The sequence below is a fragment of the Stutzerimonas stutzeri genome (assembly GCF_002909485.1).
In the GTDB taxonomy this organism is placed as follows: Bacteria; Pseudomonadota; Gammaproteobacteria; order Pseudomonadales; family Pseudomonadaceae; genus Stutzerimonas; species Stutzerimonas stutzeri_AH.
In genome coordinates, this window is record NZ_PPXG01000012.1 from 1 (window position 1) to 55,875 (window position 55,875).

Annotated in this window: 54 protein-coding genes, 1 tRNA gene, 1 rRNA gene and 1 pseudogene (1 of these 57 only partly in view); 19 read left to right on the top strand and 38 right to left on the bottom strand. The window is 61.4% G+C overall.

Annotation, left to right across the window (positions count from 1 at the left end):
- From rrf to CXK91_RS21750, 4 genes are all read left to right on the top strand, one after another.
- Window positions 1–77, top strand: a 5S ribosomal RNA gene (gene rrf, locus CXK91_RS23080); the annotation flags it as partial.
- A 210-nt stretch (window positions 78–287) separates the two neighbouring features.
- Window positions 288–944: a paraquat-inducible protein A gene (locus CXK91_RS21740; protein ID WP_103458081.1), complete on the top strand. Its 657-nt coding sequence runs from the start codon at window positions 288–290 to the stop codon at window positions 942–944.
- A complete protein-coding gene (locus CXK91_RS21745) occupies window positions 931–1,554 on the top strand; it encodes a paraquat-inducible protein A (protein WP_103458082.1) in 624 nt (207 codons plus the stop codon). Before CXK91_RS21740 ends, CXK91_RS21745 begins: the two co-directional genes overlap by 14 nt.
- Complete coding sequence (locus CXK91_RS21750) at window positions 1,547–3,856, top strand: PqiB family protein (protein ID WP_103458083.1); 2,310 nt, start codon at window positions 1,547–1,549, stop codon at window positions 3,854–3,856. The genes CXK91_RS21745 and CXK91_RS21750 overlap by 8 nt, the downstream gene beginning before the upstream one ends.
- Window positions 3,857–3,959: 103 nt before the next feature.
- On the opposite strand, the gene mksF is transcribed toward CXK91_RS21750, so the two are convergent.
- From mksF to mksB, 3 genes are all read right to left on the bottom strand, one after another.
- Window positions 3,960–6,794, bottom strand: a complete 2,835-nt coding sequence (gene mksF / locus CXK91_RS21755; protein ID WP_103458084.1) for an Mks condensin complex protein MksF — start codon at window positions 6,792–6,794, stop codon at window positions 3,960–3,962.
- The gene (mksE, locus tag CXK91_RS21760; RefSeq protein WP_103458085.1) at window positions 6,791–7,492 is read right to left on the bottom strand and encodes an Mks condensin complex protein MksE; all 702 of its coding nucleotides are present in this window, start codon (window positions 7,490–7,492) and stop codon (window positions 6,791–6,793) included. Before mksE ends, mksF begins: the two co-directional genes overlap by 4 nt.
- A gap of 319 nt (window positions 7,493–7,811) precedes the next feature.
- Window positions 7,812–9,098, bottom strand: coding sequence for an Mks condensin complex protein MksB (gene mksB / locus CXK91_RS21765; protein ID WP_103458086.1), 1,287 nt, complete (start codon window positions 9,096–9,098; stop codon window positions 7,812–7,814).
- Between the two features lie 272 nt (window positions 9,099–9,370).
- On the opposite strand from mksB, the gene CXK91_RS21770 reads away from it, so the two are divergent.
- The 5 genes from CXK91_RS21770 (at window position 9,371) to rimI (ending at window position 14,926) form a co-directional block, all read left to right on the top strand.
- The gene (locus tag CXK91_RS21770) at window positions 9,371–10,468 is read left to right on the top strand and encodes a carboxynorspermidine decarboxylase (RefSeq protein WP_103458087.1); all 1,098 of its coding nucleotides are present in this window, start codon (window positions 9,371–9,373) and stop codon (window positions 10,466–10,468) included.
- Between the two features lie 26 nt (window positions 10,469–10,494).
- Entirely contained in the window at window positions 10,495–11,736 is a 1,242-nt protein-coding gene (locus tag CXK91_RS21775; protein WP_103458148.1) for a saccharopine dehydrogenase family protein, read from the top strand.
- Window positions 11,737–12,118: 382 nt separating this feature from the next.
- The gene (locus CXK91_RS21780) at window positions 12,119–13,663 is read left to right on the top strand and encodes a 2-isopropylmalate synthase (protein ID WP_103458088.1); all 1,545 of its coding nucleotides are present in this window, start codon (window positions 12,119–12,121) and stop codon (window positions 13,661–13,663) included.
- Complete coding sequence (locus tag CXK91_RS21785; protein ID WP_103458089.1) at window positions 13,660–14,481, top strand: energy transducer TonB; 822 nt, start codon at window positions 13,660–13,662, stop codon at window positions 14,479–14,481. The genes CXK91_RS21780 and CXK91_RS21785 overlap by 4 nt, the downstream gene beginning before the upstream one ends.
- The gene (gene rimI, locus CXK91_RS21790) at window positions 14,474–14,926 is read left to right on the top strand and encodes a ribosomal protein S18-alanine N-acetyltransferase (protein WP_015275950.1); all 453 of its coding nucleotides are present in this window, start codon (window positions 14,474–14,476) and stop codon (window positions 14,924–14,926) included. The genes CXK91_RS21785 and rimI overlap by 8 nt, the downstream gene beginning before the upstream one ends.
- A 415-nt stretch (window positions 14,927–15,341) precedes the next feature.
- Here rimI and CXK91_RS21795 read toward each other — a convergent pair whose 3' ends face one another.
- A complete protein-coding gene (locus CXK91_RS21795) occupies window positions 15,342–15,884 on the bottom strand; it encodes a hypothetical protein (RefSeq protein WP_103458090.1) in 543 nt (180 codons plus the stop codon).
- Between the two features lie 176 nt (window positions 15,885–16,060).
- On the opposite strand from CXK91_RS21795, the gene otsB reads away from it, so the two are divergent.
- From otsB to CXK91_RS21825, 6 genes are all read left to right on the top strand, one after another.
- Window positions 16,061–16,837 carry a trehalose-phosphatase gene (otsB, locus tag CXK91_RS21800; protein ID WP_103458091.1) on the top strand — a complete coding sequence of 259 codons (777 nt, stop codon included), beginning with the start codon at window positions 16,061–16,063 and terminating at the stop codon, window positions 16,835–16,837.
- Window positions 16,838–16,853: 16 nt separating this feature from the next.
- On the top strand, window positions 16,854–18,269 hold the full coding sequence (gene otsA / locus CXK91_RS21805) for an alpha,alpha-trehalose-phosphate synthase (UDP-forming) (RefSeq protein WP_103458092.1): 1,416 nt from the start codon (window positions 16,854–16,856) through the stop codon (window positions 18,267–18,269).
- 82 nt (window positions 18,270–18,351) lie between these two features.
- Window positions 18,352–18,996: a carbonate dehydratase gene (can, locus tag CXK91_RS21810; protein ID WP_103458093.1), complete on the top strand. Its 645-nt coding sequence runs from the start codon at window positions 18,352–18,354 to the stop codon at window positions 18,994–18,996.
- Window positions 18,996–19,895 (top strand): DMT family transporter, encoded by a 900-nt coding sequence (locus CXK91_RS21815; RefSeq protein WP_103458094.1) that lies wholly within the window; start codon window positions 18,996–18,998, stop codon window positions 19,893–19,895. Before can ends, CXK91_RS21815 begins: the two co-directional genes overlap by 1 nt.
- Before the next feature lie 214 nt (window positions 19,896–20,109).
- Window positions 20,110–20,186, top strand: a tRNA-Met gene (locus CXK91_RS21820).
- A gap of 243 nt (window positions 20,187–20,429) precedes the next feature.
- A complete protein-coding gene (locus tag CXK91_RS21825; protein WP_103458095.1) occupies window positions 20,430–20,732 on the top strand; it encodes a hypothetical protein in 303 nt (100 codons plus the stop codon).
- On the opposite strand, the gene CXK91_RS21830 is transcribed toward CXK91_RS21825, so the two are convergent.
- The 12 genes from CXK91_RS21830 to CXK91_RS21885 form a co-directional block, all read right to left on the bottom strand.
- Window positions 20,729–21,730, bottom strand: a complete 1,002-nt coding sequence (locus CXK91_RS21830; protein ID WP_103458096.1) for a phage integrase — start codon at window positions 21,728–21,730, stop codon at window positions 20,729–20,731. The genes CXK91_RS21825 and CXK91_RS21830 overlap by 4 nt on opposite strands.
- Window positions 21,727–23,007: a hypothetical protein gene (locus tag CXK91_RS21835; RefSeq protein ID WP_103458097.1), complete on the bottom strand. Its 1,281-nt coding sequence runs from the start codon at window positions 23,005–23,007 to the stop codon at window positions 21,727–21,729. Before CXK91_RS21835 ends, CXK91_RS21830 begins: the two co-directional genes overlap by 4 nt.
- 248 nt (window positions 23,008–23,255) lie before the next feature.
- A complete protein-coding gene (locus CXK91_RS21840; RefSeq protein ID WP_103458098.1) occupies window positions 23,256–24,536 on the bottom strand; it encodes a zonular occludens toxin domain-containing protein in 1,281 nt (426 codons plus the stop codon).
- Between the two features lie 2 nt (window positions 24,537–24,538).
- Window positions 24,539–24,895, bottom strand: coding sequence for a DUF2523 family protein (locus CXK91_RS21845; RefSeq protein ID WP_103458099.1), 357 nt, complete (start codon window positions 24,893–24,895; stop codon window positions 24,539–24,541).
- A 3-nt stretch (window positions 24,896–24,898) separates the two neighbouring features.
- Window positions 24,899–26,143: an attachment protein gene (locus tag CXK91_RS21850; RefSeq protein ID WP_103458100.1), complete on the bottom strand. Its 1,245-nt coding sequence runs from the start codon at window positions 26,141–26,143 to the stop codon at window positions 24,899–24,901.
- A 215-nt stretch (window positions 26,144–26,358) separates the two neighbouring features.
- On the bottom strand, window positions 26,359–26,598 hold the full coding sequence (locus CXK91_RS21855; protein WP_103458101.1) for a major capsid protein: 240 nt from the start codon (window positions 26,596–26,598) through the stop codon (window positions 26,359–26,361).
- 11 nt (window positions 26,599–26,609) lie between these two features.
- Entirely contained in the window at window positions 26,610–26,861 is a 252-nt protein-coding gene (locus CXK91_RS21860) for a hypothetical protein (protein WP_103458102.1), read from the bottom strand.
- On the bottom strand, window positions 26,862–27,038 hold the full coding sequence (locus tag CXK91_RS22775) for a hypothetical protein (RefSeq protein ID WP_181004002.1): 177 nt from the start codon (window positions 27,036–27,038) through the stop codon (window positions 26,862–26,864).
- Between the two features lie 15 nt (window positions 27,039–27,053).
- Window positions 27,054–27,434 (bottom strand): hypothetical protein, encoded by a 381-nt coding sequence (locus CXK91_RS21865; protein WP_103458103.1) that lies wholly within the window; start codon window positions 27,432–27,434, stop codon window positions 27,054–27,056.
- Window positions 27,435–27,985: 551 nt separating this feature from the next.
- Window positions 27,986–28,315: a lysogeny maintenance protein PflM gene (gene pflM / locus CXK91_RS21875; protein WP_181004003.1), complete on the bottom strand. Its 330-nt coding sequence runs from the start codon at window positions 28,313–28,315 to the stop codon at window positions 27,986–27,988.
- 39 nt (window positions 28,316–28,354) lie between these two features.
- Complete coding sequence (locus CXK91_RS21880; RefSeq protein ID WP_103458105.1) at window positions 28,355–28,579, bottom strand: hypothetical protein; 225 nt, start codon at window positions 28,577–28,579, stop codon at window positions 28,355–28,357.
- The gene (locus CXK91_RS21885) at window positions 28,572–28,844 is read right to left on the bottom strand and encodes a hypothetical protein (protein ID WP_046162628.1); all 273 of its coding nucleotides are present in this window, start codon (window positions 28,842–28,844) and stop codon (window positions 28,572–28,574) included. The genes CXK91_RS21880 and CXK91_RS21885 overlap by 8 nt, the downstream gene beginning before the upstream one ends.
- Window positions 28,845–28,964: 120 nt before the next feature.
- On the opposite strand from CXK91_RS21885, the gene CXK91_RS21890 reads away from it, so the two are divergent.
- Window positions 28,965–29,237, top strand: a complete 273-nt coding sequence (locus tag CXK91_RS21890) for a DNA-binding protein (RefSeq protein ID WP_103458106.1) — start codon at window positions 28,965–28,967, stop codon at window positions 29,235–29,237.
- Window positions 29,238–29,297: 60 nt separating this feature from the next.
- Window positions 29,298–29,567 carry a hypothetical protein gene (locus CXK91_RS21895; RefSeq protein WP_103458107.1) on the top strand — a complete coding sequence of 90 codons (270 nt, stop codon included), beginning with the start codon at window positions 29,298–29,300 and terminating at the stop codon, window positions 29,565–29,567.
- Window positions 29,568–29,690: 123 nt separating this feature from the next.
- Here CXK91_RS21895 and CXK91_RS22645 read toward each other — a convergent pair whose 3' ends face one another.
- The 7 genes and pseudogenes from CXK91_RS22645 to CXK91_RS21930 form a co-directional block, all read right to left on the bottom strand.
- On the bottom strand, window positions 29,691–31,406 hold the full coding sequence (locus tag CXK91_RS22645) for a response regulator receiver domain (protein ID WP_146048141.1): 1,716 nt from the start codon (window positions 31,404–31,406) through the stop codon (window positions 29,691–29,693).
- A gap of 1 nt (window position 31,407) precedes the next feature.
- On the bottom strand, window positions 31,408–34,380 hold the full coding sequence (locus tag CXK91_RS21905) for an ATP-binding protein (RefSeq protein ID WP_103458109.1): 2,973 nt from the start codon (window positions 34,378–34,380) through the stop codon (window positions 31,408–31,410).
- Window positions 34,381–34,404: 24 nt separating this feature from the next.
- Window positions 34,405–34,791 carry a very short patch repair endonuclease gene (locus CXK91_RS21910; protein ID WP_103458110.1) on the bottom strand — a complete coding sequence of 129 codons (387 nt, stop codon included), beginning with the start codon at window positions 34,789–34,791 and terminating at the stop codon, window positions 34,405–34,407.
- A 53-nt stretch (window positions 34,792–34,844) separates the two neighbouring features.
- The gene (locus CXK91_RS21915) at window positions 34,845–35,888 is read right to left on the bottom strand and encodes a DNA cytosine methyltransferase (protein WP_103458111.1); all 1,044 of its coding nucleotides are present in this window, start codon (window positions 35,886–35,888) and stop codon (window positions 34,845–34,847) included.
- A 417-nt stretch (window positions 35,889–36,305) separates the two neighbouring features.
- A complete protein-coding gene (locus CXK91_RS21920; protein ID WP_103458112.1) occupies window positions 36,306–36,731 on the bottom strand; it encodes a type II toxin-antitoxin system VapC family toxin in 426 nt (141 codons plus the stop codon).
- Complete coding sequence (locus CXK91_RS21925; protein ID WP_103458113.1) at window positions 36,728–36,973, bottom strand: FitA-like ribbon-helix-helix domain-containing protein; 246 nt, start codon at window positions 36,971–36,973, stop codon at window positions 36,728–36,730. Before CXK91_RS21925 ends, CXK91_RS21920 begins: the two co-directional genes overlap by 4 nt.
- A gap of 52 nt (window positions 36,974–37,025) precedes the next feature.
- A pseudogene (locus tag CXK91_RS21930) lies at window positions 37,026–37,411 on the bottom strand (tyrosine-type recombinase/integrase); the annotation flags it as partial.
- A 71-nt stretch (window positions 37,412–37,482) separates the two neighbouring features.
- On the opposite strand from CXK91_RS21930, the gene CXK91_RS21935 reads away from it, so the two are divergent.
- Together CXK91_RS21935 and CXK91_RS22780 are read left to right on the top strand one after the other, a co-directional pair.
- Entirely contained in the window at window positions 37,483–37,692 is a 210-nt protein-coding gene (locus CXK91_RS21935; RefSeq protein WP_103458114.1) for a hypothetical protein, read from the top strand.
- A 170-nt stretch (window positions 37,693–37,862) separates the two neighbouring features.
- Entirely contained in the window at window positions 37,863–38,024 is a 162-nt protein-coding gene (locus tag CXK91_RS22780; protein WP_181004004.1) for a hypothetical protein, read from the top strand.
- Window positions 38,025–38,144: 120 nt separating this feature from the next.
- Here CXK91_RS22780 and CXK91_RS21940 read toward each other — a convergent pair whose 3' ends face one another.
- From CXK91_RS21940 to CXK91_RS22010, 15 genes are all read right to left on the bottom strand, one after another.
- Complete coding sequence (locus CXK91_RS21940; protein WP_103458115.1) at window positions 38,145–39,407, bottom strand: OprD family porin; 1,263 nt, start codon at window positions 39,405–39,407, stop codon at window positions 38,145–38,147.
- A gap of 273 nt (window positions 39,408–39,680) precedes the next feature.
- Window positions 39,681–41,396, bottom strand: a complete 1,716-nt coding sequence (locus CXK91_RS21945) for a tannase/feruloyl esterase family alpha/beta hydrolase (protein ID WP_103458116.1) — start codon at window positions 41,394–41,396, stop codon at window positions 39,681–39,683.
- A gap of 250 nt (window positions 41,397–41,646) precedes the next feature.
- Complete coding sequence (locus tag CXK91_RS21950; RefSeq protein ID WP_103458117.1) at window positions 41,647–42,045, bottom strand: DoxX family protein; 399 nt, start codon at window positions 42,043–42,045, stop codon at window positions 41,647–41,649.
- 111 nt (window positions 42,046–42,156) lie between these two features.
- Window positions 42,157–43,656 carry a sigma-54 interaction domain-containing protein gene (locus CXK91_RS21955; protein ID WP_103458118.1) on the bottom strand — a complete coding sequence of 500 codons (1,500 nt, stop codon included), beginning with the start codon at window positions 43,654–43,656 and terminating at the stop codon, window positions 42,157–42,159.
- Between the two features lie 74 nt (window positions 43,657–43,730).
- Window positions 43,731–45,101, bottom strand: coding sequence for a TRAP transporter large permease (locus CXK91_RS21960; protein ID WP_103458119.1), 1,371 nt, complete (start codon window positions 45,099–45,101; stop codon window positions 43,731–43,733).
- 16 nt (window positions 45,102–45,117) lie between these two features.
- Window positions 45,118–45,720 (bottom strand): TRAP transporter small permease subunit, encoded by a 603-nt coding sequence (locus CXK91_RS21965; RefSeq protein WP_103458120.1) that lies wholly within the window; start codon window positions 45,718–45,720, stop codon window positions 45,118–45,120.
- A gap of 70 nt (window positions 45,721–45,790) precedes the next feature.
- Entirely contained in the window at window positions 45,791–46,876 is a 1,086-nt protein-coding gene (locus CXK91_RS21970; protein ID WP_103458121.1) for a TRAP transporter substrate-binding protein, read from the bottom strand.
- A gap of 597 nt (window positions 46,877–47,473) precedes the next feature.
- Window positions 47,474–47,872 carry a MerR family transcriptional regulator gene (locus CXK91_RS21975; RefSeq protein WP_103458122.1) on the bottom strand — a complete coding sequence of 133 codons (399 nt, stop codon included), beginning with the start codon at window positions 47,870–47,872 and terminating at the stop codon, window positions 47,474–47,476.
- Between the two features lie 73 nt (window positions 47,873–47,945).
- Window positions 47,946–49,127, bottom strand: a complete 1,182-nt coding sequence (locus CXK91_RS21980) for an acetyl-CoA C-acetyltransferase (RefSeq protein ID WP_103458123.1) — start codon at window positions 49,125–49,127, stop codon at window positions 47,946–47,948.
- Between the two features lie 257 nt (window positions 49,128–49,384).
- Window positions 49,385–50,014 carry a CoA transferase subunit B gene (locus CXK91_RS21985; RefSeq protein ID WP_003280093.1) on the bottom strand — a complete coding sequence of 210 codons (630 nt, stop codon included), beginning with the start codon at window positions 50,012–50,014 and terminating at the stop codon, window positions 49,385–49,387.
- Between the two features lie 4 nt (window positions 50,015–50,018).
- Window positions 50,019–50,714, bottom strand: coding sequence for a CoA transferase subunit A (locus CXK91_RS21990; protein ID WP_103458124.1), 696 nt, complete (start codon window positions 50,712–50,714; stop codon window positions 50,019–50,021).
- Between the two features lie 86 nt (window positions 50,715–50,800).
- Window positions 50,801–51,700 carry a hydroxymethylglutaryl-CoA lyase gene (locus tag CXK91_RS21995; RefSeq protein ID WP_103458125.1) on the bottom strand — a complete coding sequence of 300 codons (900 nt, stop codon included), beginning with the start codon at window positions 51,698–51,700 and terminating at the stop codon, window positions 50,801–50,803.
- A 137-nt stretch (window positions 51,701–51,837) separates the two neighbouring features.
- Window positions 51,838–53,739, bottom strand: coding sequence for an acetyl/propionyl/methylcrotonyl-CoA carboxylase subunit alpha (locus tag CXK91_RS22000; protein ID WP_103458126.1), 1,902 nt, complete (start codon window positions 53,737–53,739; stop codon window positions 51,838–51,840).
- 364 nt (window positions 53,740–54,103) lie between these two features.
- Window positions 54,104–54,901, bottom strand: a complete 798-nt coding sequence (locus CXK91_RS22005; RefSeq protein WP_103458127.1) for a gamma-carboxygeranoyl-CoA hydratase — start codon at window positions 54,899–54,901, stop codon at window positions 54,104–54,106.
- 132 nt (window positions 54,902–55,033) lie between these two features.
- On the bottom strand, window positions 55,034–55,875 hold the 3' portion of the coding sequence (locus CXK91_RS22010) for a carboxyl transferase domain-containing protein (RefSeq protein ID WP_103458128.1). The gene runs 766 nt beyond the window's last position; the window shows 842 of its 1,608 coding nt (coding positions 767–1,608); its start codon lies beyond the right edge, outside the window; it ends in the stop codon at window positions 55,034–55,036.

Consider the following 55,875-nt stretch of genomic DNA (forward strand, 5'->3'; position numbering starts at 1 on the left):
CCGAACTCAGTAGTGAAACGACGCATCGCCGATGGTAGTGTGGGGTTTCCCCATGTGAGAGTAGGTCATCGTCAAGCTCTTATCCCAAACCCCCGATCGGAGAAATCCGGTCGGGGGTTTGCTTTTGGGCTCGATTTAGCAGAAGTACAGGAAAGTAGGCTGATGTGTGGGCGAATGAGCGTGCCTTCTAATCTACGGGCGCGAAGTCTAGTACGCTCATTCATGCCCAGCTGACGGCTGCATCCCCGACTCGTTTAGAATGAGCGCTTTACTCGGATATTCTCCCCATGTCGGAATCGGCTGCTACGCCAGAGCTTGATGAAATTCCGCTCGAGCAGCTGGTCGCCTGCCCCGAATGTGATTTGCTGATGCTCAAGCCGACGCTCAACCTCGGCGAGGTTGCCGACTGTCCGCGTTGCGGTTGTGAGTTGTTTCGTTTACGGCATCGCATCGTCGGGCCTGGCTTGGCATTGGTGCTGGCCGCGCTACTGCTGTACTTCCCTGCCAACTTTCTACCCATCATGCGCCTGAATCTGCTCGGCCGCGTAACTGACGATACGGTGTGGAGTGGAGTGTTGAGTCTGTACAACAGCGGCATGCAAGGTGTTGCTATGGTGGTGTTTCTCTGCAGCATGGCCGTGCCGCTACTTAAGTTGCTGTGCCAGCTCGCCGTGTTGCTTTGCATTGCGTTCGGTCGAGCAAAGCCCTTGGGCGTGCTGCTTTATCGGACGTATCACCATCTACGTGAATGGGGGATGCTGGAGGTATATCTGCTTGGCATTCTGGTTTCGATCATCAAGCTCAGAGACATGGCCGAGCTGAGTCTTGGTATCGGCTTGGCATGCTTTGCCGGCCTGCTGGTCGTTCAGGTGTGGTTGGAGTTGGTAATGTCGCCGCATCAGGTTTGGGAAGCCCTCTCGGAGCGTCGTGATGCGCGCTGCTGATGCCGGATTGATGGTTTGCCATGAGTGCCATCAGCTGAACCGAGCGAACGCAGTTCAGCGTCATCACCATTGCACCCGCTGCGGTGCTCGCGTGCATACGCGCCGGCCAAATAGCATCGTCCGAACCTGGGCGCTGCTGATTACCGCGGCACTGCTTTACCTGCCGGCCAATCTTCTGCCGATCATGACGGTACGCATGCTCGGTAGTGGTACGCCGGACACGATAATGTCCGGCGTTGTCACCCTGGCAAAGCACGGAATGTTCCCTATTGCCGCAGTGGTGTTTATCGCCAGTATTCTGGTTCCCACATTCAAGCTGGTTGGGATTGCGATGTTGCTGTTCTCAGTACAGCGGCATCACCCAATGTCGCCGCGCCAACGAATACTTGTTTTTCGATTCATCGAGTGGATTGGGCGATGGTCCATGCTCGACATATTTGTCATCGCCATTCTGGTGGCAATCGTCAATTTCGGCAGCCTTGCCAGCGTGGAAGCGGGCTTTGGCGCCGTTGCCTTCGCCAGCGTGGTGATACTGACCATGCTCGCCGCCATCACTTTCGACCCACGTCTTATCTGGGATAACACGGAATCCGGGGCCACGCATGACTGACCTGCCACAAGCCAATACTCGTCCCGCTTCCAGTTGGTCTGCCATCTGGATACTGCCGCTGATCGCACTGGCGATCGGCGCGTGGTTGGCTTGGGAAGCCTATAGCGAGCGGGGCATCCACATCGAGGTGGTCTTCGAAAGTGCCGAGGGTATCGAGATCGGCAAGACGTCGGTGCTCTACAAGGGCATGACGATTGGTGTCGTGAGAGATCTGCGGCTTGGCGATGATGAACGTCGACAGGTAGTAGTCGCCGAAATCGAAATGAACAAGGATGTCGATGGCTACCTGCGCAGCGGCACGCGCTTCTGGCTGGTCAAGCCCAGTGTGACCTTGGCTGGAATTACCGGCCTGGAGACCCTTGTGTCTGGCAACTACATCGGTATCAGCCCTGCCGAAGGGGAGGAAACCCGGCGTTTCGTTGCGCTGGCGGAAGAGCCGCCCATGTCCGACACCCGTATCGGCCTGCATCTTACGCTAAAGGCCGAGCGGCTCGGCTCGTTGAACCGTGGTAGCCCAGTGTTCTACCGGCAGATCCAGGTAGGCCAGGTGAAGAACTATGTGTTGGCCGAAGACGACAGCACGGTGGAAGTGCAACTGTATATCCAGCCGGAATACGCACATCTGGTGCGTAAGCACACCCGTTTCTGGAACGCCAGCGGCGTTACCGTGGATGCTGGGCTGACCGGGGTGAAATTTCGTACGGAATCGCTGGCCAGCATCGTGGCCGGGGGCATTGCCTTTGCCACGCCAGCTCACCGGCAAGACAGTCCGGCGACCGATCCGAGCATTCCGTTCAGGCTTTACGAGGATTTCGATGCGGCTCAGGCGGGTATAAAAACGCTCGTTGCGCTGCAGGACTTCGATGGGCTTCAGGCAGGCCGCACAACGGTGATCTACAAGGGCATGCAGGTCGGTTTGCTAAAGAAGCTGGATATCGATTCTGACCTCAGTGGCGCACAGGCCGAGCTTTCCATTGACCCGCTGTTCGAGGACTATCTGGTCGAGGACACACAGTTCTGGGTGGTCAAACCATCGGTTTCGGTTGCCGGGATCTCGGGACTCGAGGCCTTGGTGCGCGGCAACTACATTTCCGTGCGCCCTGGAGAGAAGGGCGCGCAGGCTAGGCGCAACTTTGTTGCACGCGCCAAGGCACCGCCACTGGATATACGTTCGCCGGGCCTTCACCTGGTGCTGACCGCGGACAATCTCGGCTCGCTGGATGTCGGTAGTCCTGTGCTCTACCGCCAGGTGAGGGTTGGCTCCGTGCAAAGCTACCAGTTCTCCCGCGACCAGCAGCGGGTTGTGGTTGGCGTGCACATCGAGCAGCCCTACGCCGATCTGGTAAACAGCTCGAGCCGGTTCTGGAATGCCAGTGGCATCTCCCTGTCCGGAGGGCTGTCCGGTATCGAGGTGCGTAGCGAGTCGCTGCAAAGCCTGCTGGCCGGTGGGATCGCATTCGAGACGCCGGATCCGCAAGCGGCGGCCACCAAAAAAGTGCCTCGGTTTGAACTGCACAAGGACAGGGACAGCGCGATACGGCGCGGTACGTCGGTAGAGATTCGTCTGGATCGCGGCGATGGCTTGGCGGCCGGAACGCCGATCCGCTACAAGGGCCTGGACGTCGGTGAGGTCGATAGCGTGACGCTGAGCGACGACCTCGGGCACGTCGTGCTGCGCGCCCGGATAACCGCTGCAGAGTCTCGTATTGCCCGCGCGGGCACCCAGTTCTGGGTGGTACGGCCCGAGCTTGGCATCATGCGCACGGCCAATCTGGACACCCTGGTCAGCGGTCCCTACCTCGAGGTTGCTCCCGGCAGGCCGGGTGCTGCAGCCCAATCGCGTTTCGTGGGGCAGGAGCGTGAGCCGCAGAAGGCGGGAGAAGGACTCACCTTGGTACTCAGCGCGGCGCGGCTGGGGTCAATCAAACCGGGTAATGCAGTCACTTACCGTGAGGTGAAAGTCGGCGAGGTGATCGGGTACGAGCTGGGCCAGACGGCAGACCGCGTGTTGATTCGCGTGCTTATCGAGCCACGCTACGCCGCGCTGGTGCACACCGGCAGCCGGTTCTGGGAAACCAGTGGCTTTGGTGTCGACTTCAGCCTGTTCAAGGGTGCCAGCCTACGTACCGATTCGCTGGAGTCGCTGATCGAGGGCGGCGTTGCCTTTGCTACGCCTGATGGCGAACGCATGGGACAGCGCGCCTTGCCAGGACAGACCTTTGCCTTGTTCAAGGAGCCGCAGGAGGAGTGGTTTGACTGGGCGCCGAAGATCGAGCTGGGGCGAGCTGCCAGTGGCAAGTGACGATCAATCCGGGACGGTATTGGTGGAATGAAGTCCACCCTACGGCGATAGCCGGATGTGTATGAAAAAGGGCCCCGCGGGGCCCTTTTTCGTTGCAGGGAGATCAGGCCGGTTCTTCGGTCCGTTGGGCTGAAACAGTGTGCTCGCTGGCGGTTGGTTCGCGGCGGCTGATGTATTTCCAGTCCGCCTCGTCGATGTAGATGCCGGTCGGCCCGCTGCCGCCCTCCAGGTCGATGGCGACGTGCGCGGAGACCTGCGGCTTCACCGACGCGAGGATCGGCACGAAGCCCAGCTGCAGGCTGGTTTCGATCAGCGCCTGCTGGTTGCGCTCGTCGATGTCTGCCGCCTCGTCGAGGTAGTAGGGCAGGCGGATGCGCCCGGCCTGATCGCGGTCCATCAGGTGCAGCAACAGGTACATGTTGGTCAGCGCCTTGATGGTCATCGTGGTGCCGTTCGACGCCGCACCGTCGATGTCGGTGTGGATCACTGGCTGGCCGCCGACCTTGGTGATTTCGAATGCCAGCTCGAACAGGTCCTTCAAGCCCAGCTGGTTGTTGTTCGCCGCCACCAGCCGCGCCAGATACTCCTTGGCTTCCTCGTTCTTCGCGTCCTGTTCGGACGACTGGGACAGATCGAACACCGACAGCGTCTCGCCTTCCTCGTACTGTCCGGCGCTGTGGATGATCTGGTCGATGTGCTTGAGCGCATCCTTGTTCGGCGCCAGCACGATGCGGAAGCTTGCCAGGTTGGAAACCTGGCGCTTGTTGATCTCGCGGTTGAACAGCGCCAGCTGGTGTTCCAAGCTCTCGTAGTCGCTGCGGATGTTGCGCAGCGTTCGGGCGATGTCGGTGACCGCGGCGCGACGTGCCTTGGCCAGGGTCAGTGCCTCGTCCTGACGATGCGCGTAGGCGTTGACCAGCAGCTGCAGGCGGCGCTCGGGATCTTCCTCGCTGTCGAACTTGGCTACGCCCTTAAGTCGCACTTGCGCATACAGCGCCTCGATCTGGCCGTCGACGCGCTGCAGCGCCTGCCAGCTGTCCTGGTAGTCGTTGAGTAGCGGCAGCAGATTGTCCAGCGAGTCGTCCACCGGGTCCATGAACGGCGTGCCGAACGGCAGATTGGCCGGTAGCAGCTGGCGACGACGCAGGGCGTCTTCCAGCGTGCGCTCCTTGGCTTCCAGATCGGCCAGCTGACGACCGACCAGCTGCAGCTTGGCGGACAGGTGCTGCACGCGCTCGGCGAAGGCGTCACTGGTGCGCTTGAGTTCCTCCTGGGCGGCTTCGGCCTGGGCCAGCTGCTCCAGCTTTGCCGGCTCCTCGGCGGCCAGGGTTTGGCTGCGGCGGAAGTCTTCCAGCGCTTTCTGCGCATCCAGCACGGCCTGGTACAGCGCCTCGGCCTGGGCCTTGCTCGCGGCGCGGTCGACGGCCACCGCGTGCTGGGTCTTGAGCTGCTTGAGTTCGCGCTCCAGGCGATCCTTCTGGTCGCGCAGGGCGGCACGGTCGGCCAGAGCCTGCAGGGCCGGTGGCTCGATATGCGAGAGGTCGATGGACAGGCCCGGCACCGAGAAGGTGTCGCCCTTGAAGCGATCAAGCACTGCTTCCACGGCCTTGACCCAGTCGTCGCTCTCGGCGGTGATGCCTTTCTCACCCAGGGGCAGGCTGAACAGCTGGCCATTGAACAGGCGCATCAGGCGGTCGACGTCGGCCTGGGAGAATTCCTCGCGCAGGCGCGAGTAGCTGTTGTTGTTGGCGTGGTCGAGCTGCTGCTTGACCGCCTTCAGGCGCTTTTCCAGGTCGCGCAGGCGTTCGTCGAGGTCCTCGCTGGAGAACTGGCGGGACTGCGCCAGCGCACCGGCCAGCTCGTCGTGTGCGTCCTTGGCGGCGAGCAGCTGCTGCTCCAGTACATGCGCGTCCTCGACCAGGGCAAAACGGTTCTTCAGCACCGCCAGCTCGCCGAGCCAGCGCTGGGCTTCGCTGATCTCGCGCTCCAGGCGCATCAGCTCGCCGGTGCTGCCGCGCTGCTCGTTCTGCAGGCCGTCCTGCTCGCCACGGTAGTGCTCGGCCTGGATCACCAGCTCTTCCTTGCGCGCATCGGCGTAGTCGTGCCAAGTGCCGAGCAGATTGTCGAGCAGCGGCGAGAGGCGATGCAGCTTGCCGCGCAGCAGCTCGCGCTGGGCGACGCCGGCGGCCAGCGCTTCGACCAGTGGGCCGGCGGCCACCAGTGCCTGGTAGTCCTGCTCCATGCGGCGCACGTCGCGGAAGGCTTCTTCGGTGGCGGCGATGTAGTCGACGCTGCCCGAACGCAGGCTGTGCTCAAAGGCATCGAGGAACAGCTGCTTGAGCTTGGCCGCGGTGATCTCGCGCATGTGCAGCAGGTTGATGAACAGCGCACGGAAGGTCTTCAGGCTCTGCTCGCTGGTCGAGCGCAGCGGGATCAGCGTCATGTCCAGCGGAATCGAGGTGTGCCCGCCGACCAGCAGTCGGCGCAGCTCGTCCGGCTTGGCCTCGTAGGCCTTGATGCCGGCGCGTTCGAGGTTGGCGAACAGCTCGCGCTGGCGCAGGCAGGTGCCGTTCTGCTGGTAATGGTCGAGATCCAGCGAACCCTGGTAGACGAAGAACTGGTGGCCGAAGCCGCCGCCTGGGCCGCGACCGGCCACGCCGATCACATGCGGGCCGTGGGGCAGCATGACTTCGACGAGGATGTAGCTGGTGTCCGAGGCGAAGTAGAACTTGCGTGACTGCTCCAGGCTGTACTTGCCGAAGCTCATGTCCGACATGCGCGCCAGGATCGGGAACTGCAGCGCGTTGATCGAAGCGGACTTGCCGAGGTTGTTGGCGCCGTAGACCGACAACGGGTTTTCCAACGGGAAGATGCCGAGGCTGTAGCCGGCGGTGTTCAGCAGGGCGAAGCGGCGAATGCCGTAGCGTTCCTGGCTCATGCTTCAAGCTCCTTTTCTGCCGCGATGGCGCGGGCGAGGGCGGCTTCTTCGGACTCTTCGACGAGAGCTTCGTCCGGCTCTTCGATAAGAATGATGTCGTCCTCGCTGTCGTCTTCAGCGATCAGCTCCGGCGCTGGCAACGGCAGATCGCTGCTGTGCAGGCTGGCGGCCAGGTCGCGGTCCTGCTGTACCGACAGGCAGACGTCGAGAAAGCGGTGCATCGGTGGCAGGAAACGGTAGACGCCGTTGCTGTCCTCGGCGAAGCCCAGTTGCGTCAGGCGGCGAATGATCTTTTCTTCCAGCTCGTCCTGGGTGGTGACTTCGGCCTGCTGAAAGAGGTCGCGGTACTTGTCCAGAAGCGCGGGTAGTTCGTCGCGACCGAGGCTGCCACCGTCGAGCACGGCCAGCGGGTCGCGGCCCTGATCGGCGAGGTGTTCGACGAGGATGAAGGTGAACAGCGCCAGGCGCTGGGCGGTCTTGTTCACCTGCGCGCCCATCTGCTCGGGGACGAAGTAGTAGAAACCGCGCGGATCGCAGACCAGCTCGAAGCCGAGCGCCTTGAACAAGGCGCGGTACTGGTCCTGCAGGTTCGATAGTTGCGCGTAGGGCTCTGGCTCGCTGCGCGACAGGTGATAGCCCTTGAACAGCTCGCGGAAGATCGGCGCCAGCTGGGTCATTTCCTTGAGGTCGATGTTCATTCAGGTTGCTCGCTGGATCGTTGGGTAGAAATCAACAAGGTGATTTCCACAGCGTGATGTGATGGGCTTTGGCCTGTGTTGGTGCCTGCCCCTCACCCCAACCCTCTCCCCATAGGGGAGAGGGGGCTGTTGGTGCGGGGAGCGGAAAGCGACGTCAACCTGAGCCTTGCGATGGGCAGGCTGCGGGGCCTGGCTGCAATGCCGGATGTGAGCGCAGTATGGAAGACCGCCCCATGGAAAGCGGCGAAGCCTTTTCCACCTTTTCGATTCGGTGTGGCTGGAGGTGGACAAGCTGCGCGTTGTCCACCCTACGTAGGAATCAGCCATTGGCATTGGCCACCAGCGCAAAGGAACTGAGGCTGACGCGGTGCTCGCGGGTCAGATATTCGCGGCGCTCTAGCCGGTCGCGCTGGAAGCGGCTGTCGCGGGACAAGCGCGAAAACCAGTAGAGCAGCTCGTCGGTGGCGCCCTCGGGTTCCTGCTCCAGCAGCCAGGCCATCAGGTCCGGTAACGGCAGTGCCTGCTGGCAGCGCTCGATCATCTCCCGAGCGGTGCGGGGCGCGCGGTGCTGCTCGTTTTTGCGCTTGCCACTGGCCCTGGGAAATTGCGCCGGTTTCGGTTCGAATCGGGCCAGCGCGTAGACGTAAGCCTCTACCTGGCTGGCCGTGCCGAGGAAGGTGGTCTGTGGGCGGGTAAACAGCGGCAGCGAGGCCTGCGGTACGGCATCGAGGCCCTTCTTGCGGATCGCCGACAGCGCCAGCGCCGCGCCGCGGGTCACGGCGTTGTGCCGGCGGGCTTCTTCGCGCAGTGGCAGCAGCAATTCGCGCGCCTTGCGCAGGGTCAGCTGGGCAGTGGTCTGCATTTCCAGGATGCGCGCGTGGGTACGCACGAGCAGGTCGTCGTCCACCAGTTGGCCCAGGCGCTGCTGTTCGCCGAGCAACTTCATCAATACCTGCTCGACCCGGTGCACGCCCTGCTCGAAGGCGCCGTCGGCGGAGACCAGTTGAATCATCGGCTCGACGTATTCGTCCCAGGTCGCCAGCACTTCGGCATAGCGCTGACGCAGTGGAATCTGCCGGTCGCTGGTCTTGGCCCGGTCGGCCACGGCGACCAGCGCCTGCTCGTCGTTATCGAGCTTCTTCAGTACATCGCGCACGCGCATATCGAGCAGGCGCAGCTGGCGGGCCAGGTCGTTGCCGTCGCGAATTTCGAATGCATCGAGGATATGCCCGGCCAGACGCTCCAGATGGCGCAGGTAGGCTTCGATCTCCAGGCATAGGCCGAGACGGTGCTCGCGGCGCAGGTAGGCGAGGAAGTCGTGGATCTGCGCGTTCAGCTCGAAGCGGTTGGGGCTCTTGGCCACCGGCACCAGGATATCCAGGCGGATCCACTGGTCGAGCAGGGCGGTAATGTCGGTGGGCGTGCCTTCGGGCAATTGCGCGGCGAGCTGATGACGAAGTTCGATCAGGCTCAGCGTGCCCGCATCGAAACGCTCGCACAGTGGCTCGAGCAACGTCCAGTGTTCGGCGAGGGCACGCAATACGCGCTTGGGTTCGATCATCGAGGCGCCAGTCCAGCCAGTAAAAAAGCGCGAATTGTACTGCATTGACGCCCAAGTGAAGGCTCGCCGGATAATCGGAAGCGCCTGAATGGCAGGTCAGGCAATCGGCAGCGCAATTCACCTGAACGTCATTGCGCGTGGGTTAGCCTGTCTAGCATCGGCTATTGCGGCGGTATCGATACTGCCGAATGTCCTGAATGATGACGAAGTGTTGAAAATCTATTCCGATATGCGTCGGTAATCGGCACAATTCGCGGCTTTTGCAAACGGGGAGCTGCCGGCTCCTGTCCGGCGAAAACCCTTGGGGGCACGTACACATGATCAATACGCCGTATTACCTCATCGACAAGCAGAAGCTGCTGGGCAATCTGGAAAAGATCGCCTATGTGCGCGAACAGTCTGGCGCCAAGGCCCTGCTGGCACTCAAGTGCTTCGCCACCTGGTCGGTATTCGACCTGATGCAGCAGTACATGGACGGCACCACATCGTCGTCGCTCTATGAACTCAAGCTGGGTCGGCAGAAGTTCGCCGGCGAGACCCATGCCTACAGCGTGGCCTGGGCCGACGACGAAATCGAAGAGATGGTCGCCAACTGCGACAAGATCATCTTCAACTCCGTCGGCCAGCTCGAGCGCTTCGAGGCTGGCACCGAGGGGATTATCCGCGGTCTGCGCGTCAATCCGCAGGTCAGCAGCTCCGACTACCTGCTGGCCGATCCGGCGCGCCCGTTCAGCCGCCTGGGCGAACACGATCCGGCGAAGATCGAGGCGGTGATCGGCAAGATCAGCGGCTTCATGTTTCACAACAACTGTGAGAACTCCAGCCTTGAGCTGTTCGACGAGATGCTGAATGCCATCGAGGAGCGCTTCGGGCATCTGCTGGAAAAGGTCGAGTGGGTCAGCCTCGGCGGCGGTATCCATTTCACCGGCGAAGGCTATCCGCTCGATGCCTTCTGCGCGCGGCTAAAAGCCTTCTCGGAGAAATTCGGCGTGCAGGTCTACCTGGAGCCGGGTGAAGCGGCGATCACCATGAGTGCGTCGCTGGAAGTGACGGTGCTCGACACCCTGTACAACGGCAAGAATCTCGCGGTGGTCGACAGCTCCATCGAGGCACACATGCTCGACCTGCTGATCTACCGCCTCAACGCCAAGATGGCGCCCAACGACGGCGAGCACAGCTACATGGTGTGCGGAAAGAGCTGTCTGGCCGGCGACATCTTCGGTGAGTACCAATTCGATCGTCCGCTGGCCATCGGCGATCGTCTGTCGTTCATCGACGCGGCGGGTTACACCATGGTCAAGAAAAACTGGTTCAACGGCCTGAAAATGCCGTCCATCGTGGTAAAGCAGCTCGACGGCAGCGTCGAGGTGGTTCGTGAGTTCGACTTTAACGATTACCTGTCCAGCCTCTCCTGAGGCCGCAGTACAAGGGGGTGAAACAATTGAAGAAAAACGTTCTTATCATTGGTGCAGGAGGTGTCGCCAAGGTGGTGGCCCATAAGTGCGCGCAGCACAACGACGAACTCGGTCGTATTGCTATCGCGTCGCGCAACATCTCCAAATGCCAGGCCATCATCGACAGCGTGCAAGCCAAGGGCGGGCTCAAGCAGCCTGGCGAGATCAAGGCCTATGCGCTGGACGCCATGGACGTGGAAGCGACCAAGGCACTGATTCGGGAAACCGAATCGCAGATCGTCATCAACGTCGGTTCTGCTTTCCTCAACATGTCCGTGCTGCGTGCCTGCATCGACACCGGCGCCGCGTATCTCGATACCGCGATCCACGAAGAGCCGGGCAAGATTTGTGAAACGCCGCCGTGGTATGGCAACTACGAGTGGAAGCACCTGACCGAGTGTCAGGAGAAGGGCGTCACCGCCATCCTCGGCGTTGGTTTCGACCCAGGTGTGGTCAACGCCTACGCTGCTCTGGCGCAACAGGAATACTTCGACAAGATCGAGTCGATCGACATTCTCGACGTCAATGCCGGTTCGCACGGCAAGTATTTCGCCACCAATTTCGACCCGGAAATCAATTTTCGCGAATTCACCGGTCAGGTTTACAGCTGGCAAAACAGCCGGTGGACGACCAACCGCATGTTCGAGGTCAAACGCACTGACGACCTGCCGGTCGTGGGCGAACAGAGCCTCTACCTGACTGGCCACGACGAGGTGCACTCGCTGTCCAAGCACCTCGATGTACCGAACATCCGCTTCTGGATGAGCTTTGGCGAGCACTACATCAACGTCTTTAGCGTGCTGAACAGCCTTGGCCTGCTCTCCGAGCAGCCGGTGCGCACTGCCGAAGGCCTGGAAGTGGTGCCGCTCAAGGTGGTCAAGGCCGTGCTGCCTGATCCCGCCTCGTTGGCGCCGGGTTACACCGGCAAGACCTGCATCGGCGATCTGGTCAAAGGCACGAAGGATGGGCAGCCGCGCGAGCTGTTCATCTACAACGTCGCCGACCATGAAGAGGCCTACGCCGAGACCGACAGCCAGGGCATTTCCTACACTGCCGGCGTACCGCCGGTTGCCGCCGCGCTGCTGGTAGCGCGTGGCGAGTGGGATGCGCAGCGCATGGTCAACGTCGAAGAGCTGCCGGCCCAGCCGTTCCTCAAGCTGCTCGATGCGATGGGGCTGCCGACTCGGATCAAGGATGAGCGCGGCGACCGGGCCTGGGATCAGGCTTGATCGGCTGCGCGTCGGCCCTGCTGCGTTAAAAACAGGCTCGGACGGTGGCTTGCCACCGAACGGCCTTTAGGCCGGCCCGAAGGGCGAGCGGAGCGAGTAATGCTCATTTACAGCAGTAAACTCCGCTTCCTCGCCTGTTTTTGCCTTGCATGGCTCTAGCTCGCTCGATCAGCCTAAAGCCCGCCTAAAGGCGGGCTTTGTGTTTTCTGGCGTAGGGTGGAAAACGCCGAAGGCTTTTCCACCAATGGGGGCTGGCGGAAACCGCGTTGCGGTTTTCCACCCTACGAACACAGCTTCGCCTTCCCGCTTCGTCGATTTCACGCGACAATCCACGGAGTACAAGCGCCCTCCGAGAGGCGCTCGGCAGCCGTGAGGATTTCCTATGAGCAGCAATGATCGCGTCATCATCTTCGACACCACCCTGCGCGACGGCGAGCAGAGCCCCGGCGCGTCCATGACCGGTGAGGAAAAGCTGCGCATCGCTCGTGCGCTGGAGCGGCTGAAGGTGGACGTGATCGAAGCGGGCTTCGCCATCGCCAGCCCGGGCGATTTCGCCGCGGTGAAGCTGGTTGCCGACAACATCAAGGACAGCACCGTGTGCAGCCTGGCGCGCGCTGTCGATGCCGACATCGAGCGTGCCGCCGAAGCACTGGCCGGCGCCAACTCCGGGCGCATCCACACCTTTATTGCCACCAGCCCGATCCACATGCAGTACAAGCTGCGCATGCAGCCGGACCAGGTGGTCGAGCAGGCCGTGCGCGCGGTGAAGAAGGCGCGCAGCCTGTGTGCTGACGTGGAATTCTCCTGCGAAGACGCCGGCCGCTCGGAGATCGACTTCCTCTGCCGCATCATCGAGGCCGCGATCGACGCCGGCGCTCGCACCATCAACATCCCGGACACCGTCGGCTACGCCATCCCGCACCAGTACGCCGAAACCATCCGCCAGCTGCTCGAGCGCATCCCCAACGCCGACAGGGCGGTGTTCTCCGTGCATTGCCATAACGACCTCGGCCTGGCCGTGGCCAACTCGCTGGCTGCCGTTGTGGCAGGCGCGCGCCAGGTGGAGTGCACCATCAACGGCCTTGGCGAGCGTGCAGGCAACGCCGCGCTGGAAGAGATCGTCATGGCGATCAAGACCCGCCAGGACCTGCTCGACGTACACACCCGCATCGAGACTGAGCACATCCTCGCGGCCTCGCGTCTGGTGTCGGGCATCACCGGCTTCCCGGTGCAGCCGAACAAAGCCATCGTCGGCGCCAACGCCTTCGCCCACGAGTCGGGCATCCACCAGGACGGCGTGCTCAAGCACCGCGAAACCTATGAAATCATGTCCGCCCAGTCGGTCGGCTGGAACGCCAACAAGATGGTCATGGGCAAGCACTCTGGCCGCGCCGCATTCCGTTCGCGTCTGGATGAGCTGGGCATCGTGCTGGAAGGCGATGAGCTGAACGCCGCCTTTGCCCGCTTCAAGGAACTGGCGGACAAGAAACACGAAATCTTCGACGAAGACTTGCAGGCGCTGGTCTCCGACACCTTGGCTGACGAAGCGCCGGAGCACTTCAAGCTGGCCACCCTGGAGGTCGCGAGCAAGACCGGCACCATCCCCGAAGCCAAGCTGGTGCTCAGCGTCGACGGTGCCGAGCGCAGCGCCCAAGCTCAGGGTTCCGGCCCGGTCGATGCGACCTTCAAGGCCATCGAGGCGATTGCCGATTCTGGGGCGACGCTGCAGCTGTATTCGGTCAACGCCATCACCCAGGGCACCGACTCCCAGGGTGAAGTGACCGTGCGGCTGGAGAAGGGCGGGCGCATCGTCAATGGCAACGGCGCCGATACCGACATCGTCGTCGCTTCGGCCAAGGCTTACCTCAACGCGCTGAACCTGATGCAGGTCGGCGCCAAGGCACATCCGCAGGTGGAGGGCGTTTGATCAACGAAGCCCGGCGTCGCGCCTACCTCGACGCCATGCAGGTGGCCAGCTGGCTGCCGCGCACCGAACTGCCTTTCGCTGCGCCGTCGCGGCCGGAGCTGCTATTGCCGGTGGCAGCCGAAGCGGAGCCGGAGATAGCCGTTGCTCCGCCAGCCGAGGTACAGGTGGCCGCGTCCGTAGTGGAACGGGCGCCCGCAGCGCCGCCAGTTGAACAGCCGCAAGCGCCGCGCCCTCGTATCGCCATGCCGGAGCCCAAGCAGCCGGAACCGGTTGCCGCCGCGGCGGAAGAACAGGCGGCCGAGCCGGCCAAGCCCATCGAGCCACCGCCGCGTTTCTCGCTGCAGCTGATGCGCGCCGGCAACGTCTTGCTGGTGGTGGAGCTGCCCACCGGTGAGTCCTTCCAGAGCCGTGATCCGGCCTACATCCTGCTAAAGGACCTGTTGCGCGCCGCACGCCTGCCGGATAAGCCGCAGCAGGTTGGCGATGGCGAGCCGATTCGCTGGCCGCTACTGCACAAGGGCAGCCTCGACCAGGGTGGCGAAGCCGCACGTGATTACGTCCAGGGCGTGATGGCCGCCGAGCTGGAAAACATGGGCTGCGACTGCATCTGGCTGATCGGCCGCCCTGCGCTGCGTTTCGCCGGCGAAGTGGATGTCGACGCCTGCTATCGCGAACTGGCCGTCGACGGGCTTGGCCGCGCGCTGGCGATGCCTGGGCTGGAGCAATTGATGGAGCAGCCGGCCGCCAAGGCCGAGCTGTGGAAGGCCATGCGCCGCAGCATGCCGCGTTGGCATATAGGTAGTTCTCGTGATGAGTGATGCTGTCAGCTTCCGCCCGATGACCGCGGCGGATATCGAAACCGTGTTGAAGATCGAGTACGCGGCCTTCAGCCACCCCTGGACGCGCGGCATCTTCAACGACGCCCTGAGTGCCTACGAGTGCTGGGTGATGTTCGAGGGCGAGCAACAGGTCGGCCACGGCGTGATCAACCTGATTCTCGACGAGGCGCACCTGCTCAATATCACCGTCAAACCGCAGAGTCAGGGGCGTGGCCTCGGCCTGCGTCTGCTGGAGCACCTGATGCAGCGCGCACGCGAACGCGGCGGGCGTGAGTGTTTCCTCGAAGTGCGTGCGAGCAATACCACGGCCTATCGGCTTTATGAGCGCTATGGCTTCAATGAGATCGGCCGGCGGCGAGCGTACTACCCAGCGGCAGATGGACGTGAAGATGCGCTAGTGATGGCCTGTACGTTGCTGGATTGATTGCTGCGGGCGGTGCTCCGGCTTTAAGACGGAGCTCGCCGGCGTCTACGTCTCACAGTTCCCGATCTCCGACTGTCGCCGGCCTCGTAGGGTGGATCACGCTTCAACGATCCACCGTACCCACGTCAGGGTGGATGTAAAAAGCGACATCCACCCTACGCACACTGGATTGATTTGCTGCGGGACGAGGCCTCGGCTTTTGGTGGAGCTCGCCGGCGCCCACAGTCGCGGTTCCCGATCTCCGACTGTCGCCGGCCTCGTAGGGTGGATCACGCTTCATCGAGCCACCGTGCTCTGGTCAAGGTGGATGTAAAAGGCGACATCCACCCTACATCTACGAAGTCAGCCGAGGCCCGCCTTATGAGCTTCGGGGGCATGTCGCTTTCGCCTGGCGAGTGCGGCAACGGGCTCCGCTCTATTCCCCCGGCCGCTTGTCCCGTCCCGAATCCAGCGGGGCTTCGCCTTCAAGCTCGTCGTCGGACAGTACGCTGTCGTCTTCACGCAATACCGCATCGCCGCCGCTGAGGCCGGTGTCCTCGTCGCCTTTGGCCGGCCCGTCCCATGGTTTGCCATCAAGCGGGTCTTGGCGGCCAAGCTCGGCTTCGTCGAGATCCACGTCGGCGCCGATTTCATGCTCTGAAACCACGCTCAGGTCCTGGTCCGCTGGTCCGCCATGGCCGCGTTCGCTCGGCGAGCGCGCACCATCGTCTGGAATCAGCGTTTCCGGGGCCATGTCGTCCATGGTGGTTTCGCCATCCGGCACTTCGCCAGCGGTCATGCCAGCCTCTGCTGCACGTTCTGCGGTGAATTCGTCGGTAGCCTGCTCACCAGGCACTTCGTCACCGATACGGCCTTTGCGCTCATCGCGTCGCTGGTCGAAGTCGAGTTGTTCGATAGAGCCCATACGGTCTTCGGTGTTGTCGATTTCCGTCGGGGTGTAGGGTTTTTTGTCGCTCATGATCGTCTCCTGTCAGGACAGCGGTCTTGCAGGTTGTGACCTGGCAGCACGGGGAAGATTCAGGCGCGCCGCTGGCCGGATCCAGCATCCGGGTCCATCCTGTTGGCTGAGGTAAATGCTTGAGGGTCTTGTGAAAAGGGACGAACCACCGCGCGTGATCCGGAGTCCTACTCTGCATGAATGATCAAAACGACCAACCCGCGCCAGAGGCGCTGCGCTACGCCTTCTTCTTCGATGTCGACGGAACGCTTGCTGAGATTCAGCCGCGACCGGAACTCGTGTTCATTCCACCGCCCACCCTCGCGGCCCTGGAGCGGCTGCATGCCGACGGCATACCCGTTGCCGTTATCTCCGGCCGTCCGCTCGCGCAGCTCGATGCATTGCTCGCGCCGTTGCAACTGCCCGCCGCCGGTGTCCACGGTGCCGAGCGCCGCGATGCCAAGGGCGAGTTACGCAATCTGGCACTCGACAGCCACGCGCTGGAGCAAATCCAGCGGGAGCTGCAGCAGGCGTGTAGCGAACACCCCGGTCTGCATCTGGAGAACAAGAGCGTCGCCTTCGCTTTGCATTTCCGCCAGGCACCCGAGCTGGAAGAGGTTGCCCGCAGCCTTGCCGAAGACTTCGCCGAGCGTTACGCCGAGGTGCTGACCCTGCAGCCGGGCAAGTGCGTGTTCGAACTCAAGCCCCGCGGCGCGAGCAAGGGCGAGGTGATCCGCGCCTTCATGCAGGAGCCGCCGTTCGCCGGCAAAACCCCAGTGTTCCTTGGCGACGACCTCACCGACGAAGCCGGCTTTGCCGCGGTCAACGCGCTCGGCGGGCGCTCCATCAAGGTCGGCGATGGCCCCAGCGAAGCCCGCGAACGGGTCGCCTCGGTGGCCGCGGTCGGGGCCTGGGTCGGAGCCCTGCTGAACGATCTCGGCGTGCCGGCCGAGCCAAAAATAAAACCAGACTAGAGCGAGATTTTTTGCCATGAGCCGTTTAGTAGTGGTTTCCAACCGCGTGGCGCCAATCAAACCGGGCAAGGTTGCCGCCGGAGGGCTGGCCGTTGGCGTCTACGATGCGTTGCGTCAGGCCGGTGGTATCTGGTTCGGCTGGAGCGGCGATATCAGCGCGACCCCGAGCATCAATACCGAAACAGTGGGCAACATCACCTACGTCACGCTGCCATTGAGCAAGCGCGACTACGACCAGTACTACCGCGGCTTCTCCAACAATACGCTCTGGCCGATCTTCCACTACCGTATCGACCTGGCACGCTACAGCCGCGAAGAATACGACGGCTACCGGCGGGTCAACGGCATGCTGGCCGAGAAGCTCCTACCGCTGCTTGAACCTGACGACATCATCTGGATTCACGACTACCACCTGATCCCGTTCGCTGAAGCCTGCCGCCAGCTGGGCATCCGCAACCGCATCGGCTTTTTCCTGCACATCCCGTTTCCCGCGCCGGAAATTCTCACCGCGATCCCGCCGCACAACGAGCTGCTCAAGACCCTCTGCTACTACGACCTGATCGGCTTCCAGACTGACACCGACCGCCTGGCCTTTCAGGACTACATCACCCGCGAAGTGCGCGGCGTCATCGAGCCGGACGGCAGCCTGACCGCCTACGGGCAGAACTTCCGCGCCGGGGTTTACCCGATCGGCGTCGTGCCGGACGAAATCCAGAAGCTCGCCGAAGGCTACAAAGGCCGCGCCCATCCCATGCGCCGCGCCAGCGACACCAAGCGGCAGACCATCATTTCCGTCGACCGACTGGACTACTCCAAGGGCCTGGTGGAGCGCTTCCGCGCCTACGAGGAGTTTCTCGACCGCTACCCGAGCCATCGCAACAACGTCGAATTTCTGCAGATCGCGCCGACCTCGCGCTCCGACGTGCGCACCTATCAGCACATCCGCGAGCAGCTCGAAAGCCAGGCCGGACACCTCAATGGGCGTCTCTCCGACCTCGACTGGACGCCGCTGCACTACCTCAACAAGAGTTACGACCGCCGGGTGCTGATGGGCCTGTTCCGCACCGCCGACGTCGGCTTCGTCACCCCGCTGCGCGATGGCATGAACCTGGTCGCCAAGGAATACGTCGCCGCGCAGGACCCGGAAAACCCTGGCGTGCTGGTGCTGTCGCGCTTCGCTGGTGCCGCACGCGAGCTGACCTCCGCGCTGATCGTCAATCCATACGATTGCGTCGGCATGGCCGAAGCCCTCGACCGCGCCCTGAGCATGCCGCTGGCCGAACGCAAGGATCGTTACGAGCACCTGATGCGCGCCATTCGCGCCGCCGATCTGGATGCCTGGCGCGACAACTTCATGCGAGACCTGCGTTCGTACGTCTCCCAGCCCAGCACCACGGTCATCGAGACTGAAGAACTCGTCGAGCCGGACTGATCGCCCGCGCGCGCGCCGGCCTTGCTTGTCAAAGGCCAGGCGGGCTCGTAAGGTGCGGGGCCGAACCATAGGGACAACGTAGATGAGCGAGCTGGAACCGCTGTTCGAGAACAACGCCCGCTGGGCCGAGGCCATCAAGGAAGAAGACCCCACCTTCTTCGAGAAACTGTCCAAGCAGCAGGCGCCGGAATACCTGTGGATCGGCTGCTCCGACGCCCGCGTACCGGCCAACGAGATCGTCGGCCTGCTGCCGGGTGATCTCTTTGTTCATCGCAACGTCGCCAATGTCGTGCTGCACACCGACCTCAACTGCCTGTCGGTCATCCAGTACGCGGTCGACGTGCTCAAGGTCAAACACATCCTCGTCACCGGCCACTACGGCTGCGGTGGCGTGCGCGCCTCCATGCGCGACGACCAGCTTGGCCTGATCGACGGCTGGCTGCGCAGCATCCGCGACCTCTACTACGAGCATCGCGTGCACCTCTCCAAGCTGGCCAGCGAAGACGAGCAGGTCGACCGACTCTGCGAGCTGAACGTCATCCAGCAGGTTGCCAACGTCAGCCACACCACCATCGTCCAGAACGCCTGGCACCGTGGGCAGCCTCTGGCCGTGCATGGCTGCATTTACGGCATCAAGGACGGCATCTGGAAGAACCTCAACGTCACCGTCAGCGGGCTCGATCAGCTGCCGTCGCAGTACCGCCTGCGTCCGCCGCGTAACGCCTGATGAACAGCCGCCACGCCCCGGCGTTCGCCGGTCTGCTCATCGCTGTGCTCTGCTGGAGTGGCAACGCGCTGGTGGCACGTGCCTTTTACGATCAGATCCCGCCGCTGAGCCTGTCGTTCTGGCGCTGGGTGCTGGCCACCACGCTGCTGCTGCCCTTCGTCGCGCGCGGCATCTGGTTGCACCGCGCCACCTTGCGGGCTGCCGGCTGGCGCCTGCCGGTGATCGCCGCGCTCGGTATCGCCAGCTACAACTCGCTGCTCTACACCGCCGCGCAAAGCACCGAAGCGATCAACCTGACGCTGGTGAACACCTGCCTGCCACTGGCGACCTTTATCGGGGCGGGCTTCCTGCTCGGTGAATGGCCACTGCGCCGTGCCTGGTTCGGCATGGCGGTGGCGGCGGCGGGGCTGCTCTACCTGATCAGCCGTGGCAGCTGGCAGACCTTTGCCAGCCTGTCGTTCAAGGCCGGCGACCTCATCATGCTGCTGGCCGTGCTGGTCTGGGCGCTTTACACGCTGCTGCTGCGGCGCTGGTCCAGTTTCCTCACCGTGCCCCCGCTCGTGCTACTCGGCGTGCTGATGCTGCTTGGCGTGCCGCTGATCCTGCCGTTCTACCTGTACGAACTGAGCCGGGTAGGGGGCTTCGCCGCCACACCGGCCAACCTCGGCGCCATCGGCTACACCGCCGTATTCGCCTCGCTGATTGCCTACCTCGCCTGGAACCACGGCGTAAAAGTCGTCGGCGCCGCCAAGGCCGCCATGGCCAGCTACCTGATGCCCGTTTTCACCGCGCTGCTCGGCTGGCTGCTGCTCGGCGAAGCCCTGCAACCCTTCCACTGGATCGGCGGCGCCCTGATCTTCGCCGGCCTGCTGCTGGCTACGCGGCCGTCGTTCCGCTAAGCCCACAGGGCTTTCCGTGGAGCGGCTGAGTACGCCCCCGCCTAGATCGCACGGGTCGAGGCAGTAGCGATCCGATGCGGCAGCCGACGAACGACGACCGACCCACACCAAAGCTGGCCCTCGACCGTTCGTAACTAACCGTTTGAAAAGGATAAAAAATCTGCGAAGCCAGGGTTGACAGCCTAAACCGACCAGAGAATAATGCGCGCCACTTGGCTACATAGCTCAGTTGGTTAGAGCGCAGCATTCATAATGCTGATGTCCCAGGTTCAAGTCCCGGTGTAGCCACCAGACAAAACAAGGGGTTAGCGAAAGCTAGCCCCTTTTTTGTTTGTGCCGGTGACTACGGAGTGACTACGCCTTGTCTACGTCTTGCAATAGGCTCGTGTTTTGTCTAACGTTTCCTCTGCGCCGAGGAGCGCATGCAGATCCGTTTCAGCGAAGCCTTAGGCATCCTTCCTTCCTGTATTCCACGTAACCCACGCACAAAGCGTACGGATCCGCTTACTAGCTCAATGTGCATTGGAGTTACGTATGTATTCTGACAACTTGCTCTCTGTTCGTGATCAGTATGCCGACGCCCTAAAGCGGCGCTTGAAGCAGATAAATAAACGGTCGAACGACGATACCCCCCTTTCAGCGCTCTACGATGCTGCCGCGATGAAGGTGGGCTACAACAACTGGAGTCTGTTTATTAAAGACCTCCCGTCAATGTCTGACGCCCGTTTCAAATATGTTCAGGACGTATTTCATAACGCCGACGTTCTCGCGCACGCAGACTATGACCAGGATATCGATATTGATGAATTTTGGTTTGAGGGTGCAGGAGATTACTAACTAATCCCCGTAGCTACCGGATGTTCGCTTTGCGCTAGTGGAGAAAGGCGCAAGGCGGATTCCAAATGATCCGGCGACAAGTGCGCGTAGCGCATGGTCATCGTGATCGACGAGTGCCCCAGGATCCGTTGCAGGCCAAGGATGTCACCACCGGCCATCATGTAGTGACTGGCGAAAGTGTGCCGCAGGATGTGGGTCATCTGGCCCGGGGTGTCGAAGCCGCAACGCTTGTAGGCACACCGGAAAGCCGACCGGCAGGGCATGAATAGCCGACCGTTTCCAGGCATCCCCACCTTCAACGCCAGATCCTCAACATCCTTCGGAATCGGTACGGATCTCGACTGCCGATTCTTGGTGCGATGGAAGTGCGCCTTGCCACCGTAGATCGCGGCACGGGTCAGCGATTCGGCTTCATCCCACCGGGCTCCCGTGGCCAAACAGAGTAGAGCGACGGGGTAGGTGTGATTGTTGGTGGAGCGCTTGCACTCTTCGAGCAACTGGCGGATCTGCGGCAGGGTGAGAAAGGTCAGCTCTACCTGATCTGTCTTGATCTGACGGACATTGGCGAGCGGGTTCTTGCCTACCCAAGCACCGAGCCGGATCAGTTCCGAGAACACGGCGGACAGGTAGCGTTGCTCATGGTTGACGGTATTCGGAGACGCCACTTTCAACCGCTGTTGCCGATACCGCGCCCACGCCAGTGCGTCAAAGGACGAGACGAGTGGATCGCCAAGCCGTTTCGCGATCGCCAGCGTTCTCGACAAGCGTGTCTTTTCGTCCTTGAGCGTGCAGCCGTGCAGCTGATGCCAGAGATTAACCAGATCCGATAGCTGATCATCCATCGGTCGCCCGGTTTGCGTCAGGCTTTTGAAGAAATCCGTTTCGTAGCGCAGGGCAGCGGCTTTGGTTAGAAAGCCTTTCTTGCGGATACGGCGTCCGCTTCTCCCGTTATCGTAGAAGTCAGCCGTCCAGGTCTTACCGTCCTTGCGTGCCGTCATATAGCGCGGCCCCACCGCACATGCCGTTCCTGGAGCAGGTTCTTGATGTGCTTGTACAGATCCCGCTCCGTCATATCCTTCGATGCGTAGTGATCACGAATCACCGGCCAGCATTCCCATTCCTTCAGTCGATCAAATGCGGTCTTAGCGCCCACTCGCTCCCGTGCCAGCAGGCTTACGAAGTTTCCCAGGAACAGTTCCACGTTCTTGCCCGAGAAGCCCCGTGAGGTCTTGTAGTAGCGCTTGTATTCCGTTTCATCGACCAGCGAATCGACCGGCACATCGACACGAATGTCGTCGCGGATCAGCGTCCATATCGGCTCGAAATAGCCGGGGCGGGCAAGCAGCTTGAACTGTCCCAAACCGTAGCGCCACAGGCCGTCCAGATGGGCTGAGAATGCAGCATAGGAGTCCGTTTCGAGGGCTTTGCCGGTCTTCGCGTCAATTGAGCCGCTGGCGAATTGTTGGATCACCGAATGGTGATAGCGAAGCTCGACGCGCCATACGTCTTGGGTCGGGTCGTAGTTGTCGGGATCGGTCGAATCGAACGAATCCCGGCGACGCCAGACGCTTTCCCAGTAGTCGAGTTTGTCTTGGGAGCGAGCCTGGATTGTCTTGTTGTAGATCCCGAGCTGTACTCCACCAGCGGAACCAAACAGGAAGGATTGCCCACGGCCATAGGTGGCAGCTTCCATGGTCCATTGGATCTCCTTGATGCCCGAAATATCGCGGTTTGCGCGAGCGCGGCAATGCATGCGGGCGGTCAGATCAGCCGGGGGCTCCCAACCTTGCAGATCCAAGGCGAGGTGGACGGCGCATTGGTTCCGCTCGCGGTGGGTCATCACGGCTGCAGCGTAGTAGTCCATCCGCTCTTGCAGACGCTCAGGCGACAGGGCGTCGATGGCGTGCGGTGAAACTTCGATTTTCAGGTGCGGGCCGATCTGGTCCAGCTTGGCGTTGAAGTTTTTGATGAGCAGGATGAATCCGAGGTCAGCATTCTGGAGCTTGTACTGGTAACCAGAGTCCCGGCCAACGCGGCCGGCATGCCAGAACTGCCCGGCAAACTCGACCATGACGCCCGGTTTCTCGAACAGCGCCATGATCTCGGGACGGATCAGTCCGCGATACAGCTGGCGTACCGTGTCGACGCCACACCGCAGCAAACGAACCTTGGATAGATCGACTATCCGAGCCGTGCCCGGGTCGACAAATAACCGGCTTTGACTGTCTTCCGATCCGGTCAGGAGGTCGATTCGTTTGAAGTCTTTATTGGCCATTCTGTTTCCCCTTCACTATGGGTTACTAAGGTTGTTCGGTTGGATTTATCTGACGTGCTACAGGGACGTCAGCGCGCCGCCGGCCTAACGCTCGTGCCTTGCGCTCCCGGCCGGCGGCGCGGCGACGCCCCTCAAAGCGCTTCAAAACGGCACCGTCGCAGCGGGTGCCACCTGGGATAAGGCGGAAGCTGCCCCCAGCAGGTACGCCAGCAGCAGCAAGCCCAGGGCTTCTATCAATCCGTGGTTGTTCACAGCGTCGGCCTCGGCGGGGGTACGTATTCGGCTCTGGTATCCGTAGGCGCGGGGTGGTTCTCACGCGGCAAGATGCTTCCCAGCAGCGAAGGCGGACTACTGCCAGTGCCGGACGCTCCGGGCACGCTTCCAACACAGGTGATTGCCCGGCTCCACTGCTCATAGCGGGCCTCGACCAAGCATTCCCCTTTGCCTTTGAAGTGGTAGCCAGAGACAGCCAGCTGGCGGGAGTTCAGTTCGATTCGCCGGCCTTGCGGATCTGTCAGGGAGAACAGGTAGAACGGACCGCGATTGCGGTCGTAGAGGTAGCCGATGACTGCGATTTCGCGATCGGCAAAGGGATGGCCGCTCAGAGCAGCAGGCTGAGCACTCGGTTGACCAGAAATACCAGTAATAGGAAAAGTGCTATGCGCATTAGTACGCGCAGCAGCAGCCACCGGAGCAGCTGCGCCAGCGGACGCAGCAGGTGCCATAGCTGGCGAATCAGTAGGCCCGTCGCTTCGGGAATGGCCTTCACTGCCGATGACACGCAAAGGCCCCATAGAGACGACAAAGCCAATAAGGCTGGCCAGCAGTACCAGTAGAAAAACCAGCTTAGGCGACCGGAAGAGACTCTTGCCGGCCTTGGTGTCCTGATGGGTGCCGGTGGCGGTGGATTGGTACAGGGCGAAGGTTTGTTTGCGGATTCGCTTGTATTCAATGACGGTGCCTTCGGCGGGTGGACGGTTGAGCTGGGCATCGTGTTGGGCCTCCTTGTAGCGGCCAGGAATTCCAATGACCGCGAGGTTGGAATGCTTGTAGGCCATCTCGCAGGTCATGCGGATGTCGTCGCGGATGTAGGAAACGTTGGGCGTGGTCAGAACGATGTCCCAGCCGAAGTGCCGGTGGCGGGTCCAGGCGTCCAGCCAGCCCATGGGGCGGTCGGCGGCATGGGCGGCTTCGGGGCCACCGGGGAAGTCGAAGCGCTTGAGATCCGATTCGCGCCAGGACTTAGGGAACACCAGCTGGGTTTCATCAAAGATGATGAATGCACCCTTGGGCACCCACATAAACCAAGAGCGCATCTTTTCCAGGTCTTCGAGCGATTCCAGCGACAGGTTGACGATGTCGGCGGTGTCCGGCAGGTCCGGGAACACCTGATAAGCGCGCTCCAGGGTAAAGCCCCGAATGTTGGTGATGATCACGCGGCCTTCCTTCAGGGCGCGGATGGCATCGTCCTGTATCGCCCCCGAGGTTTTGTAAGAACCATTCGGGCCATGGTGGATTTTGATCGACATGGTTAGCGTCCGATGAAGGGCACGAAGCGCATGCAGAAGCGCGTGGCCAGGGCCAAGAAGATGATGTTCAGGGCTTGAGGGACGCCGAAGAAGGCAAAACCCGCCGCGATTGGGCCCGGCAACGCGTCGTACATCGAGCGCACCATTGCCGATATACCCAAGCTGTCGATCAGTTCGCGGGCGACCGTATAGCTGACGTCGAGCAGGAAGATCAGCCCCTTGAGCGAGGCGTAGATAGCGGCCTTGGTGGCCACGACCATGCCGTCTTTAACGAGGTCGTAGATGCCCTGGGCAATGAAGTCCCAAACGTATTGAAAGAACGCGATGATCTGGTCGAGAAAGCCGGAGAGCCATTCCATGATTCAGTCCTTCAGAATGACGAACGCCGCGACGACCGCTGCGATCAGCAGCAGGACGTAACGCAGGCTGGAAAGGGTGTCGGAGTAGGTGGAAACGCAGAGCGACATGCTCTGGCCAAATACGGTGAAGGTCTCGCAGGGCAATTGGCCGCTGCCGCCGCCCAGGTTGAGGTCAAAGGCGGCCTTCATGCCGTTGACGTTCTCACGCACTTTCGCCTTGAGCTCGGCCTTTACTTCATCAAGGCGCTGATCCCACTCAGCGTTCGCTTGATCCCAGCTGCCAGACTCCGGCTCGCCGAGTTGGCCACCTGGCCCAGGAACGGTGCCCTGGCATTTGTTGGGATCGGTAGCTGGGTTGCACTGGCCTTCGCCGTTACCTTCGCCCGATCCGCCGCCGGAGCCGTCACCATCACCGGAGCCGCCGTCATTACCACCGCCGTCGCCGGAGCCACCATCAGAGCCGCCGCCGTTATTGCCACCGCCCGATCCGCCATCACCTGATCCATCGTCGGAGCCTCCGTCCTCACCGCCGTCATCGCCATCATCGCCGGGAGCCTTGACGCAGGTAGTCCCCGACCAGACGTAGCCAGGAATGGCCGAGCAGCCAGGATCATCAGGATCGGAATCGGGGACATCTTCAGCATCGGGGGCATTGAGCGGGTCACCCGTCGCCCCTAGTGGTGCATCGGGGGCCGAGCAGTTATCACCTGAAGGCGTGCCGATGTAATTACAGAAGCCTGACGTGGTGGACCCCACGTCGAAGTAACAACTACTGGCGCGATCAGCCAACGTATAGGAGCAACTGTCGTAACAAACAGATCCACCACCGCTGGTGACAACGTAGTTATTACCGTTGGAATTAATGATTGATCCGGTGTTCTTGAAGATGCCGGGACTGATGTTGGCATCGCATTGGCTGGCTTCGGGGATCACGCAGGTGGTAACAGACCCGGAAGTTACCTCGGGATTGGAAAAAGCGTAATCAAGCGGCTTCTCTTTCCATTTGCAGAATCCGGTATTGCCGCCGGACCAGTAGGTGTAGGTTTTTCCACCGGAAACCACCGGCGGGTTTGCATAGGCATTACAGGCCAGCTCCCGAGTGGCGTAGCAGGCCGATCCTTCGGCGGTGTTTGAATGCCGAAAGCCGGTTGTTTGAGCGACAGACCGATCAGAATAGAAACCGGCCGAAACCACCAGCAGGAACAGCGCGAGAAGATGCCCATACGTGCGCCCTTGGATATCGTCCATCGTTACACCCGCCCAAAAAACACGAGATAGAACGCCAGGGTGGTGCGGATCGAGACGTACAGTTCATTGCTCATGGCATCCCCCTGAAAAGAAAACCCCGCCGGAGCGGGGTTTGTGCTCGGCTGTCGTGAGCGGCTAGAAGAATTCGCCGGTCCGATATCCCGTGATGAAGGCGCCGGCGACGAACGCCCCCAACCACAACGACCAGATCACGCTTACGCTTTGCGCAGCATGCTGAAGACCAGAGCGGCAGCGGCGAGCACCACCAGCGCGGCGGCGATGTAGCCACCAATGGTGCTCATGTCGCCCTTGGCTTCGCCGAAGGTGGCTTGCACCTCGGTGGTGTCGATCACAGCCGCCCAGGCGGGCAGAGCGGTCGCCGCGGTGACAGATCCGGCGATGCAGAGATTGCGAAATCCGTTGACGGGGTTGAGCTTGGCGATTTGCTTTTTCATGTGGTGTTTCCTCACTTTGCTTTTCGAAGGAGCGACGCGAACCAACCCACGATCAGTCCGGTCGCGAAAACCCCCAGGACACCCGCGACACCAATGCCGAAGGCTTCCGGGGAGAAACCGCCATTGACCAGGATGTCTACGTATCCAGCGGCCTCTGGCGGAATCAGGTAGGCGGATCGCCATTCAATGTGCTGGCACTGCATCAGGCCGTCTGGGGTGTAGGCCCAGCCGGTGCACACTTGAACGGCAACGACGCCCGACATTTACCGAACCTCCTCGAGGTCGGCGGCTTGTTCGGAGGGTTCGCAGTCAGGGCAGACGGCGAAGTGGGGCGGCAGGCTGAGGTCTGGCAGCAGGTCGCTTTGCGGCGCGGGCAGCGCCATGAGCTTGCCCATGTCGTTGCCGCAGCAGTCGCAATACACCCGGTCATCGATCAGCATGGCCGCCCCTCCCGGTTAGTTGGCCTTGGCCTGTTCCGGCTGGGTGCCGGCTGGCTTGGCGGTTGGGGTCGGTTGCTGGGTCGGCTTGGCGGCCTGGGTGGCGGGCTTCACCGATTCCAGATGCAGGCAGAGATTGTTGCCTTTCTGTTTGCCTGCTCGGGCGATCTCGAAGTGGATGCGCACGGTTTCCAGCGGCTCGAAGTTGGCGCCGGAGGCGAACACTTCGTCGGCCACTTCCAGGGGAACATCCATGCTGACGATGGACAGGCCGTTTTCGGTCTGGCCGTCCGGCTCATCGCCATAGAAGACTTTGACGATCTTTACTTCGCTGCCGTTTTGGCTGAAGGCGAGTTTCTGAGTGCCGAGAAATGCAACTTCCATAGTCGAACGTGCCATTTGTGTTTCCTCAGTTAGTTGCGCGTTATTGCGCGGATTTGCCTTTTGCGGGCCGAGAGAGCCCGAGCAGAGGAACTGTTAAAGTTCGCCTCTTGCCTGGGTTTACGCGGCTTACAACGGGTTTGTGGTACTAGTTATACACGCTTGGAAAGCGTTTTTATCGCAAATATATAAATGTTATTAGTTGCTGTTAGTTTGTGGATTACTGTGGAATTAACTGGTTTCTTAATTTGGCTACTATTAATTCCAACTATTAACACCAAGGGCTCTGCCCTTGTCATCCCGCTCTTGCCGCCGAGGGCTCGGGAGCGCGGGGCGGTGAAGCTGCCCCACACTCACGAGCGGAGGCTGTTTCTGTTCGTGCAGGGTCAAGGGTGCGCTCCGCCCGTGCTTCCGTTCGCCGGATCGGTGAAGCGTGATCCGACGAGCCGGGAGCGCGGCCCTGGACCTGATCAAATCCGAGTTGCGGCATGGCGGTGAGAATTGCTCCGATGGCTACCACCGTCAGAGACTGGCTAAGCACGAGCAACGCGGTAATGACGTTCATGCACTCACCCCACCAGCTCGAACGGTTCGTGAATAGGCACGTAGGGCGTTGGCTTGCCCGAGTCGTAGATAACGCTCCACCACTTCGCGGGGCGGTCGGGCGGCGTGTGCTTCTCGCAGATAAAGGCCGGTTCCACTGTCCACTCCGAGACCAGAGGCTTCCAGGTTCCACCGACGCAGCCCATTTGCAGCGTGCGAGTCGGCCGCGCAGAGGCGGGGCGGCATTGGGCGCAGCGTGTGGACGGGGAGGGAGCGGGCTTCTCCATTTCGCGTCTGGACCAGCAGACAGAGCAGTCGCAGTCCGGTGCATGCAGAGGCTTGCGGCCATACGTCATAAGTCATGCCCTCGCCGTTGGGAGCAGTAACGATGGTCATCATCGGGCGCTCCACCATTCGCGGATGATCTGGAAGCGCTCACGGGCGCTTTCCTGGGCAAGCAGGGAGTCCAGCGGATCGTCCGCGACGATCTCGGAAACCACGGCATCTATATGGCGATGGCAATCGGTACGCGACTTACCTTGCGCCAGAACATTCCACTTCACGCGCTGGGTCCGGCCGTGCAGCGAGGCGATGCGCAGGGTGCAGGGGCGATTACTCATCGGCGTAATCCCCCTGGCAGAACACCGACTTGCCCCGCTCGATGTCGCGGCGGATGCGGTGCAGGTTGATGACGCGGCGGCGGCCGATCTTCACGGTTGGGAGGGTGTAGGTTTCCACCCAGCCGCGCACCACGTCTTCGGTGATCTGCTCGACGCCCATCATTTCAGCCAGCACGAGCTGCGTGCAGAACGGCGCTTCTCGGAAGCTGACGATCCGTTCGGCTTGGCCTTCGATGGTTAACCCCGCTACTCCAGACTGTTCCATGTGATTACCCCTATAATCCGAACACTATCGGCGCTATGGCTGCTAAGTATGTACTCAATACATGTGTTCATAATACATCTATAGCGCAAAGTGTACATAAAACATCTATGGCATTTTTCAATGAGCGAAGGGATTACCGATAGGGGCTATCGATTGCTGGAGATCGCCAGCCTCAAGACCCTGGCTGAAGCTGGCAGCACTGACTATGTGCGGTGGCAGAACATCAAGAGAGGAAAGGCCCGAATCGGCGCGAACGAAATCGAGATCCTCGGGCGAGTGTTTCCTGATTTTCGTTGGTGGCTGCTGACCGGCGAAGTGCAGCCGGGAATTGGCCAGACAAGCCCCGACTACGACGAAGCCAACCGAAACTTGGCCAATCCAAACGCGGGATAGCGATCACACAGGAAGTGGCTAGGCGCTGGTACGCCCGAAGGAACGGAGGAAGGGACGGATATGGATATTGAACGTGCGCTGCTGAAAGCAGGCGTGACCGTGGCTGCGATGTTTGCCATCTACCAAGGTTCGCAGGGAATGCAAGAGTTCGCGAAGCAACGCTCAGCTGAGGCGAATCAGAAAGCCGAAACGCAGCAATCAGAACCGCTAGAGCGGCCTGACGACTACATTGAATCCCTTCGGCTGACAGAAGTAGAGCGACGCCGCTCTGAGGCAGTAACTACCCACGCTGAATCCATTCGAAACGTGCCGAAGGCAAGCACAAAATGACGATCAGTTAGTTGCGGGTAGCCGCGCCAGCCTCGCGATTCAGGCAAACGAAAACGCAAAGCCAGTCGAGAGGTTCGGCGCTTCAGATTGACTGGAGGACTGGGGATCCTGCCAATGCAATAACTATTTAAACTTTCCAGCTTCGGTCAGTCTTAAGAATTCTGAGTCTTTAATGCCAATGCGCATCCAGTTGCCAGCTAGCTTGGCCATTTCGCTCGCGGCCCGTGCATATCGTATTTCCCCGACCCAAGTGAATACGTGGGTGCCGCCAACATTCGAGAAGGTAAAGTACGGTGTGCCAACTTCGGGACAATGAATAGCCCCTCGCACACGCCCCCGCTCATCTGGTAGAAAAGAAAAAGTGGCGAGCGTAGGATGCTTTTCCCTGAAATACAATCCTCGATAACCACCATCGGCATCTTTGAAAACCAGGCTATAACATTCGTCGTCAACAGTTGCCTCTAGAAAAACAAATGGTGTTTCTCTAGCGAGACGCAACGTATCGCACGCTGGCGTTAGGCAAAGGAAGTACCTTTTAACCTCGCCGCTTTGACATTGCAGCAAAGTTCCGGTGGTTAAGGAAGGCAGCCAGCCCTCGCCGCCAAACAGTTTACTATCTCCAAAGCCCTCCCTTTTGAAAACAACCAATCTGGAGAAGTCTGATTCGGCCTGTTTTGACGCAGCAGGCCCACCGGCAAGAGCCTCAGAGACACGATGCCGGTGTTCAATACCAAAACTCACCGGTTCTCCTGCATCTGTTTTAGTGCCTTTATTGTCAATTCCGTTGTTAAGAAGTTGAGATATTAGTAGCGAGTCAACATTCTTGTTTTTTTTATAAGGAGTCTCAATGAATTTATCTTTATTGTGAGCCAGCCAGTGAGTCACGGCATGCTTATCAAGATAGCGGTCAGCAACCGACTCCAAGCCTAGGGCGTTATCACACTCGGCAACTAAGAGCTCTCTCATCATCTCCGCAACATCCTCGGGCGGATCTGAGATCAAGCGATTGGCTACATAAGCAGAATCAAGATGCGATCCAAAACGAGTAACCATGTGATGGCTATTCTTTCGAATGGCTCCAACTGCCGCTAATGCAAATGACGGAAGAAGACCTTCGGCAAATTTACAAAATTCATTAACTAAAACCGTCGGCAAGTCGGCTGATGAGACAGACTGTTTATTTAGAACTATAGCCAAGCAACTTTGTTTTTCCGAATAAAGTACTCCGTCAGCTATTTCATCAACAGTCACGCCGCCCTCTGCTAGAGACTCACGAACATCCTGGCTCACTCCGTCGGTAAGCGGCTGGCCGGTGTAAACACAAATAAAACGAAGTCGGCCATTCTCGGAAACATCACTTACGGCTATCTCTCGAAGAATCCTTTTAGTAAGGTTTGGAGATCCGTCGTAAAGAAACCAATCGATAACGACAATGTCGCAAGCGATCGCAGAGTTAAGAACTCGTTTTACAACAGCTTCTTCATTAAAAGCTTCATCCTCTGGGAGAACAAAGGCGCATGCCAATCCGTTTTCTGCGAAAGCATCAGAAATTTTTCGAACATCCAGCTGGTGCGGATTTTCCAGCTCAGTATGATGCGCTGAAATATCGGCATTAAGCTGAATGGATGTAAGTGTAGGGTCTAGATGACTCATGCCATCGTCTGGGACCTCAAGAGAAAAATCTAAAGCCGGGGAGGGTGGTCCTATCTTTACGAAAGGTTCGTTATCAATAACCACTGCACTTTTAAGAAATCGCTTTACTGCAGATAGACAATGCTCATTCCATATTTCCTGCGGGTCAGGGACTGGATTACCACGCTCAAATGCTTCAGCTTGCATACTACTCTCCCTCACTCATGGATTTAATCCTAAAGATAGGGCTAATATCCAAACCTGTGCTAATAAGCTCTATATCAAACCCTTCCCTACGCAGCGTCTCGCGACTGATGGCCAAGCCCATACCTCGCCCGCCGGGTTTATTGGTCTCGCCAAACTCAAAAATTCGATCAGACAGCCTAGATTCGATACCAGGTCCTGTGTTTGAAATTAGAAACCCATGTTCATCTATATCAAAAACTATCTCCCGCTTACTTTCGGCTCGGCTCGAGATCCAGTAGATAGCATTATCGACAACGTTAATGAAAGCACCTAGTAATGCCGAAGATCTGCACTCAACTTTTCTGGATCGGAACCCGTCAGTAGCCACAAGAGAGATTTTAGATTCGGCTAGTTGTTCGCCAAATACTCTGCGAACAACATTAAGTATTTCATCCCCTGAGACCAATACGGTTGAGCGGTGCAGCCTGCGCCCTAGCGGATCAAGTACTTTTAGATATCCATCAAGATGCTCTATGTGAGCGCGAAGATCTTTATAGATTTTGGCCAAAGGGGGGTTTCGGTCAGCCCATGGTTTGAGTTCGGTCATTGAAACCCTAATCCCTCGGGCCGCACGTTCAAACTCATGCTGCAATATCCCGACTGACATTCCCATTTGTGCAAAATCCGCATAGAACTCAATCTGCTCCTCTAAAACCTGATTGCGAGCTTCAAGGGCAGCAAAGCGGTCATCCAAAGTTTCACGGCTGCGTATACCCTCAGCCAGCTCAACCATCTGGCGTTTGAAAGAATCAAGAAACTCAGTTTCTCTACTGCGTAGTTCCGTAATGCGTCGTTCTACTTCGTATCTCGCTTGGTCAATTTTGTCCGGGTTTTCAGCTGAATCTTTAACGAATTTATCAATGACCTGCTCAATGTTTACTCGAAGATGCGAGAATTCTTCTTGGAGAACATCTTTTACTGCTGCCTGCATAAAACTTGCGGCCTCAGCTGTTTCGCGGCGCAAACCAACCAGCTCGCGAACAGTGCTGTCGCGTTCCTTCTCTACATCCTGTAGGGCAATGTTGCGACGTTCTGCTGACGCAATCTTCCCTTCGGTAGCCTCATGTATTAGTTCATCGATATTGGCACGCAGCGGATCAAGAATAGACTCGCGTACAACCTTCGATATCGATTCATAAGACGCCCAGTCCTTCTGTAATTTGCTGGTAAGCGCAAATCCTTTAGGGCTAGTGATAACTGATTTGTTATAAAGGCTTCGCGCCTTCTGCTTCACTTCTAGCTCTAAAAGCCTAGCCTTGGACGCAAAATCACCAAGATCAAGCTCGGATCTAAAGTGGTCTAGGCGTTCCTCAAGAAAAGCTAAGATGCTCTTTGATTCTGACTCAAACTCTCCTTTATTATATATTTCAAAGAAGATCTTTAATGCTTCTCGAAATTCGTTTCTCCTGGCATCAGCTTTTTCTTGCTGCTTCTTTAGTAAAGCTGCCTGAGCTGCGAATGTGTCCTTGCCGGCCCAGAAATCATCACCTTGCGGGGAGCTTCTCCGGAAAAATTCATAAGCTAGTTGTCGAAAAAAATTAATTAATATTGCGCGGAAATCTCGGTATGCCTGATTTTCTCTAAAACCCTCGCGCCCTGCTTTTTCAGTAAGAGCGCCGTTCTCGGAATGGCTGATCGAGACATAACCGAATCCACGCCGATAAGAAAAGAACCAGTCTTTAGCTGCCAGGTTGCGCCTTTTCTCAATATCCAGCCAGTCGTAATCGGAGTTTCCGTATGGGAGTATTCTTATACCGTCTCTATATATATATAGCCCGCCAAGCCTATTTGTTTTTTCATCCATCTCGGCCCAATCCTGCGGGGCGAGCCTGGATTCGTCGGGCCTGCCTTGAATATATCCGTACCTAAAAGAGAACGCCCCGCATTTTGGCTGTCGTCCTTTCCCTTCTGACCAATTACAAATGAAGTCTCGCTGTTTTCCGTAAATCGAGACAACACCTACAAATTGGCCGTATTCATCAAAAGTTCCCTCGAAGTATTGGTCGGTTTTTAGAAAATCATCACTGGTGAAGAAATTTTTTGAACCAATAAGATCTATAACATCGAGCTTAGAGTGGTCCCTGAACTCAGTTTTGATAACTGGATCATCAAAGGCCATCGTATTTGAGAAGCCAAGCAAGTTTCTCTCTAGCTTTGACGACTCCTTGTCCGCCCCGCCATCAATATCGTCATCTAGTTCCGGGGCTACCGGCAGCAAAATGAATTGAGTGCCATAACCCTCGCCTGCAAGGCTTAGCGGCTCCATTCGGCCGTTGTTAAGTGTTTTGTCTAAATTGTCCGGCCCAATGATCCTGGCTAGCTCGATATCTCGACATAGCTTTTTAAAAGCAATTGGTTCAATTTCTTTTTCTAGGCTATGCAGGTTTTGCTCAACCCGGTCTATTAGTCGACCAATGTCCTTCTGCGTTGGCAGAGTGCCGCCAGGTAGTTCTTCAACTGGGATATCTATTGCACCAATGTCTAATCCTGGCTGCTCAAATAGCCCCCAGTGCACAACCGCAACAACAAGATCCCGGAGGCCATCTGGGCGGCAAGCTCGTGTCAATAGGATGGTTATTGGTGCAATAACCGCAATAGCGAGGCGGCCAATGCCTTTTTCGCCCATGATGACGCGTCTAGGAAGATTCTTCGGGCCACGCCATTCGTTCCAACTATCGTTTTTTTCATGGTTGGCGTGAACCCGGGATTCGGTACCAAGCGTAAGCCAACGGTTCTCCACATCATCCCGAGTCATGCCATAACCGTCATCCCGAAGCACAAGCACACGATTACGGCGATAGAAGTCGACTTCGACTCGCTCAGCGTAGGCGTCATGGGCGTTCTTGAATAACTCGTGAATTGCAGTAGGTATACCCGCAATTTGTTGCCGGCCGAGCATGTCGACGGCTCTAGCTCGTACCCTGAGCTGTGTCATGAAGACTCCTAGGTCTTAAAGGAGTTACCGATTCTTTTTGGTATTTAACCGCTCCGTGACAATTGCAGCCATGGAGTCAGGTGTTTCGTGCGTCCAGAACCTCAGCACCTCCCAGCCTGCCTCAATCAGCAGCGTGGTTACCCGCTCATCCCAGGTGCGGTTGCTGTTGAGCTTTTCTACCCACCAGTTCTCGTTAGCTTTCGGAATCGTACCGTGATATGGACAACCGTGCCAAAAACATCCGTCTACGTAGACTGCGACCTTTTCGCTAGGGAACGTAATGTCGATATTGGAGCGCCCCATGGCTGTAGCCTTGGGTTTGTAGTGAATTCGATACCGCAGCCCTGCTGCAAATAGTAACTTGCGCAAAGCCAGCTCCGGAGCTGTGTCTTTCGTACGCACACGCTTCATCACAGCCGACACCAGTTCCGAGGAAGGTGCAGGCCGAGACGATGAAAGTTTTGTCACAGGTTCGGTCGGAGTGCAGCCTTAAGGCTGGACGCGATGGTACGCATCATTTCCGGAGGTACGGCGTTGCCGATCTGCGTTGCCACTTGGCTAGCGTTGCCGTGGAACACGTAATCATCCGGGAAGGATTGGAGACGGGCGGCCTCACGCAACGTGATGGCTCGATTTTGCTCAGGATGAGCGTATCTACCCCGGGTTATATCCGTGCAACCGGTAGTCAGCGTAGGAGCAATGCCATTCCATGCCATACGGCCATAGGTATCCGAGAAGGAGCCTTTCTTCGTGGAGTTCTTATGGCAAGCCAATTGAAGGTGCGGAGGTAGGGATTCGCGGCCACCACCGTCTACGGGAATATGCCGCAGACGCTCGATGTTTAACGGCGAATGCTTACGGGCGTAGTGGAGAGGGTCCGCGCCTGCTGATTCACGCCCCACGGGAGGCACTGGAAGATCCCGAAGAACCTGACCAACCGTTCTCTTACTGGTCCGCGCAATGTTTGTCGCCTTCTCAAGCGAGACGCCTTTTGCGGCTACGAGAATCATACGAGTACGGCGCTGGGGAACACCTAACTCCGAGGCATCCACACGCATCGGCTCGGCCACATCGTATCCCTCAGTGCGAAGCCACGCAGTGAATCCATCAAAGATGTCGGTGGAAGCCAGCCCAGGAACATTTTCGAGGAAGACCAGCGAAGGGCTGAAGCGCTTGATGAACTTTTGTGATTCCTCAACCAAGTTATTCCGGGAGTCGTCCTTGCTCTTATGACGATTCTGGCTGCTGAAGGGCTGGCAGGGAGCACACACGACCAAAAGGTCGAGCTTACCTGGGATGAGGTCAGCGAACTCCTCAGGATCAACCTGACGGATGTCCTTTTCCAGCAAGCGGACTTTATCGTGGTTCGCGCGATAGGTCCGGCATGCTCCCGCGTCGAAGTCGACGGCACCAACTACGTTGAAGCCAGCTTGCTTCAATCCCAAAGAAACGGCTCCGGACCCGCAGAACAAATCCAGAGCAATAGGCTTTTGAGAGCGCTTAGCCATGAGGGAATCCCTAACGAGTTAGTGTGCGTCCTACACCCAAAATCGTGACGGGTTACGGGAACATAATCTGGCGGAATACTAGGCGCAAGTAGCTGTAGAGTCTAGATTTTTTGCGGCTTTCAGCCGATGTGGATGCCCTGGGGAAACCGCCTTTTGATCCCTCCAGCGGCGTTAAAATCAGGTGACTACTTTTGGGTTTTTTTCCGGAAAGGTGTGCAGTAGTGAGTAGGGGTAAACGCTGAAAGCCCCTTCCTATGGTGATCACTGGGGCAGTGAGATGCTTTGCTGGAGATTCATAATGCTGATGTCCCAGGTTCAAGTCCCGGTGTAGCCACCAGACAAAACAAGGGGTTAGCGAAAGCTAGCCCCTTTTTTGTTTGTGCCGGTGACTACGCCCTGTCTACAGACGAAATCCTATTACCCCCGCCCGCTCCAGGGATCGATTAAAGCCACTCCCAATGGCTCGAAATGACGGGTATTGCGAGTCGCGATGACTGCATCGTGTAGCCGTCCAATCGCAGCGATCTGCGCGTCTGCCATATCTACTATCCGCCCCTTCGCTTCGGTTGCGGCTGCAATCTCTGCATAGTGGACGGCTGCGCCTGCATCAAACGGCAGAATATTGCCGGCGAAATCTTCGTCAAACATGGCCGAGGCAATGTCGAACAGCCCTTGTTTTCGCTTGCCGTCCGGCATTCTGGCAATGCCATAAAGAATCTCCGCGACGGTGATCGCACTAATCGCTAACTCGCTCGCCGGCTGGGCGTCGACCCACTCAATTACTTGCGGTGCTGGCTTGGCTCGCATCAGCTCGGACAGCACATTGGTATCGAGCAGGATCATTCATCGAAGCTCGCTGCTCGGACCTTATCTTTTCGCTCAGGCAATGCGAGATCCGCACCGCCGACCGTAGCAAAACGGGAGTGAATGCGAGTACCCAGCCCACCACGCTTTTCCTGACGCGACAGGGCTTGCCGAATGATGATCCGGGCTTCTTCTTCCATCGAGCGCCCATGACTGGCAGCTACAACGCGCAACTGCGCCTTCAGGTCGTCGTCAAGGTTTCGGATCGTAATGCTGGCCATAGAATCTCCGAGTGAATGCAATGCAATCATTGATAGCATACCTGCAGGCACGTTAAACGGATACCACGGCATGACCGCTTTGGATAAACGGAGATAGGCGAAGCGCCGATTTCGGATGGTCCGGCGACAGGTGTGCATAGTGCATCGTCATCGTGATCGACGAGTGCCCCAGGATCCGTTGCAAGCCGAGAATGTCACCACCGGCCATCATGTAGTGACTGGCGAAGGTGTGCCGCAGGATGTGGGTCATTTGGCCCGGTGTGTCGAAGCCACAACGCTTGTAGGCACACCGGAAAGCCGACCGGCAGGGCATGAATAGCCGACCGTTCCCAGGCATGCCCACCTTCAACGCCAGATCTTCAACATCCTTCAGGATCGGCACGGATCTCGACTGGCGATTCTTGGTGCATGGTAATGTGCCTTGCCCCCATAGATCGCAAAGGCGTCTAGCCAAGCTAGCCGCTTTTTGTCGTTCCACCTATCCGCTGTTCCGTTTACCGAGGTAAACCATGCGTGACCATTTTGATGAGATTCGTGCCGAGCGGGATGTTCGTTCCGTGGAGCCGGCCGTTTACAACCGTGATCCCCATGCCGGGCTGTGGAAGCAGATCGCGTTGGGGATCGTGGTGGGTTATCTGGCGTTGGGTGTTTTAAGTGCCGTGGGTTGGGCGGTGTTTGTGCGTTTTGCGTTGGATAGTCTGCAGATTGCGGTGCCGTGAAGGTTGGGGCGATAGGCTAGTGAGCAGATTCTTGTGAAGGCCGCGGTATCAGCGGCCTGTGGCGCCTTAGGTAGCCGTTGACGCTATCCGTTGCGCGGCGCAGAATCGGCGCCATTTCGCGGGGAGCGATCCTCCGCTAGCGGTTTTCTTGGGTGTCTTAAGGGCGTGTGATGAATACGTTGCTATCTGCGGTCTCGGTGATCGTTTGTGTGCTGGCAATCGGTGCGGGTGTGATGCTGGATGTTCGGCACAAGCCGAGCGATGAGGCGAAGCGGGCGTATACCGCGGAGCGTGTGAACGAGATGCTGCGGCGCGGCACCAAGCAGGGCTGAGCCGGCAGGCAAGGCTGAAGCGTGAAAAAAGGCGGCCCGAGGGTCGCCTTTTTTATGCCTGAAAAAAGCCGGGCGCGAGGCCCGGCGAAGTCTAACGAGGAGGGTGCTGCGGCGTGGTGCTTACCAGAGCGGCAGGCTGTAGCTGACGATAAAGCGGTTCTCGTCCAGGTCGCTGCCGAAGTTGCTGCGGGTGGTGGCGTTGCGCAGGCGCAGGCCGAGGTTCTTCAGCGGGCCGCTCTGGAACACGTAGGCGAGGTCGGTATTGCGCTCCCAGGTCTTGCCTTCGCTGGCGCCGGGGCCGCGGTCGACGTTGTCGCCGGAGAGGTAGCGCGTCATCAGGCTCAGGCCGGGGATGCCCATGGCGGCGAAGTCGTAGTCGTAGCGAACCTGCCAGGAGCGTTCGTCCTCGTTGCCGAAGTCGTTGATCTGCACCAGGTTGACCAGCGAGTTGTCGCTACCGGCGATGTAGGCGAAGCCGGTGTCGCCGTTGAGCTGCTGATAGCCGGCGCCGAAGGCGTGGCCGCCGAGCTTGTAGGTAAACATGGCGCCGAAGGCATCGGTGTCGACATTGCTGCCGCCGTCGTCGGTCTGGTGCACGTAGCGCAGGTCGGTCTTGAAGCTTTGCTTGTCGCCAAGCGGCAGCACGTGGACCAGGCCGAAGTTGTGTTCCTTGTAGATGCCGTCCAGCCCGCCGTAGAAGTAGCTGGTGCTCAGCTCCGGCGACCAGGCGTAGCGCGCGCCGGCGAAGAGGAATTCGTCGCTGCTGGTCTGGCTGCCGAACTGGATGTTGCGGCGGCCGCCGTTGAAGGCGGTCATTTCCTCGTTATCGGAGGAGTTGCGCTGGTTGACGCGGTCGAGCTTGCCGACGTCCAGGGTCAGGCCTTCGATCTCCTTGCTTTGCAGCCAGGCGCCGCGATAGGTCTGCGGCAGCAGGCGGCTGTCGTTGCGCATCACCACCGGCAGGATGGGTTGCAGGGTGCCGACGTGCAGGGTGGTGGCGGACAGTTTGGCCTTGGCCGTCACACCGGCGGAGCCGTAGTCGTCCTGGGCACGGTTGGGGGCGTCGCGGTCGCTCTGCAGGATGCCGGTGCCGACGCGGTCGGGGCTGGAGTCGAGCTTCACGCCGAGCAGGCCGATGGCGTCCACACCGAAGCCGATCGGGCCTTCGGTGTAGCCGGATTCCATTTTCAGCATGAAGCCCTGGGCCCATTCTTCGGCCTTGGACTGACCGTCGCCGGAGCGGAAGTCGCGGTTCATGTAGAAGTTGCGCAGGTCGATGCTGGCCTTGCTGTCTTCGACGAAGGCGGCGCTGGCGGGGTGGGAGGCGATCACTACGACGCCGCCGCAGAGAATGTAACAGAGGGATTTGTGGTGCAGTCGCATGGTATTTCCTCTTGTTGTTGTTTTTGGGCCGCTCTCGGGCGGCTACAGGGCATAGAGCGAAAGGCGTGCCAGTGGCGGAAATAGCCGGCCTGTTCGGCTGGATGGCTCGTGCCAGAGCGCTTGCGCTTTGGAATGGCATGGCTCGGGAGCGGCATGGGAAGCGTCCGGCTGGCTGGACATGTATGGCGCGCGGCCAGCTTTGGCGAGGCGGTGTCCAGCGCGGCGGACGGTTGGAGGAGGGCGCCGGCCGGGTAGCCGGCGCCGGTTCAGATGCTAGCGGGTGCCCTTGCGGCTCTGCACGCAGACGAAGCTCGATGCGGCATTGACGTCGCCCTTGCCAACGTACTTCGGCCAGCCGGGGTATTCGCACAGCGGGCGGGTGCGGCCGGGCACGCCGACGCTGTCGGCAACGACCTGCCGGCGCGGCGCACGGCCCTGTTCGACCCAGTCTTCCAGTGCGCTCAGCGAATCCCAGGCGGCGTTGAACACGGTGCTGGCGGCGTGGCCGTAGCCGGGGATCTCGTAGTAGCGCAGGAAGCGCTGCGTCTTGCCTGGGCCCATGTCGCGACGCACGCGCTCGTAGTACTCGGCGGTGGCGCGGGTGCTCACCAGCTGGTCGGAAGTGCCGTGTGCCATGAGGATCTTGCCGCCGTTGCGGGCGAAGGCGGACAGGTCGGTCCGGTTGACGTCCTGGCGCAGCGACAGCTCGCTGATGCGCGCCTGCCACGGGCCGGGGTTCTGCGGGTCGAGGGTCAGCGAGTTGAAGGTGGGGTTGCGCGTCACGAAGAAGCGCACCCATTCATCCCAGAACCCCGAGTGGTAGGGCGCGCCCTCGGCGAAGCCGGTGCCGTGCACGGGCATCGGGTAGCTCGGCTGCAGGGTGTTGAGGCCGAGGCGGTTGACCACCAGCTGCAGGCCTTCACCCGGCCGGCCGAGGTCGGTGCCCCAGGTGTTGAAGCCGGGGTAGTGGGTTTCGCCGCTGGCCAGCCGGAAGTTGAAGCGGATCGGCGTGTTGAACACCCGCAGCGCCTGGATCTGCGCATCCGACAGGCAACGTTGCGAGGTGTCGGCACCGCCCGGGCAGCGCAGCGGTTTGCCGTTGAGCCTGGCGCGGGCCGGGTCGAACTGCGCGTTGCAGGCGGCCTGATGGCTGATCACGCCGTCGCGCACGCCATCCAACTTGTCGCAGGCCTGCATCGCGGCTTCCAGCAGTGCGGCACGTTTCTCCAGGCTGGGAAAGGCGCCGGGCTGGGCGAGGGCGCGGGTGATGCGGCCGAACTGCAGGTCCAGCGCCAGGGCGTTGTAGGCGGGGTAGAGGACGATGGCGCCGTTGAAGTCGGTCGGCCATTGCTGCACCACGGCCAGCGCCTCGCGGCCACCGGTGGAGCCGCCAGCGAAATAGCTGCGCTCGGGCGCGGCGCCGTAGCGCTGTTCGATCAGGTAGACGGCGGCATCGCGCGTTTTCTTCAGCGCGTCGTGGGCGTAGTTGGCCAGGGCTTCGTCGTTCCAGGCGAAGGAGCCGGGGCTCAGCGGATCGGCGACATGCCCGGAATCGCTGCCGAACACTGCGTAGCCGCGGCCGAGCGGCGTGGGTTGATCGACCGGGCCGGCGGGTACGTTGCCGGCGACGTTCGGCACCGTGCCGTTGTAACCGCCGCCGCCGAACATCATCGCCTTGCGGTTCCACTGCTCGGGCAGCACCAGGCGCATGCGTATTGCCGGTGCGGCGGGGTCGAGCGGGCGAATCTCGGCGCTGAGGTCGCAGTAGGCGCCGAACGTCTGCGGTGCGCTGCCGCCAGCCGCGATAGGGGTCGCTGCGGTGACGCGCGCACCGCTGGTAGGTAGGCCTAAGGCCTGGGCCGGTATCTCGCGGCCAAGCAGTTCGGTGCAGGTCGCCGCCTGAGCGGCTTCGGCGGCAAGCAACGCCAAGGCCAGTGGCGTCAGGCACAGCGCGCGGCGGGTAAACGGATTGCTACGGATAGGCATCATTGGGCTTCCTTCTTGTTGTTGTCGAGCCGGTGCGCCGGTCGGGCGCAAGAGCGCTCAAGCCAATGGCATGCCAGCGGCTGGAAGGAAGGGGGTGGCAGGCGATGGTCGGTCATCGCCGCTGGGGCGAGGGCTCTATGGCGCGGAAGAAGGGAGATCGGGAGAAGGAGGCGAGGCGTCCAGCGCGGTGGATCGCACGTGAAGTGATGTCCGGCGCGCTGGACGACTGTCCGCAACGCCGGACATGGCGCTGTCAGTTGTAGCGGCCGTTGATTCCACCGACGCTGTAGCGCCCGGCGCCAAGCAGCATGATGGCCAGCGCGCCGAACAGGAACAGCCCCTGCAATTCGATGGCCCAGCCGCCCATCGGCCCGATGTCGAACAATTCGGCCTGGTGCGCCAGGGCCAACGCGACGACCATGTTGCCCAGCATCAGCAGGCCACCGAGGCGGGTGTAAACGCCAAGGATCACCAGCAGCGGCCCGACCACCTCACCCAGGTAGACGCCGTAGGCGAGAAACGTCGGCAGGCCCATGCCGCCGAGCATGCCGGCGATGCCATCGACGCCGTGCAACAGTTTGTGGATGCCGTGCATCAGCATCAGCACGCCGACTGCCAGTCTGAGAACCAGTTTGCCTGCATCGTCTGTCATCGTTGCCCGTCCCATTGCGGCGCCGGGAATCGGCGGCCCTGACTCCACTGTAGATCAGTCGCTGTGACATTGCCGACTCGCCACTGGCGGCCAGCCCTCGGACTAGACCGCTCAGCGCTGGCTCAGGCCGTGTTGCTGCAGCTTGCTGTAGAGGCTGGCGCGGGAGATGCCGAGTTCCATCGCGGCACGGCGGCGGTTGCCCTTGCAGGCGAGCAATGCACTTTGCAGGGCGCGGCGCTCGGCCTGGGCGATGGTCTGGGCCAGTGGTTGCAGCGGGAGTTCTTCGATATCGGCTGCCGGCACGGCCTGCGCTGGCGCTGGTACGGCAGCGACATAGGCCGGTGCGTCCGCGGAACGGGCCTGATCGCCAAGCAATGGCATCAAATGCGCCGCCTGCAACTGCGGGCCATCGGCGGACAACTGCGCACGCTCCAGCAGGTTGCCCAGCTCACGCACGTTGCCGCGCCAGGGCTGTGCGCAGAGCAGTGCCAGCGCCTCGGGGCTCAGCTCCATGGGCGGCTGGCCGGAGCGGTTGGCGATGTCGTCGAGCAGGTGTTCGACCACGGCGGGGATGTCGCTGCTGCGCTCACGCAACGGCGGTACGCGCAGGGCGAGGACATTGAGGCGGTAGTAAAGGTCGTCGCGGAACTGGCCGGCGGCGACCTTGGCTTCCAGGTCGATATGCGTCGCGGCAATCACCCGCACGTTGAGCGCCTTGACCTGATTGGAGCCCAGCGGCTCGACCTCCTGTTCCTGCAGCACACGCAGCAGCTTGGCCTGCAGCGGCAACGGCAGGTCGCCGATCTCGTCGAGGAACAGCGTGCCGCCATTGGCCACCTCGAACTTGCCGATGCGCGCCTTGCGGTCAGCGCCGGTAAAGGCGCCGGGGGCCGTGCCGAACAGTTCGGCCTCGACCAGGCTTTCCGGAATCGCCGCGACGTTGACCGCGACGAAGGGCCCGCGCGCCCGCGGCGAGAGGTTATGGATGCCCTGGGCCAGCAGCTCCTTGCCGGTGCCGGTCTCGCCACGCAGCAGCACCGTGGCATCGAGCTGCGCGGCGCGCCGGGCCTGACGCTTGATCTCGCTGGCGGCCGGGCTGTTGCCGATGAAACCGGCGATGGTGTAACGCGCCCGACGTGCCTTGGCCAGTTCGTTCTGGGTAGCGACCAGCTGAGTCTGCAGGCTGGTGTACTTGGACATCAGCGGCTTGAGATGCCGCGCGCGGTCGAACAGCACGAAGCCCAGCGCGCCGACCAGGGTGCCGTCCTCGTCGCGCAGCGGAATGCGGGTGACCACGAAGTGCTCGTCGCCGAAGGCCATCAGGTCGATCATGCTCGGCTGGCCGCTTTCCACCACCTCGCGCAGGCGGCTGGCCGGCAGCACTTCCTCGATCTCCTTGCCGAGCACGCTGGACGGATCGCGGATGCCGACCTTCTCGGCGTACTTGTCGTTGATCCAGACGATGCGCGCCTGACGGTTGACCGCGATGGTGCCCTCGCACTGCGCGTTGAGGTGATCGAACAGCAGCGGCATGGCCACGGCACGGAAGCGTTCCGGGGAAACGCCGACGATCAGGCCGTGGTTGTCGAGTGCGTCGCGGGCAATGCTCATGGGCAGTCAGGTCCGTTCTGGGGCGACCGATTATGGTTGGCCCCGGCTGCCACGGGCAAGGCAGCCGGGCTTGCTCACGGCTGGGAATACACTTCGTTGGGCAGCCAGGTGGCCAGCGGGGCGAAGTAGAACACCAACGCCAGGCCGATCAGCTGGATGACGATGTAGGGCAGCACGCCGAGGTAGACATCGCGGGTGGTGATGCCCGGCGGGCAGACACCCTTGATGTAGAACAGCGCGAAGCCCACCGGAGGCGTGAGGAACGAGGTCTGCAGGCAGAGTGCGAAGAGAATCGCGAACCACAGCGGATCGACGCCCATGGAGAACAGCACCGGCGCCACCAGCGGCAGGATGATCAGGGTGATCTCCACCCAGTCGAGGAAGAACCCCAGCAGGAAGGTGATCGCCAGCACGGTAAGCAGCACGCCGGTCTGGCCGAACGGCAGGCCGGTCAGCGCTGCGCGGATCACGTCATCGCCACCCAGGCCACGCAGCACGGCGGCGAACACCGTGGCGCCGATGAATATGCCGAAGATGAACGCGGCGGTGCGGCTGGTCTGGTACAGCGCATCCTTTAGCACCGGCAGATTGAGGCGGCGGCTGGCCGCGGCCATTAGCAACGCACCGAAGGCGCCGACCGCTGAAGCCTCGGTGGTGGTGGCGATGCCGAAGAAGATCGAGCCGAGCACGGCGAAGATCAGCGCCAGCGGCGGCACCACGGCCCAGAACACGTCGAGCAGGGCACGGGCGTCGAGTTTCGGCCGGTTGGCCGGGGCCGGGGCGAAGTCCTTCTTCAGCCAGGCGACGATCACGATGTAGAGGATGTACATCAGCGCCAGCATCATTCCGGGGATCAGCGCGCCCATGAACAGCTTGCCCACCGAGGCTTCCGAGGTGCCGAGGCGGTCGGCCATCAGCACCAGCATGATGCTCGGCGGAATGAGGATGCCCAGCGTGCCCACCGAGCAGGCGGTGCCCACCGCCAGGCTCTTGTTGTAGTTGGCCTGCAGCATCGGCCCGATGGAGAGCATGCCGAGCAGCGCCACCGAGGCACCGACGATGCCGGTGGACGCAGCCAGCAGGATGCCTACCACCACCACCGTCACCGCGTAGCCGCCGCGCAGCGGGCCGAGTACGCGCACCAAGCTGTGCATCAGGCGTTCGGCGATGCCCGAGCGGTCGAGCATGATGCCCATGAAGATGAACAGTGGCAGGGCGACCATCAGCTCGTTGGCGACGATGCCGTAGATGCGCGCGTCGAGCACGCCGATGGTGCCGTCCCAGGTGAACCAGAGATTGGCGTCGAAGTGTTCGACCAGCACATAGCCAACCACGGCGAACAGCAGGCCGATGCCGGCCAGCGACCAGGCGACCGGGAAGCCGAGCAGCAGCAGGCCCATGAAGCTGGCGAACATGGCGATGACGAGGATTTCTTCCAGACCCATGATTGCGACTACTCCATCAGGGCTGCGAACGAGTGCGGTCGCGCTCGTCCGAGGGGGCCATCAGGGCCCGCGGGAAATTGAACAGCAGGGTGCTGCAGCGCAGCGCGCGGGACAGCAGCGCCAGCGCCACCAGCATGAGGCCGATGGGCAGCACGCTCTTGAATATGAAGCGGTAGGGCAGCCCGCTGGGCGCCTGGGAGCGTTCGTTGTAGAGGTAGGCTTTGTAGGCGTAGGGGACCAACGCATCGATCATCAGTGCAATGACCGGCAGGGCTAGCAGCGCGATGGCGATCAGCTCGATCCAGGCCTGGCTGCGCAGGCTGAAGCGCTCGCGCAGCACGTCGACGCGCACATGGTCGTCGCGCACCACGGCATAGGCGAGGGCGAGCATCAGGGCTGCGCCGAACAGGTGCCAGGACAGTTCCTCCAGCGCAATGGAACCGCGCGAGAGGGCGAAGCGGCTGAACACGTTGGCCAGCACGACCAGCAGAACCGCCAGCCAGAGCCAGGCGCTGGCCTGGCCGATGGCAACCAGCAGGCGGTCCAGCGGCCGCGAAATACGGTTGTACGGCAGCGCGTCGGGCGCTGGCGCATCGGGAGAGACGGGCTTGAAGGACACGGCGACCTCGGAATCTCGACAAAAGGGATAGGAGGCGGGCACGTCGCCGTGCCCGCCGGCTGGCAAGCCGTCAGTCGTACTTGTAGAAGTCGCGCGGCAGGTAGCCCATGCCGTGCCAGATCGAGTGGTGCTTCATGAACTCGCGCTGGCTGGTCAGCACGCGCTTGAACATCTCGTCCTTGGCGGCCATCTCGTCGAGCACTTCATCGGTGACCTTCTGCAGCTCGCGCAGTACCGGCTCGGGCAGCACCTGGGCCTTCACGCCCTGCTTCTGGTAGTCACGCAGCGCGGTCGGCTGAGCCCACTCGCTTTCGGCGAAGCCCTTGAGCGTGGCCGATTCGCAACCCATCTCGATGAGCGCGCGGCTCTCCGGCTTGAGCTTGTCCCAGACGTCCTTGTTCACCAGCAGGTGCGAGGTGGTCAGCGTCTGGTGCCAGCCGGGCATGATGTAGTTCTTGATGATCTGGTCCAGGCCCAGCATCTTGTCCACCGCCGGCTGCGAGAACTCGGTGGCGTCGATGGTCTTGCGCTCCAGCGCCTGGTAGATCTCGCCGCCCGGCACCATGGTCACCGAGGCGCCGAGCTTTTCCAGCACCTTGCCGCCGATGCCGGCGAAGCGGATACGCAGGCCGTCGAAGTCCTCCAGCTTCTCGATGGGCTTGGCGAACCAGCCGGCTCCCTCCGGGCCGATGATGCTGCACAGCATCGGGTGGATGTTGCGCTGGGCGTAGATTTCCTCAAGCAGCTTCTTGCCGTCACCCTGGTAGTACCAGGCCAGGTGCGCCGGCGGCTCCATGTTGAACGGCGCGCCGGAGTACAGCGGCAGGGCCGGGATGGTGCCCTGGTCGTAGCCGATCCAGGTGTAGCCGGCCGGATACTTGCCGCTACTCACCGCATCCATGATCTCGAACGGCGGCACCAGCTCGCCCGGCTCGTAGTAGCGCAGCTGGATGTCGCCGCCCGAGACTGCCTTGAGCGATTCGGAAAGATGCTTGACCGGGGTGGAGAGGCCGATCAGGTGCGAGGGGAAGGCCAGCGGCACCTGCCAGCGGATCTTTTCCGCGGCGCTGGCGACGCCACTGAGCAGGCTGGCGCCGAGCAGGGTGGTGGCACCGATGGCGCAGGTGATACGGGAGAGTTTGTTCTTGGTCGACATGCAGGTTTCCTTCTTGTTGTTGTTCTGGTGCCCGAGGGCGGACGCGTAACTGCCCGTGGGTCGAGGGCGTTAACAGGCCAGAACAAGAACAGAGGCCGAGCCGATGCTGCCGATCCGGCGCCAGTCTTGTTCTTTGGTTTGTTCTGGCGTCGCAGGGTGGATTGCAGGTTCTGTGCCTATCTTGTGGGGCCGGCCGAAAGCGGGGATCGGTTGTGGTGCAGGTGTGGGGTGCGGATGAGGCGGTGGGCAGAAGGCGCGATCCTTCGATAGATGGTTATGGGCTGGCGTTGAGATGGCCGGTGGGCTGAAGCCCACCCTACAAGTGGTAGCGGAGCGCCCTGGGCCACTGCTTTGGTCGATCAACCGTAGGGTGGGCTTCAGCCCACCGATTTCGGATCGAAGCCGGCGTTCGAGCGTTCGGGACACTACGGAGAGTGTCCATTCCGGCAGACACCGGCACGGCCGAAAACCCGTGGTGTCTGCGATTCTGGAAAGTGTCCATTTTTCCGGACGGGCTGTTTGCTGTGGCGCGCAATAAAAAGGCGTTGCGCTTGGCGCGACGCCTGACGGGATGAATCTATCGGGTAAGCGAAGCGATCAGCTGGCGGCTTGCTTGGCCAGGGTGCTTTCCAGGGCGCTGCGGCAGCGTTCCTCGGCTGTGTCCAGCTCAAGCTGCATCTGCTGGATGTCGAGCAGTTGCTGCTCCAGCTGCTGGCGGCGATCGGCGATCATCTGCAGCATGATGTTCAGCTGCTTCTGGTTGCCGGCCTTGGGGTCGTAGAGCTCGATCAGCGTCTTGCATTCCGCCAGCGAGAAGCCGATGCGCTTGCCGCGCAGGATCAGCTTCAGCGCGACGCGATCCTTGCCTGAATAGATGCGTTCCTGACCGCGGCGGGTCGGCGTGAGCATGCCCTGTTCTTCATAGAAACGGATGGCGCGGGTGGTGATGTCCAGCTCGTTGGCCAGGTCGGAAATGCTGTAGGTCTGTTTAGCCATGATTCCTTCCGATCATCCTCTGTCGCGCCCGGTGATCCGGGCGCGTATGTCTGCCCCGCGCCGTGTGATTCGCTCAGGGGCGTTCGACTGCCAAGGCTACTCCCTGACCACCACCGATGCACAGTGTTGCCAGGCCCTTGCGAGCGTCGCGGCGCTGCATCTCGTGCAGCAGGGTCACCAGGATGCGGCAGCCCGAGGCGCCGATCGGGTGACCGAGGGCGATGGCCCCGCCGTTCACGTTGACCTTATCGGCATCCCAGCCCAATTCCTTACCGACCGACAACGCCTGCACGGCGAAGGCTTCGTTGGCTTCGATCAGGTCCAGCTCGGCCAGCGTCCAGCCGGCCTTTTCCAGGCAGCGACGGGTGGCGGTGACCGGGCCGATGCCCATGACCGCCGGGTCGACGCCGGCGTTGGCGTAGCCGGCGATCTTGGCCAGCACCGGCAGGCCCAGGGCCTCGGCCTTGCTGGCGCTCATCAGCACCACCGCAGCGGCGCCGTCGTTTAGGGTCGAAGCGTTGCCGGCGGTGACGCTGCCGTCTTTCTTGAACGCTGCGCGCAGGCCGCCGAGGGAGTCGGCCGTGGTGCCGGCGCGGGGCTGTTCGTCACGGGCGAAGGCGACCGGGTCGCCCTTGCGCTGGGGAATCATGACCGGGGTGATCTCGGCATCGAAGCGACCGCTTTCGATGGCCGCCGCGGCACGCTGCTGCGACTGCGCGGCGAAGGCGTCCTGCTGCGCACGGTCGATGCCGTACTTGTCGGCCAGGTTCTCCGCGGTGATGCCCATGTGGTAGTCGTTGAAGGCGTCCCACAGGCCGTCGGTGATCATGCTGTCGACCATCTGCGCGTGGCCCATGCGCAGGCCGGTGCGCGCGCCGGGCATGACGTAGGGCGCCAGGCTCATGTTCTCCATACCGCCAGCTATGACCACATCGGCGTCGCCGCAGCGGATCGCCTGCACGGCCAGGTGCACGGCCTTGAGGCCCGAGCCGCAGACCTTGTTCAGCGTCATGGACGGTACGGCGTGGGGCAGGCCGGCCTTGATCGAGGCCTGGCGCGCGGTGTTCTGCCCGGCGCCGGCGGTGAGCACGTGGCCGAGGATCACTTCGTCGACCTGGGCCGGGTCGATGCCGGTCTTTTCCAGCAGGGCGCGGATCACGGTGGCGCCCAGTTCGACCGCCGGCACATTGGCCAGCGCGCCCTGGAAACTGCCGATGGCGGTGCGGGTTGCAGCTACGATGACGACGTCTTGCATGACGGACTCCGAATAAAAAAGCGCTACGCCGGAGCGTAACGCGAGGGCCAGACACGCGGCCTGGCTCCGGGAAAGGGTGCCCTCGAACGACACGGCGGAAGCGGCCTGGTGGACCGGTCAATGCCGCAGTATACGGGCGGCTAAGTGACTGGCCAGTGCTGGCGCGGGTGTGTCTTCGCGGTCGCGTCGAGCGCTCGGGCTGGCCGGGAAAAACGCCGCTGGCTGTGCAGCCCGGAGCGGCGTTCCCGTACCGCGACTCAGCGCTGAATCGGGCTGCCGGTGGCCTCTTGCAGTTCGTCGAAGCTGACGCCTTCGGCCAGCTCGACCAGCTTCAGGCCCTGCTCAGTGACGTCCAGCACGCCGAGGTCGGTGATGATCCGGTCGACCACGCCGAGACCGGTCAGCGGCAGATCGCAAGCGGGCAGGATCTTGTGCGCGCCGCCCTTGGCGGTGTGCTCCATCAGCACCACGACGCGCTTGACGCCCGCTACCAGATCCATCGCGCCGCCCATGCCCTTGACCATCTTGCCGGGGATCATCCAGTTGGCCAGATCGCCTTTTTCCGACACCTGCATGGCGCCGAGGATGGCTAGGTTGATATGGCCGCCGCGGATCATGGCGAAGCTCTGCGCATTGTCGAAGAAGCTCGAGCCGGGCAGGGCGGTGACGGTCTGCTTGCCGGCGTTGATCAGGTCCGGGTCGATCTCTTCTTCGGTCGGGAAGGGGCCGATGCCGAGCAGGCCGTTCTCGCTCTGCAGCCAGACATCCATGCCTTCCGGGATATAGTTGGCGACCAGGGTCGGCAGGCCGATACCGAGGTTGACGTAGAAGCCGTCCTGCAGCTCCTGGGCGGCGCGCTGCGCCATCTGTTCACGTGTCCAGGCCATGGTCTCAGCTCCTCACCGTGCGTTTTTCGATGCGTTTTTCCGGGCTCGGGTTGTGCACGATGCGATGCACGTAGATGCCCGGCAGGTGGATCTGGTCCGGGTCCAGCTCGCCGGTCTCGACGATCTCCTCCACCTCGACGACGCAGACCTCGCCGGCCATCGCTGCCAGCGGGTTGAAGTTGCGCGCGGTCTTGCGAAACAGCAGGTTGCCGGCCTTGTCGGCCTTCCATGCCTTGACCAAGGCCAGGTCCGCGGTCAGCGATTCTTCCATCACGTACCACTCGCCGTTGAACTGGCGGGTCTCCTTGCCCTCGGCGACCAGCGTGCCGTAGCCGGTCTTGGTGTAGAACGCCGGTATGCCCGCGCCGCCGGCACGCAGCTTCTCGGCCAGGGTGCCCTGCGGGGTGAACTCCAGGGCCAGTTCGCCGGCCAGATATTGGCGTTCGAACTCCTTGTTCTCGCCCACGTAGGAGGAAACCATCTTGCTGATCTGCCGCGTCTCCAGCAGCAGGCCGAGGCCGAAGCCGTCGACGCCGGCGTTGTTGCTGATGGCAGTCAGGTCTTTCTTGCAGCTGTCGCGCAAGGCGGCGATCAGCTGCTCGGGGATGCCGCACAGGCCGAAGCCGCCGACGGCGATGGTCATGCCGTCCTCGACCAGGCCTTCCAGGGCGTGGGCGGCGCTGGGGTAAATCTTGTTCATGAATTACCTCTACTTGTTGTTCTGTCTGTGCCAGGTGGTCCGATAGATGGCCGCCCGACGAATAGGGTTTAGCAAGAACGGTGCCGCTATCCGGCGTGCCTGGCGCGGGCGACCCGCGAACCGTTGGCACGCCCCAGCAGCTGGCTGATGCGCTGGCCGGCGGCGATCAGTGCGTCGAGGTCGATGCCGGTGGCTATGTCCAGCCCGTTGAACATGTACAGCACGTCTTCGCTGGCGACATTGCCGCTGGCGCCTTTGGCGTAGGGGCAACCGCCGAGGCCGGCGACCGAGCTGTCGAACACCGCGATGCCTTCCAGCAGGCTCGCATAGATATTCGCCAGCGCCTGGCCGTAGGTGTCGTGAAAATGCCCGGCGAGTCGTTCGCGTGGCACTTCACGAGCTACCGTGTCGAATAGCGTGCGGGTCTTGCCCGGCGTGCCGGTGCCGATGGTGTCGCCCAGCGATACCTCGTAGCAGCCCATGGCGTACAGCTCGCGGGCGACCTCGGCAACCTTGGCCGGCGCCACTTCACCTTCATAGGGGCAGCCGAGCACGCAGGAAACGTAGCCGCGCACGCGAATGTCGTGCTCGCGGGCGGCCTCCATCAGCGGCGCGAAGCGTGCCAGGCTCTCGGCGATGGAGCAGTTGATGTTCTTTTGCGAGAAGGCTTCGGAGGCCGCACCGAACACCGCGACTTCCTTCACGCCGGCCTCGATGGCCGCCTCCAGGCCCTTCATGTTCGGCGTCAGCGCCGCGTAAGTGACCCCGGCCTTGCGCTGGATCTGCGCGAAGACTTCGGCGGAGCCCGCCATCTGCGGCACCCACTTGGGCGAGACGAAGCTGCCGACTTCGATATAGGACAGTCCGGCGGCGCTCAGGTCGTCGACCAGACGCACCTTGTCCGCCACGCTGATCGGCTGCTGCTCGTTCTGCAGACCGTCACGCGGGCCAACTTCGACCAGACGGACCTGTTTGGGCAGGCTCATATGTCCTCCATGGGTGAACGCTCTTCGAGCCTTCACCAGTGTCGTTGAATTGTGACGCTGCTTAAAGCCCACCGATGTAGCTGCAGGCCGACCGAAGTGCTCCGGCGCTGCTGGTGGGCTAAAGCCCACCCTACGGATCAAGCCTCTTCCATCTCCAGGAGCACCGCGCCTTCGCTGACCATCTCGCCTTCGCTGCAGAACAGGCTCTTGACCACGCCAGCCTGGGCGCTGCGGATGCTGTGTTCCATCTTCATCGCTTCCAGCACGATCAACGCGGTGCCGGCTTCGACATGCTGACCGGCCTCCACCAATACACGCACGATGCTGCCGTTCATTGGCGCGGTCAGGCCGCCGTGATGCTGGTGGCTGGCCTCGGCTTCGGCGATGGGGTCGAAGGCGCGCACGGCCAGCCATTCGCCGTTCCACTGCAGGTACAGCGCATCGTCCTGGCGGATCGCTTGGGGCGTGCGGACGTTTGGCTGCTGCGCTGCCGGATCGATCCTCAACCGGCGGCTCTCGCCATTGCACTGCAGGTGCAGGCTGATCTGCGCCGGCATGCCGAAACGCAGCCCGCTGCGCTTGGACCACGGCGAATGGGCATCGTCGTCGCGAACGGTAGTCGGTTCGGTCTGCACGAAGCACTCGGCAGCCTGTTGCCAGAAGGCATCGGAGAGCTCGCCAGCCGGACGCAGCAGTTCGCTTTCGTGGCGCGGGATAAAGCCGGTATCCAGCTCGGCCTCGGCAAAGGCGCGATGGCCGACGACGCGGCGCAGGAACGCGAGGTTGGTGCGCACGCCGCCGACGGCGGTCTCGTCGAGCATGGCCAAGAGGCGCAGCCGTGCTTCCTCGCGGTTCTCGCCCCAGGCGATCAGCTTGCCGAGCATCGGATCGTAGAACGGCGACACGGTATCGCCCTCGGCGACGCCGCTGTCGACGCGACGGCCAGGGCCATCTGCGGCTTCTCGATAGAGATCGAGGGTGCCGGTGGCAGGGAGGAAATCGTTGTCCGGGTCCTCGGCGTACAGCCGTACCTCGATCGCATGGCCGAGCAGCGGCACCTGCTCCTGGCTGATCGGTAGCGGCTCGCCACGGGCGACGCGAATCTGCCAGGCGACCAGATCGAGGCCGGTGATGGCCTCCGTGACCGGGTGCTCGACCTGCAGACGGGTGTTCATTTCCATGAAGAAGAATTCGCCACGGGCATCCAGCAGGAATTCCACGGTGCCGGCGCCGACGTAGCCGATGGCCTTGGCCGCCTTCACCGCGGCTTCGCCCATGGCACGTCGCAGCTCGGGGGATAAGCCGGGGGCCGGGGCCTCTTCGACCACCTTCTGATGGCGGCGCTGGATCGAGCAGTCGCGCTCGTTGAGGTACAGGCAGTTACCGTGCTGGTCGGCGAAGACCTGGATTTCCACATGGCGCGGCTTGAGCACGTATTTCTCGACCAGCATGCGCGAGTCGCCGAACGACGACTGCGCCTCGCGTTGGGCGGACGCCAGCGCCTCGGCTAGGTCCGCCTCGCGCTCGACCACCTTCATGCCCTTGCCGCCACCACCGGCGGTGGCCTTGAGCAGCACCGGGTAGCCGATCTTTTCCGCGGCAGCACGGAAGGTTTCCACGTCCTGCGCTTCGCCGTGGTAGCCCGGCACCAGCGGCACGCCGGCTTCTTCCATCAGCGCCTTGGCGGCGGACTTGCTGCCCATGGCGTCGATGGCGGAGGCGGGTGGGCCGAGGAAGATCAATCCGGCCTGTTCGATGGCGCGGGCGAACTCGGCGTTCTCCGAAAGAAAACCGTAGCCCGGGTGGATCGCCTGGGCGCCGCTGGCCTTGGCCGCTTCGACCAATTTGTCGATGCGCAGGTAGCTCTCGGCCGGCTTGGCGCCGCCCAGGTCGATGCGGATATCGGCTTCGCGGGCATGGCGCGCGCTGGCGTCGATGGCGCTGTGCACCGCAACGGTGGTCAGGCCCATGGCCTTGGCGGTGCGCATCACGCGGCAGGCGATCTCGCCGCGGTTGGCAACCAGGAGGGTGGTAATCATTGTTGTGGCTCCTGCGTGGCCTTCAGTGGGTTTCCCCTCACCCTAGCCCTCTCCCCTGAGGGGCGAGGGGATGACGGAGTGAGGCGGAGGAATGATGTGGTTTGGTTGTCGGCGGCTTGCCGGATGGAGGCAGCAGGCCGAGCGTCGTGGCGGTGGCCGCGTGGTGCGCTTTGGTTTTTTGGCTGCAACTGCATCGTGCTCCAGACCCCGCACGGCCAAACCCCCTCGCCCCCTTGGGGAGAGGGCTGGGGTGAGGGGGCGATGCCAAGGACCGACACAGCCGCCCGACCACCACACAACGCAACCCTCTCACCGCGCGTACGCGACAACGTATACGAGCGAGCACCCCACAGAAGCCCAGTCATCACGAGCGCTCCTGCCAGGCGGGCGTGCGTTTTTCCAGAAAGGCGCTCAGGCCTTCCTGACTTTCCGGGCTGGTGCGCAGGAGGGCAATGGCCTGTTCGGTGGTCTGGCGCAGGTCGGCGCTGAAATCGCCATCGCCCACTTCCAGCAGCAGGTCCTTGCAGGCCTTGAGTGCCTGCGGGCTGTTGAGCAGCAGGTTGTCGACCCATTGCTCCAGCGCGGCGTCCAGTTCACTGGCCGGGTAGGTCTCGGCGAGCAGGCCCAGTTCGCGGGCACGTGTGCCGTCGAAGCGTTCGGCGGTCAGCGCGTAGCGGCGGGTGGCGCGCTCGCCGATGGCCTTGACCACGTACGGGCTGATCACCGCCGGCGCCAGGCCGATGCGGACTTCCGACAGGCAGAACAGTGCGTCGCGGGCGCCGATGGCCATGTCGCAGCAGGCGATCAGCCCCAGCGCGCCGCCAAAGGCCGCGCCCTGTACCACGGCCAGGGTTGGCTGCGGCAGCTGGTAAAGGCGCTGCATCAGCTCGCCGAGTTCGTGGGCGTCAGCCAGGTTCGCCTGGTAGTCGAGTTTGGCCGACTCGCGCATCCAGCCGAGATCGGCGCCGGCGGAGAAGTGCTTGCCACGCCCGCGCAGGATGAGGAAGCGGATGCCCGCATCGTCCTGCACCTGGGCCAGTGCGGCGTTCAGTTCGCCGATCACCCGGGCGTCGAAGGCATTGTTCTTGTCCGCGCGGTTGAGCCAGAGGGTGGCGACGCCGCGTGGGTCCCGTTCCAGTTGGATAGTGCTGAAGTCGCTCATAGTCTGTCGCATTCCTCGATGCTTCTTTTTGTAGGAGGCCCGACCTCGGGGCGAAGCTTTTCTGTCAGGCAGGCTGTCGGCTGCATTCGCCGCGAGGTCGCGCCTCCTACGGTTGGGCGCGCCTTGATGTCGCTACATGCGGAAAACACCAAATTTAGTCGGCTCGATCGGAGCATTGAGCGCGGCGGACAGCGCCAGCCCCAGCACCTCGCGGGTCTGCGCCGGGTCGATCACGCCGTCGTCCCACAGCCGCGCGCTGGAGTAATAGGGATGGCCCTGGCGCTCGTACTGTTCGAGGATCGGCTGCTTGATGGCGGCTACCTCGTCGTCGCCGAGGCTCTTGCCGGCGCGTTCGCTCTGTTCCTGCTTGACCTGGGCGAGTACCCCGGCGGCCTGTTCGCCGCCCATCACGGCGATGCGCGCGTTGGGCCACATCCACAGGAAGCGCGGGTCGTAGGCGCGGCCGCACATGCCGTAGTTGCCGGCACCGAAGCTGCCGCCGATGAGCACGGTGAATTTTGGCACCTGGGCGCAAGCCACCGCGGTGACCAGCTTGGCGCCGTGCTTGGCGATGCCGCCGGCCTCGTATTTCTGCCCGACCATGAAGCCGGTGATGTTCTGCAGGAACAGCAGCGGAATGCCGCGCTGGCAGGCCAGTTCGATGAAGTGCGCGCCTTTCTGCGCCGCCTCGGCGAAGAGGATGCCGTTGTTGGCGAGGATGGCGATCGGGTAGCCGTGCAGATGGGCGAAGCCGCAGACCAGGGTGGTGCCGAACAGCGCCTTGAATTCATCGAACTCGCTGCCGTCCACCAGCCGCGCGATCACTTCGCGCACGTCGTAGGGTTGCTTGGCCTGGGCCGGAATCACACCGTACAGCTCGTCGGTGGCATACAGCGGTGCACGCGGTTCGCGGGTCTGCAGCTGGCCAAGCTTGCGCCAGTTGAGGTTGGCCACACAGCGGCGGGCGATGGCCA

Excerpts from the sequence above, each read along its gene's own strand:
- CXK91_RS21740 (WP_103458081.1), top strand. The coding sequence starts at position 288 with ATGTCGGAATCGGCTGCTACGCCAGAGCTTGATGAAATTCCGCTCGAG.
- CXK91_RS21745 (WP_103458082.1), top strand. The coding sequence starts at position 931 with ATGCGCGCTGCTGATGCCGGATTGATGGTTTGCCATGAGTGCCATCAG.
- CXK91_RS21750 (WP_103458083.1), top strand. The coding sequence starts at position 1,547 with ATGACTGACCTGCCACAAGCCAATACTCGTCCCGCTTCCAGTTGGTCT.
- mksF (WP_103458084.1), bottom strand. The coding sequence starts at position 6,794 with ATGAGCCAGGAACGCTACGGCATTCGCCGCTTCGCCCTGCTGAACACC.
- mksE (WP_103458085.1), bottom strand. The coding sequence starts at position 7,492 with ATGAACATCGACCTCAAGGAAATGACCCAGCTGGCGCCGATCTTCCGC.
- mksB (WP_103458086.1), bottom strand. The coding sequence starts at position 9,098 with ATGCAGTACAATTCGCGCTTTTTTACTGGCTGGACTGGCGCCTCGATG.
- CXK91_RS21770 (WP_103458087.1), top strand. The coding sequence starts at position 9,371 with ATGATCAATACGCCGTATTACCTCATCGACAAGCAGAAGCTGCTGGGC.
- CXK91_RS21780 (WP_103458088.1), top strand. The coding sequence starts at position 12,119 with ATGAGCAGCAATGATCGCGTCATCATCTTCGACACCACCCTGCGCGAC.
- rimI (WP_015275950.1), top strand. The coding sequence starts at position 14,474 with ATGAGTGATGCTGTCAGCTTCCGCCCGATGACCGCGGCGGATATCGAA.
- CXK91_RS21795 (WP_103458090.1), bottom strand. The coding sequence starts at position 15,884 with ATGAGCGACAAAAAACCCTACACCCCGACGGAAATCGACAACACCGAA.
- otsB (WP_103458091.1), top strand. The coding sequence starts at position 16,061 with ATGAATGATCAAAACGACCAACCCGCGCCAGAGGCGCTGCGCTACGCC.
- otsA (WP_103458092.1), top strand. The coding sequence starts at position 16,854 with ATGAGCCGTTTAGTAGTGGTTTCCAACCGCGTGGCGCCAATCAAACCG.
- can (WP_103458093.1), top strand. The coding sequence starts at position 18,352 with ATGAGCGAGCTGGAACCGCTGTTCGAGAACAACGCCCGCTGGGCCGAG.
- CXK91_RS21815 (WP_103458094.1), top strand. The coding sequence starts at position 18,996 with ATGAACAGCCGCCACGCCCCGGCGTTCGCCGGTCTGCTCATCGCTGTG.
- CXK91_RS21825 (WP_103458095.1), top strand. The coding sequence starts at position 20,430 with ATGTATTCTGACAACTTGCTCTCTGTTCGTGATCAGTATGCCGACGCC.
- CXK91_RS21830 (WP_103458096.1), bottom strand. The coding sequence starts at position 21,730 with ATGACGGCACGCAAGGACGGTAAGACCTGGACGGCTGACTTCTACGAT.
- CXK91_RS21835 (WP_103458097.1), bottom strand. The coding sequence starts at position 23,007 with ATGGCCAATAAAGACTTCAAACGAATCGACCTCCTGACCGGATCGGAA.
- CXK91_RS21840 (WP_103458098.1), bottom strand. The coding sequence starts at position 24,536 with ATGTCGATCAAAATCCACCATGGCCCGAATGGTTCTTACAAAACCTCG.
- CXK91_RS21845 (WP_103458099.1), bottom strand. The coding sequence starts at position 24,895 with ATGGAATGGCTCTCCGGCTTTCTCGACCAGATCATCGCGTTCTTTCAA.
- CXK91_RS21850 (WP_103458100.1), bottom strand. The coding sequence starts at position 26,143 with ATGGACGATATCCAAGGGCGCACGTATGGGCATCTTCTCGCGCTGTTC.
- CXK91_RS21855 (WP_103458101.1), bottom strand. The coding sequence starts at position 26,598 with ATGAAAAAGCAAATCGCCAAGCTCAACCCCGTCAACGGATTTCGCAAT.
- CXK91_RS21860 (WP_103458102.1), bottom strand. The coding sequence starts at position 26,861 with ATGTCGGGCGTCGTTGCCGTTCAAGTGTGCACCGGCTGGGCCTACACC.
- CXK91_RS22775 (WP_181004002.1), bottom strand. The coding sequence starts at position 27,038 with ATGCTGATCGATGACCGGGTGTATTGCGACTGCTGCGGCAACGACATG.
- CXK91_RS21865 (WP_103458103.1), bottom strand. The coding sequence starts at position 27,434 with ATGGCACGTTCGACTATGGAAGTTGCATTTCTCGGCACTCAGAAACTC.
- pflM (WP_181004003.1), bottom strand. The coding sequence starts at position 28,315 with ATGACGTATGGCCGCAAGCCTCTGCATGCACCGGACTGCGACTGCTCT.
- CXK91_RS21880 (WP_103458105.1), bottom strand. The coding sequence starts at position 28,579 with ATGAGTAATCGCCCCTGCACCCTGCGCATCGCCTCGCTGCACGGCCGG.
- CXK91_RS21885 (WP_046162628.1), bottom strand. The coding sequence starts at position 28,844 with ATGGAACAGTCTGGAGTAGCGGGGTTAACCATCGAAGGCCAAGCCGAA.
- CXK91_RS21890 (WP_103458106.1), top strand. The coding sequence starts at position 28,965 with ATGAGCGAAGGGATTACCGATAGGGGCTATCGATTGCTGGAGATCGCC.
- CXK91_RS21895 (WP_103458107.1), top strand. The coding sequence starts at position 29,298 with ATGGATATTGAACGTGCGCTGCTGAAAGCAGGCGTGACCGTGGCTGCG.
- CXK91_RS22645 (WP_146048141.1), bottom strand. The coding sequence starts at position 31,406 with ATGCAAGCTGAAGCATTTGAGCGTGGTAATCCAGTCCCTGACCCGCAG.
- CXK91_RS21905 (WP_103458109.1), bottom strand. The coding sequence starts at position 34,380 with ATGACACAGCTCAGGGTACGAGCTAGAGCCGTCGACATGCTCGGCCGG.
- CXK91_RS21910 (WP_103458110.1), bottom strand. The coding sequence starts at position 34,791 with ATGAAGCGTGTGCGTACGAAAGACACAGCTCCGGAGCTGGCTTTGCGC.
- CXK91_RS21915 (WP_103458111.1), bottom strand. The coding sequence starts at position 35,888 with ATGGCTAAGCGCTCTCAAAAGCCTATTGCTCTGGATTTGTTCTGCGGG.
- CXK91_RS21920 (WP_103458112.1), bottom strand. The coding sequence starts at position 36,731 with ATGATCCTGCTCGATACCAATGTGCTGTCCGAGCTGATGCGAGCCAAG.
- CXK91_RS21925 (WP_103458113.1), bottom strand. The coding sequence starts at position 36,973 with ATGGCCAGCATTACGATCCGAAACCTTGACGACGACCTGAAGGCGCAG.
- CXK91_RS21935 (WP_103458114.1), top strand. The coding sequence starts at position 37,483 with ATGCGTGACCATTTTGATGAGATTCGTGCCGAGCGGGATGTTCGTTCC.
- CXK91_RS22780 (WP_181004004.1), top strand. The coding sequence starts at position 37,863 with ATGAATACGTTGCTATCTGCGGTCTCGGTGATCGTTTGTGTGCTGGCA.
- CXK91_RS21940 (WP_103458115.1), bottom strand. The coding sequence starts at position 39,407 with ATGCGACTGCACCACAAATCCCTCTGTTACATTCTCTGCGGCGGCGTC.
- CXK91_RS21945 (WP_103458116.1), bottom strand. The coding sequence starts at position 41,396 with ATGATGCCTATCCGTAGCAATCCGTTTACCCGCCGCGCGCTGTGCCTG.
- CXK91_RS21950 (WP_103458117.1), bottom strand. The coding sequence starts at position 42,045 with ATGACAGACGATGCAGGCAAACTGGTTCTCAGACTGGCAGTCGGCGTG.
- CXK91_RS21955 (WP_103458118.1), bottom strand. The coding sequence starts at position 43,656 with ATGAGCATTGCCCGCGACGCACTCGACAACCACGGCCTGATCGTCGGC.
- CXK91_RS21960 (WP_103458119.1), bottom strand. The coding sequence starts at position 45,101 with ATGGGTCTGGAAGAAATCCTCGTCATCGCCATGTTCGCCAGCTTCATG.
- CXK91_RS21970 (WP_103458121.1), bottom strand. The coding sequence starts at position 46,876 with ATGTCGACCAAGAACAAACTCTCCCGTATCACCTGCGCCATCGGTGCC.
- CXK91_RS21975 (WP_103458122.1), bottom strand. The coding sequence starts at position 47,872 with ATGGCTAAACAGACCTACAGCATTTCCGACCTGGCCAACGAGCTGGAC.
- CXK91_RS21980 (WP_103458123.1), bottom strand. The coding sequence starts at position 49,127 with ATGCAAGACGTCGTCATCGTAGCTGCAACCCGCACCGCCATCGGCAGT.
- CXK91_RS21985 (WP_003280093.1), bottom strand. The coding sequence starts at position 50,014 with ATGGCCTGGACACGTGAACAGATGGCGCAGCGCGCCGCCCAGGAGCTG.
- CXK91_RS21990 (WP_103458124.1), bottom strand. The coding sequence starts at position 50,714 with ATGAACAAGATTTACCCCAGCGCCGCCCACGCCCTGGAAGGCCTGGTC.
- CXK91_RS21995 (WP_103458125.1), bottom strand. The coding sequence starts at position 51,700 with ATGAGCCTGCCCAAACAGGTCCGTCTGGTCGAAGTTGGCCCGCGTGAC.
- CXK91_RS22000 (WP_103458126.1), bottom strand. The coding sequence starts at position 53,739 with ATGATTACCACCCTCCTGGTTGCCAACCGCGGCGAGATCGCCTGCCGC.
- CXK91_RS22005 (WP_103458127.1), bottom strand. The coding sequence starts at position 54,901 with ATGAGCGACTTCAGCACTATCCAACTGGAACGGGACCCACGCGGCGTC.